Source organism: Shewanella waksmanii ATCC BAA-643 (assembly GCF_000518805.1).
GTDB classification, from domain to species: Bacteria; Pseudomonadota; Gammaproteobacteria; order Enterobacterales; family Shewanellaceae; genus Shewanella; species Shewanella waksmanii.
This window is the reverse complement of record NZ_JAEH01000043.1, coordinates 1-46,594: the sequence shown is the minus strand read 5'-3', so window position 1 is coordinate 46,594 and position 46,594 is coordinate 1. Positions and strand designations below refer to the sequence as shown.

40 protein-coding genes and 1 pseudogene are annotated in these 46,594 nt (G+C 46.0%); 29 read left to right on the top strand and 12 right to left on the bottom strand.

Annotated elements, in window-relative coordinates; all coding sequences use genetic code 11:
- Nucleotides 1–249 (top strand): IS3 family transposase (locus L865_RS0115645; RefSeq protein WP_028774096.1); only part of this gene is annotated, 249 nt, incomplete at its 5' end.
- Nucleotides 250–585: 336 nt separating this feature from the next.
- Here L865_RS0115645 and L865_RS24015 read toward each other — a convergent pair.
- Nucleotides 586–840: pseudogene (locus L865_RS24015) on the bottom strand (NYN domain-containing protein); the annotation flags it as partial.
- Between the two features lie 147 nt (nucleotides 841–987).
- Between L865_RS24015 and L865_RS24010 the strand changes: the two are divergent.
- Nucleotides 988–1,368, top strand: coding sequence for a DUF4156 domain-containing protein (locus L865_RS24010; protein ID WP_051484650.1), 381 nt, complete (start codon nucleotides 988–990; stop codon nucleotides 1,366–1,368).
- A gap of 42 nt (nucleotides 1,369–1,410) precedes the next feature.
- On the opposite strand, the gene L865_RS0115630 is transcribed toward L865_RS24010, so the two are convergent.
- Together L865_RS0115630 and L865_RS24005 are read right to left on the bottom strand one after the other, a co-directional pair.
- Nucleotides 1,411–1,884, bottom strand: a complete 474-nt coding sequence (locus tag L865_RS0115630) for a LabA-like NYN domain-containing protein (protein WP_028774095.1) — start codon at nucleotides 1,882–1,884, stop codon at nucleotides 1,411–1,413.
- 69 nt (nucleotides 1,885–1,953) lie between these two features.
- Nucleotides 1,954–2,412 (bottom strand): GNAT family N-acetyltransferase, encoded by a 459-nt coding sequence (locus tag L865_RS24005; protein ID WP_051484649.1) that lies wholly within the window; start codon nucleotides 2,410–2,412, stop codon nucleotides 1,954–1,956.
- Nucleotides 2,413–2,660: 248 nt separating this feature from the next.
- Between L865_RS24005 and L865_RS0115620 the strand changes: the two genes are divergently transcribed.
- From L865_RS0115620 to L865_RS24615, 3 genes are all read left to right on the top strand, one after another.
- Complete coding sequence (locus L865_RS0115620) at nucleotides 2,661–3,767, top strand: efflux RND transporter periplasmic adaptor subunit (RefSeq protein WP_028774094.1); 1,107 nt, start codon at nucleotides 2,661–2,663, stop codon at nucleotides 3,765–3,767.
- Nucleotides 3,767–6,880, top strand: a complete 3,114-nt coding sequence (locus L865_RS0115615) for a multidrug efflux RND transporter permease subunit (RefSeq protein WP_028774093.1) — start codon at nucleotides 3,767–3,769, stop codon at nucleotides 6,878–6,880. The genes L865_RS0115620 and L865_RS0115615 overlap by 1 nt, the downstream gene beginning before the upstream one ends.
- A 258-nt stretch (nucleotides 6,881–7,138) precedes the next feature.
- On the top strand, nucleotides 7,139–9,019 hold the full coding sequence (locus L865_RS24615) for a GGDEF domain-containing protein (protein ID WP_028774092.1): 1,881 nt from the start codon (nucleotides 7,139–7,141) through the stop codon (nucleotides 9,017–9,019).
- Nucleotides 9,020–9,023: 4 nt separating this feature from the next.
- Here the strand turns inward: L865_RS24615 and L865_RS0115605 are convergent, their stop codons facing one another.
- Both L865_RS0115605 and L865_RS0115600 read right to left on the bottom strand, forming a co-directional pair.
- Entirely contained in the window at nucleotides 9,024–10,118 is a 1,095-nt protein-coding gene (locus L865_RS0115605) for a metallophosphoesterase (RefSeq protein ID WP_051484648.1), read from the bottom strand.
- 33 nt (nucleotides 10,119–10,151) lie between these two features.
- Entirely contained in the window at nucleotides 10,152–11,276 is a 1,125-nt protein-coding gene (locus L865_RS0115600; RefSeq protein WP_028774090.1) for an acyltransferase family protein, read from the bottom strand.
- Between the two features lie 206 nt (nucleotides 11,277–11,482).
- Here L865_RS0115600 and L865_RS0115595 point away from each other — a divergent pair, with 206 nt between their 5' ends.
- Nucleotides 11,483–12,433 carry an MBL fold metallo-hydrolase gene (locus L865_RS0115595; protein WP_028774089.1) on the top strand — a complete coding sequence of 317 codons (951 nt, stop codon included), beginning with the start codon at nucleotides 11,483–11,485 and terminating at the stop codon, nucleotides 12,431–12,433.
- A 74-nt stretch (nucleotides 12,434–12,507) separates the two neighbouring features.
- Here L865_RS0115595 and ettA read toward each other — a convergent pair whose 3' ends face one another.
- Nucleotides 12,508–14,175 carry an energy-dependent translational throttle protein EttA gene (gene ettA, locus L865_RS0115590; protein WP_028774088.1) on the bottom strand — a complete coding sequence of 556 codons (1,668 nt, stop codon included), beginning with the start codon at nucleotides 14,173–14,175 and terminating at the stop codon, nucleotides 12,508–12,510.
- 384 nt (nucleotides 14,176–14,559) lie between these two features.
- Between ettA and glyA the strand changes: the two genes are divergently transcribed.
- The 9 genes from glyA (at nucleotide 14,560) to L865_RS0115545 (ending at nucleotide 22,030) form a co-directional block, all read left to right on the top strand.
- On the top strand, nucleotides 14,560–15,816 hold the full coding sequence (gene glyA / locus L865_RS0115585; RefSeq protein WP_028774087.1) for a serine hydroxymethyltransferase: 1,257 nt from the start codon (nucleotides 14,560–14,562) through the stop codon (nucleotides 15,814–15,816).
- A gap of 89 nt (nucleotides 15,817–15,905) precedes the next feature.
- Nucleotides 15,906–16,355 carry a transcriptional regulator NrdR gene (gene nrdR, locus L865_RS0115580; protein WP_028774086.1) on the top strand — a complete coding sequence of 150 codons (450 nt, stop codon included), beginning with the start codon at nucleotides 15,906–15,908 and terminating at the stop codon, nucleotides 16,353–16,355.
- Nucleotides 16,356–16,404: 49 nt separating this feature from the next.
- A complete protein-coding gene (gene ribD, locus L865_RS0115575) occupies nucleotides 16,405–17,508 on the top strand; it encodes a bifunctional diaminohydroxyphosphoribosylaminopyrimidine deaminase/5-amino-6-(5-phosphoribosylamino)uracil reductase RibD (protein ID WP_051484652.1) in 1,104 nt (367 codons plus the stop codon).
- Between the two features lie 12 nt (nucleotides 17,509–17,520).
- Entirely contained in the window at nucleotides 17,521–18,192 is a 672-nt protein-coding gene (locus L865_RS0115570; protein WP_028774084.1) for a riboflavin synthase, read from the top strand.
- Nucleotides 18,193–18,280: 88 nt separating this feature from the next.
- Nucleotides 18,281–19,384, top strand: a complete 1,104-nt coding sequence (gene ribBA / locus L865_RS0115565; RefSeq protein ID WP_028774083.1) for a bifunctional 3,4-dihydroxy-2-butanone-4-phosphate synthase/GTP cyclohydrolase II — start codon at nucleotides 18,281–18,283, stop codon at nucleotides 19,382–19,384.
- A 181-nt stretch (nucleotides 19,385–19,565) separates the two neighbouring features.
- Nucleotides 19,566–20,042 (top strand): 6,7-dimethyl-8-ribityllumazine synthase, encoded by a 477-nt coding sequence (gene ribH / locus L865_RS0115560; protein ID WP_028774082.1) that lies wholly within the window; start codon nucleotides 19,566–19,568, stop codon nucleotides 20,040–20,042.
- A 14-nt stretch (nucleotides 20,043–20,056) separates the two neighbouring features.
- Complete coding sequence (gene nusB / locus L865_RS0115555; protein WP_028774081.1) at nucleotides 20,057–20,461, top strand: transcription antitermination factor NusB; 405 nt, start codon at nucleotides 20,057–20,059, stop codon at nucleotides 20,459–20,461.
- Nucleotides 20,462–20,570: 109 nt separating this feature from the next.
- The gene (gene thiL, locus L865_RS0115550; protein ID WP_028774080.1) at nucleotides 20,571–21,536 is read left to right on the top strand and encodes a thiamine-phosphate kinase; all 966 of its coding nucleotides are present in this window, start codon (nucleotides 20,571–20,573) and stop codon (nucleotides 21,534–21,536) included.
- Nucleotides 21,536–22,030, top strand: coding sequence for a phosphatidylglycerophosphatase A family protein (locus L865_RS0115545; protein ID WP_028774079.1), 495 nt, complete (start codon nucleotides 21,536–21,538; stop codon nucleotides 22,028–22,030). The genes thiL and L865_RS0115545 overlap by 1 nt, the downstream gene beginning before the upstream one ends.
- Nucleotides 22,031–22,123: 93 nt before the next feature.
- On the opposite strand, the gene recN is transcribed toward L865_RS0115545, so the two are convergent.
- The 5 genes from recN to barA all read right to left on the bottom strand — a co-directional run bounded on the left by recN (nucleotide 22,124) and on the right by barA (nucleotide 28,574).
- Nucleotides 22,124–23,785, bottom strand: a complete 1,662-nt coding sequence (gene recN, locus L865_RS0115540; protein WP_028774078.1) for a DNA repair protein RecN — start codon at nucleotides 23,783–23,785, stop codon at nucleotides 22,124–22,126.
- Between the two features lie 100 nt (nucleotides 23,786–23,885).
- Nucleotides 23,886–24,842, bottom strand: a complete 957-nt coding sequence (locus L865_RS0115535; RefSeq protein ID WP_028774077.1) for an AEC family transporter — start codon at nucleotides 24,840–24,842, stop codon at nucleotides 23,886–23,888.
- 78 nt (nucleotides 24,843–24,920) lie between these two features.
- Nucleotides 24,921–25,169 carry a DUF3319 domain-containing protein gene (locus L865_RS0115530; protein WP_028774076.1) on the bottom strand — a complete coding sequence of 83 codons (249 nt, stop codon included), beginning with the start codon at nucleotides 25,167–25,169 and terminating at the stop codon, nucleotides 24,921–24,923.
- Nucleotides 25,170–25,189: 20 nt separating this feature from the next.
- Nucleotides 25,190–25,795, bottom strand: a complete 606-nt coding sequence (locus L865_RS0115525; RefSeq protein ID WP_028774075.1) for a YjaG family protein — start codon at nucleotides 25,793–25,795, stop codon at nucleotides 25,190–25,192.
- Nucleotides 25,788–28,574 (bottom strand): two-component sensor histidine kinase BarA, encoded by a 2,787-nt coding sequence (gene barA / locus L865_RS0115520; RefSeq protein WP_028774074.1) that lies wholly within the window; start codon nucleotides 28,572–28,574, stop codon nucleotides 25,788–25,790. Before barA ends, L865_RS0115525 begins: the two co-directional genes overlap by 8 nt.
- 100 nt (nucleotides 28,575–28,674) lie before the next feature.
- Between barA and rlmD the strand changes: the two genes are divergently transcribed.
- The 13 genes from rlmD to rpoS all read left to right on the top strand — a co-directional run bounded on the left by rlmD (nucleotide 28,675) and on the right by rpoS (nucleotide 42,486).
- Nucleotides 28,675–30,006, top strand: a complete 1,332-nt coding sequence (rlmD, locus tag L865_RS0115515; RefSeq protein WP_028774073.1) for a 23S rRNA (uracil(1939)-C(5))-methyltransferase RlmD — start codon at nucleotides 28,675–28,677, stop codon at nucleotides 30,004–30,006.
- 162 nt (nucleotides 30,007–30,168) lie between these two features.
- Nucleotides 30,169–32,373 carry a GTP diphosphokinase gene (relA, locus tag L865_RS0115510; protein ID WP_028774072.1) on the top strand — a complete coding sequence of 735 codons (2,205 nt, stop codon included), beginning with the start codon at nucleotides 30,169–30,171 and terminating at the stop codon, nucleotides 32,371–32,373.
- 30 nt (nucleotides 32,374–32,403) lie between these two features.
- On the top strand, nucleotides 32,404–33,201 hold the full coding sequence (mazG, locus tag L865_RS0115505; RefSeq protein ID WP_028774071.1) for a nucleoside triphosphate pyrophosphohydrolase: 798 nt from the start codon (nucleotides 32,404–32,406) through the stop codon (nucleotides 33,199–33,201).
- Between the two features lie 109 nt (nucleotides 33,202–33,310).
- Nucleotides 33,311–34,948, top strand: coding sequence for a CTP synthase (locus L865_RS0115500; RefSeq protein ID WP_028774070.1), 1,638 nt, complete (start codon nucleotides 33,311–33,313; stop codon nucleotides 34,946–34,948).
- A 127-nt stretch (nucleotides 34,949–35,075) separates the two neighbouring features.
- Nucleotides 35,076–36,377, top strand: a complete 1,302-nt coding sequence (gene eno / locus L865_RS0115495; protein ID WP_028774069.1) for a phosphopyruvate hydratase — start codon at nucleotides 35,076–35,078, stop codon at nucleotides 36,375–36,377.
- Between the two features lie 105 nt (nucleotides 36,378–36,482).
- On the top strand, nucleotides 36,483–36,785 hold the full coding sequence (gene ftsB, locus L865_RS0115490) for a cell division protein FtsB (protein WP_028774068.1): 303 nt from the start codon (nucleotides 36,483–36,485) through the stop codon (nucleotides 36,783–36,785).
- 33 nt (nucleotides 36,786–36,818) lie between these two features.
- The gene (ispD, locus tag L865_RS0115485) at nucleotides 36,819–37,517 is read left to right on the top strand and encodes a 2-C-methyl-D-erythritol 4-phosphate cytidylyltransferase (protein ID WP_028774067.1); all 699 of its coding nucleotides are present in this window, start codon (nucleotides 36,819–36,821) and stop codon (nucleotides 37,515–37,517) included.
- Between the two features lie 27 nt (nucleotides 37,518–37,544).
- Nucleotides 37,545–38,027, top strand: coding sequence for a 2-C-methyl-D-erythritol 2,4-cyclodiphosphate synthase (gene ispF / locus L865_RS0115480; RefSeq protein WP_028774066.1), 483 nt, complete (start codon nucleotides 37,545–37,547; stop codon nucleotides 38,025–38,027).
- A gap of 4 nt (nucleotides 38,028–38,031) precedes the next feature.
- Complete coding sequence (gene truD, locus L865_RS0115475; protein ID WP_028774065.1) at nucleotides 38,032–39,096, top strand: tRNA pseudouridine(13) synthase TruD; 1,065 nt, start codon at nucleotides 38,032–38,034, stop codon at nucleotides 39,094–39,096.
- Nucleotides 39,089–39,838 carry a 5'/3'-nucleotidase SurE gene (surE, locus tag L865_RS0115470; RefSeq protein WP_028774064.1) on the top strand — a complete coding sequence of 250 codons (750 nt, stop codon included), beginning with the start codon at nucleotides 39,089–39,091 and terminating at the stop codon, nucleotides 39,836–39,838. The genes truD and surE overlap by 8 nt, the downstream gene beginning before the upstream one ends.
- Complete coding sequence (locus L865_RS0115465) at nucleotides 39,835–40,470, top strand: protein-L-isoaspartate(D-aspartate) O-methyltransferase (protein ID WP_028774063.1); 636 nt, start codon at nucleotides 39,835–39,837, stop codon at nucleotides 40,468–40,470. The genes surE and L865_RS0115465 overlap by 4 nt, the downstream gene beginning before the upstream one ends.
- Before the next feature lie 49 nt (nucleotides 40,471–40,519).
- Nucleotides 40,520–41,434 (top strand): peptidoglycan DD-metalloendopeptidase family protein, encoded by a 915-nt coding sequence (locus L865_RS0115460; RefSeq protein ID WP_037471338.1) that lies wholly within the window; start codon nucleotides 40,520–40,522, stop codon nucleotides 41,432–41,434.
- Nucleotides 41,435–41,514: 80 nt separating this feature from the next.
- Complete coding sequence (gene rpoS / locus L865_RS0115455) at nucleotides 41,515–42,486, top strand: RNA polymerase sigma factor RpoS (protein WP_028774061.1); 972 nt, start codon at nucleotides 41,515–41,517, stop codon at nucleotides 42,484–42,486.
- 133 nt (nucleotides 42,487–42,619) lie between these two features.
- Here the strand turns inward: rpoS and mutS are convergent, their stop codons facing one another.
- Entirely contained in the window at nucleotides 42,620–45,142 is a 2,523-nt protein-coding gene (mutS, locus tag L865_RS0115450) for a DNA mismatch repair protein MutS (protein WP_051484651.1), read from the bottom strand.
- 348 nt (nucleotides 45,143–45,490) lie between these two features.
- Between mutS and recA the strand changes: the two genes are divergently transcribed.
- Complete coding sequence (gene recA, locus L865_RS0115445) at nucleotides 45,491–46,552, top strand: recombinase RecA (protein WP_028774059.1); 1,062 nt, start codon at nucleotides 45,491–45,493, stop codon at nucleotides 46,550–46,552.
- Nucleotides 46,553–46,594: the final 42 nt, after the last annotated feature.

The window sequence follows — 46,594 nt, the reverse complement described above, 5'->3', positions numbered from 1 at the left end:
CACAACCTTGAAGCAAGTATGAGCCGCAGAGGGAACTGCCATGATAACGCTGTTGCAGAGAGTTTTTTCTCACTCCTAAAGAAGGATAGAGTTAAGCGAAAAGTCTATAAAACCAGAGATGAAGCACGCTCAGAAATATTTAACTATATCGAATATTTCTATAATCCAGTGCGCCATCATGGTAGTAATAACGGACTGTCACCAATGAAGTTCGAAAAGCAGTATTTTGAGAAACTAGAAAGTGTCTAGATAACTAGGGGCTTACCAGAGTGAAATAATTCTAGAGTCTATTATCCGCTGCCGAAAGTGTGGAGTTAAGAAAAAAAGAAGTAATGCCAGCTGATGCTTGCCAACACTTTTATGAGTGAACATCTTGCCGTCAACTTCTAAAGCCTTTAGCGGGAGACAGTTGTGTTTTGCTCTTTTGGCACTGTTAAGTGCCCGCTAATTCAAAACGGTAGTGGCTGCTGTTGTTAGCTCAGATACATGTTGTTTAGATGAACACGAACAGTGAGTCAACGCTCTTTCCTTTGCCAATGTGGGTTTACAATGGAACACACCTTATTGAGGTGCGATCCATATCTGTTACTGCAACAAACTGCCATCAATTTCATGAGATTTTGCTGCTGAGTCGATGAGCGCTTTGGCGGTGAGTTGAGGTACGCCATACACTTGGGTTTCGATACCGTATTTGTGGGTGATGTGGCCTAGCAATAGGGCGAAGTCGCCGTCTCCAGACAGTAAAATAATGCTATCGACTTCACTGGTTGCTTCCATGATATCGATAGTGATGCCGACGTCCCAATCGCCTTTGGCACTGCCATCACTGCGCTGAAAAAAGTTTGTTGTTACCTATTCGAATACTTAATAGGTATTAATTAGAAAACAAGGTATTTCATCTGCATTCTATGAACCTGAAAATAGAACTTCATCTGTAAGCAAAGTTGCAACAGTTGAAATATTATTGAACAGAGAATTGAGAATGATATGAAAAAATATTCGCTTATTATTGCAGCACAAATACTTGCTGGTTGCTCAGCTACAAAAATTCAAGATGATACTAGAGGTGTTCGAATAGTGTCAGAATTGGATACAAGTAAATGTCAATTCAAAGGGGAGGTTTCAGCATCACAAGGTAACTTTTTTACTGCTGATTTAACGAGTGACGAAAATATAATTAAAGGTGCACGTAATGACCTTCGTAATGAAACCGCTGCGTTAGGTGGTAATTATGTCCTTTTAATCAAAGCTGTTGATTCTAGCAACGAAGGGATTGCAGCATCAGGAACCTCAAATGGGGTTGTTATGAGTTCCAGTAAAGGTGTTTATAGTAGCGTCCTAATTGGTGAAGCTTTTTATTGTGAATAACCTTTAGAACCTTCAGTAAATTAGCATAGAAAACTGCCAAATCTATTGCAACAAGCTGCCATCAATTTCATGAAATTTCGCTGCTGAGTCGATGAGCGATTTGGCGGTGAGTTGAGGTACGCCATACACTTGGGTTTCGATACCGTATTTGTGGGCGATGTGACCTAGCAATAGGGCGAAGTCGCCGTCTCCAGACAGTAAAATAATGCTATCGACTTCACTGGCTGCTTCCATGATATCGATGGTGATGCCGACGTCCCAATCGCCTTTGGCACTACCATCACTGCGCTGAATAAAAGGTTTGAGTTTGACTTCAAAGCCAATGTGTTTCAGTGCATCTTGAAATTTGAGCTGACCATCGTCACCGCGGTGAATCGCGTAGGCGTTGGCAATGGCAATCTCCCCTTCGTAGCCTAAATGTTGCCATAGTTTGCGATAGTTAAATTGACGGCCATAGGCCTCTTTGCAGGTGTAGTAGATGTTTTGCACATCGACAAAAATGGCAAGTTTTTTCACTTGGTGCTCCAAGGGGTGAGTATGCTGCTCACCATACCGCAGCAGTGGGCAATATTGAAGGCTTGCCTGTTAAATATCTGGGTTATCTGGCTGATAGCGCATGGCGATGAGCTGAGGTTCGCGTTGCTGATAGCGTCGCAGTAATTGGGCGATATCATTGTGTAGCTCTTCAGTTTGCTCAAACTGCTGTTGGCGATAGAAATTGACTAAGCTGGGTAAGCAAAAAAGGTAAGTTGGCTTTGCTGTTAGTTTGGGCGTAATGGCGGTGAGTAGCTGCTTGCCAAAGCCTTGATGCTGTTTTTCTGGCCTGACGAGCATCCCGGTAAGTAGTTGGTTTTCACCTATTGGGCGCAGTCTCAATGTGGCGATGATGTCGTTAACGCTAACGGCGATTGCTGATGAACTGCAGCCGTTAACGAGTGTAGCAATATGCTCGCGCGCATTGGGTTTCGCATTGGGCATATACAGGCGATAAAACTGCTTAACTTGCTGACGGGATTCGGGGTCAGCTATCCATACTATGTGCATGGTCGCAGCATGGCTTATGCAGATCTCTATTGCAAGAGACTTGCTGACAAACTGTCGGTTTTTGGTGATCAATGTGGCCAGTTTGTTAGTGACGATCTTTGAGTTTGTTAACAGAAATTGTTTGTTACAAGCTTTTGTTACTATTAGATAAGTTATTTGCGCAGCTTTACATTCATTTACTCTAATTTTTCAGGTTTTTTCTTTAAAATAGTCCCTAGTATCGGTCTCTTTTTTTGGCAGTAGTTATCATGAAAAAAAGCCTTATTTTAATCCCTCTTGTGGCGGCAGTTATTGCCGTGATTGGTTACAGCAGTTTAAGCGAAGCAAACAAAGGCCAACCTAAAGCAAAGTCTGTGCGGGTGGTACCTGTTATGACGGGGATTGTTGATGAGCATGAGCTGTCTCAACAGATCACCTTGATTGGTAAATTAGAGGCCAATCAATCGGTGTACATTGCCCCTGAAGTGCAGGGCAAAATTAAGACGATTAACGTCAATGCCAACGAAGCCATCACCGCCGGCCAGGTGCTCATTGAGTTGGAAGATGCACGGGCAAAATCTAATTTGATTGAAGCCAATGCCTACCTGCTAGATGAAAAGCGTAAACTGGCCGAGTTTAATCGCTTGATTGAAAGTAACGCCATCACCCAAACAGAGATTGATGGTCAACAAGCCAGCGTTGAAATGGCAGCGGCGCGTTTAAGCGCTGCACAAGCCGAACTAGACTATCATTACATTCGTGCCCCCTTTTCTGGTACTGCGGGTCTAGTTGATTTTAGCTTAGGTAAAATGGTGTCCGTGGGTAATGAGTTGCTTAGCTTGGATGATCTGTCTTCAATGCGCCTAGATATTCAAGTGCCCGAAACCTATTTGTCGCAGATTAGTGTGGGGATGCAAGTGAGCGCCACCAATCGCGCTTGGCCCAAAGAAGTGTTCTTTGGTGAAATTGTGGCGATAGATCCACGCATTAACCAAGATACCCTCAACATGAAAGTGCGGGTTAACTTTGACAACAGTAAAAAACAGTTAAAGCCAGGCATGTTAATGTCGGCCAATTTAACCTTTCCGGCTGTGTTAGAGCCAGTTATTCCGGTGCAGGCGCTGGAGTACTCTGGCACTAAACGTTACGTGTATGTGGTGGATGAACACCAAATGGCTAAACGTACTCAAGTGACCTTAGGTGCCCGTATTCAAGATGAAGTGTTAATTAGCGAAGGCGTTAACGTTGGCGATCGTATCGTGGTACAAGGATTAGTGAACATGCGTGACGGCTTGAAGGTCGATGATTTAAGTATTACTGCCGATACACAAATTGCCGATATTGATGACGCTCAGCCTCAAGGGAGCCGCGGTTAATGTTGTTATCTGATGTGTCGGTTAAACGGCCGGTTGTTGCCATCGTTTTAAGCTTACTGCTATGTGTGTTCGGCATTGTGTCGTTCTCTAAACTGGCAGTCCGAGAAATGCCCGATGTAGAAAGCCCTGTGGTTACTGTTATGACCACCTATGAAGGCGCATCTGCGACCATCATGGAAAGCCAAATTACCACTGCGATTGAAGATGAACTTACTGGCATTAGTGGTGTTGATGAAATTACTTCGGTAACCCGTAATGGGATGTCACGTATTACTATCGTGTTTGATCTCGACTGGGATTTAACCGAAGGGGTGAGCGACGTGCGTGACGCGGTTGCCCGTGCTCAGCGAAGGCTACCAGATGAAGCTAACGATCCGATTGTCTCCAAAGATAACGGATCCGGTGAACCGTCGGTATACATCAACCTTAGCTCGTCAGTGATGGACCGGACCCAGCTAACCGATTATGCCCAGCGGGTATTAGAGGACAGATTTAACCTCATCACAGGGGTGAGTTCGATTGATATCTCTGGTGGCTTGTACAAAGTGATGTACGTGCAGCTTAACCCAGAGCTGATGGCGGGCCGTAATGTCACTACCTCTGATATTATTTCGGCATTGAATACCGAAAACGTTGAAACCCCTGGTGGGGAAGTACGCAACGACACCACAGTGATGACGGTACGTACCGCGCGGTTATATCACCACCCAGAAGATTTTGATTATTTGGTGGTGCGCACAGCCGAAGATGGCACGCCAATTTATCTAAAAGATGTAGCTTCGGTCTTTATTGGCGCTGAGAATGAAAACTCCACCTTTAAAAGTGATGGTGTTCCTAATTTAAGTTTGGGCATTATTGCGCAATCTGACGCCAACCCACTTGAGGTGGCCAAAGGGGTTCACCAAGAAGTTGAGCGTATTCAAAAGTTCTTGCCTGAAGGCACAGAGCTTACCGTCGACTACGACTCTACGGTATTTATTGACCGTTCTATCAGCGAAGTTTACAACACGTTATTTATTACTGGCGCCTTGGTTGTGCTGGTGCTGTATATCTTTATTGGCCAAGCACGCGCCACGTTAATTCCTGCGGTGACGGTACCGGTATCGCTAATTTCAGCGTGTATCGCGGCCAACTTCTTTGGTTTCTCTATTAACCTACTGACCTTAATGGCACTGATTTTGGCCATTGGCTTAGTGGTCGATGATGCCATTGTGGTGGTAGAGAACATGTTTCATCACATTGAACGTGGTGAGCCGCCATTACTTGCGGCCTATAAAGGTGCACGAGAGGTGGGCTTTGCGGTTATGGCAACCACTGCTGTTTTGGTCATGGTGTTTTTGCCTATCTCCTTTATGGACGGTATGGTCGGGCGGTTATTTACCGAGTTTTCTGTGATGCTTGCCATGGCAGTGATCTTCTCATCGATTGTCGCGCTCACATTAACCCCAGTTCTGGGCAGCAAAATCTTAAAATCTGAGGTGAAGCCCAATGGCTTTAACGTATGGGTCGATAAGCTGTTTGCAGCCTTTGAGCGCAATTATCGCCGCGCGGTAACGCTGGCGGTAAAGTGGCGCTATGGCGCCCCAGCGGTCATTGTGTTGTGTATAGCGGGCAGCGGCTGGCTGCTTAATCAGGTACCCGCGCAACTGGCTCCGCAAGAAGACCGTGGGGTAATTTTTGCCTTTGTTAAAGGCGCAGAAGGCACCAGCTACAACCGTATGACCGCCAACATGGATATTGTTGAAGAACGCTTAATGCCTTTACTCGGTGAAGGGGTGATCAAATCCTTTAGCATACAGGCGCCAGCATTTGGCGGCCGCGCAGGTGACCAAACTGGCTTTGTGATCATGCAGCTTGAAGAGTGGCAAGACCGTGACATCAATGCTCAGCAAGCTTTAGGAATTGTGGCTGAAGCACTAAAAGGTATCCCCGATGTCATGGTGCGTCCTATGTTACCGGGCTTTCGGGGCCAATCTAGTGAGCCGGTGCAATTTGTACTTGGCGGCTCGGATTGCAAAGAGTTATTTAAATGGGCACAAGAGCTCCAAGAAGCGGCCTTTGCCTCGCCTATGCTGGAAGGGACGGATTTAGATTACGCCGAAACCACACCAGAGTTAGTGGTCAGTGTCGATAGGCAGCGTGCCGCCGAACTAGGTATTAGTGTAGCATCGGTGTCAGAAACTTTAGAGGTGATGTTAGGCGGCCGCAGTGAAACCACCTTTATCGATCGCGGTGAAGAGTACGATGTTTACCTGAGAGGTGATGAAGACAGCTTCAATAATATGGCTGATTTAAGTCAAATCTACATGCGTAGCGCGTCAGGGGAGTTAATTACCCTTGATGCGATCACTAAGATTGAAGAGGTGGCATCGGCCCATAAATTGAGTCATACCAATAAGCAAAAGTCGATCACGCTAAAAGCTAACTTGGGCGAGGGTTATACCTTAGGTGAGGCGTTGGATTTCCTAGACGACCAAGCCATTGAGATGTTACCTAGCGAAATCTCAGTTAGCTATACTGGTGAGTCAAAAGACTTTAAGGGGAACCAAAGTAGTGTCATGGTGGTGTTCGCCTTAGCCTTATTGGTTGCTTATTTAGTCCTTGCGGCGCAGTTTGAAAGCTTTATCAACCCGTTAGTGGTGATGTTTACAGTCCCCATGGGGGTGTTTGGTGGCTTTATGGGGCTTTACCTTACCGGACAAGGCCTTAATATTTACAGTCAAATTGGTATGATCATGCTCATTGGTATGGTGACTAAGAACGGCATTTTGATTGTTGAGTTTGCTAACCAACTGCGGGATAAAGGCGAAGCAATTGAGCAAGCGATTATCAATGCTTCAGCCAGACGTTTACGTCCGATTTTGATGACAGCCTTTACCACTTTGATTGGTGCGATTCCGCTAATTATGTCCTCGGGCGCGGGCTCAGAAAGCCGCATAGCGGTAGGTACCGTGGTGTTCTTTGGTATGGCATTTGCCACCTTTGTCACCCTATTGGTGATTCCCGCCATGTATCGCCTTATATCTGGCGCAACGCATTCACCCGGATACGTTGAGGCGCAACTCAATGATGCCATAGTGGCACAAGAGGCTAAGCTTAGCAGTAATCATTAGCTGCTGTGGCGTTAACCATTAAAAAGGCTACCATTAAGGTAGCCTTTTTTGTTGCTTGGCCAGTGCGCCGTTAAGTAATTGATTCGTTGCATCAAAGCGGCATTGATAACATAGTCTAAAATGATATTTTAAAATGCGATAAATACTGTATCTTGTGCATGAATTGCTGGCTGACATTTTCGAATGCATTATGCGGCTTTTAGGGCGACGGAGTTGCTCAAAATTAGCTTGTTTAACACAATATTTCTAGGAGAACCTATGTGGCGCAGCCTGAGTTTGCTGGTCATTGTTTTAACATTAGCAAGCGGACAATTCAGTCATGCCGCAACGATAGTTGAACGCCTTCATGATGTAGAACAGGCTGCAAGCAGGAGCTTGACCATATCGATAGATGCGCTTGAGGAGTTGTCGACCCAGGTTGATAAGATGGATGTGCAGGAGCTTGGGATCTACTTTATGATAGCGACCGATCTTGCGGTTGTGCATCATGACGAGCAAGCTATTCTTGAGCTATTGTCACAAGCCAAGCAGTTAATGCCGGCTTCAGATCCATCTCGGGCTTATTGGCTGGCTATTATCGAATTTAAATATCGCTTGTTGGTTGATAATGTTGGTCAGTACATAAAGCCATTACAAGCGCTTGAACCTGGCCTTAAACAGGTAGATTCAGCATATCTACATGCCTACTATTACACTTCTTTGCACGTGGGATTGTTTGAAACTAACGTGCTGGATCTTGCGTTAGATGCGGCCATTAAAGCGCAGCAATTATGGACTGAGTTAGCAAATCCACACCGTGCACTATCGAGCCAGTACCAAGTTGCATCACTGAAGATGTACATGGGAGATGTGGTTTCCGCTGAGCAGGAATTAAACGCTGCCCTGCAGCGCGCTCATGAGATTGATGCCGTTTATAGTCAAATAGGCATCGGTCTAAAACTGGCCACTTTAGCCGATTTTCTCCAGCAGCCCGACGAAGCTATCGCTCAACTTGAGCAGATCGAGCGCCAATACCAGGTCAATCCACAACATCCATTTTATTGGGCTTTGATGTCACAAAGAGTGCAAATTAATGCCAAGCTGGGCCGTAATCGTCAGGTGTTAGCAGATACTAAGTTAATGCTCGCTAACGATGTACAAAGCTATTTTGCTAATCGCAACCTTATGCGTTTGCTTAAGGCATCGGCAATGGTGCGTTTAGGCGAAACAGCCAATGTGAGTCAGTTACTCGAAGAGGTGCTCAATGAGTACCAGCGAGTAGGTGACAAGTTAGGGCGGTTTGAAACCTTGCTGGTGCAAGCAGAGCTCGACTATAGCAATCAAGATATCGACAACTTGTTTAAACGCATGCAAGCTGTGGTGTTGCTGATCCGCAATTACAGTGATCAACAAGGGGCAAAACGCGCCGACAGAGTGGAAATGGCGGTAGAGTCAGAGCAGTATGCCGAGCAGGCGGCAGAGTTGTCTGAAGCGAATGCAGAGAACTTAATTGAAATTAGCGATCAGCAGCAGTCGATAGCCAGCAAAAACAGCCAGTTGTTTTTATTGAGTGTATTATCGCTAGCGCTAATTTTGGTGTCTATTTGGCTCACCTTTGCTCTGCGCCGCATTCGTATTTTGGCCAATATTGATAGTTTGACGCAGATTTATAATCGTCGTAAAGGGCTTATCTCGGCCGAGCAGAAACTGAGCCGGGGAGTTAAAGCGCGTCAGCCATTTACTGTTGCGATTATGGATTTAGACAAGTTTAAGCAGATTAATGACGCTTACGGTCATGCAACTGGCGACACCGTATTACAATCATCTGTGGCAGCTACATTATCTGTACTAGGTCAACGCGGTGAGATTTGCCGTATGGGTGGGGAAGAGTTTATGATTTTGCTGCCCAAGCATGATAAAGAAGCCGCCAGTCAGGTGCTGCAAGAGGTGTGTGCGCGCTTAACCGAGTTAGACTTCTCTGCCACCAATATGCAGCAACAAAAGGTGAGTGCCAGCATAGGCATGTGTGTATGGTCAGCAAATGCTAAGGTGGGTCCAGCAGGGTTGCTTGAGCAGCTGATAGCCCAAGCAGATAGTGCGTTATATGAAGCCAAAGCCGCGGGGCGCAACCAGGTGGTATGCGCCGATTATCAAGCTTAGCTTGTTATAAGCTCAGTTTTTCACCCGTGAAGGTACCGCGCCATAATTGCTGGTCAATGAACAGTAGCTCGCCAGATTTGCCTTTTTTGATGCTGGAATCGATGGCAATCACCTTGTTGTTAAAGCGTCCTAGCACGCGGTCTTGTGAAGTGTGGCCAACGGCTACTCGGCTCACTTCAAAGTAAGCCAAAATCCGCTCAAGTTCCTGTTGCGAGTAATCTTCGTCAAAATAGCCGCGAAACCAAGTGGGACCATTGCCAAAAAATAGATAGCTGAGTAAGGGATCTTGCTTAAGCTCAGCTTTGGTTTTATCCACATTGGTTCGATACAGCTGATTCACTTTATCGAGGGCCAATTTGCGGTTGACCCACTCAATATCAATGCCGCCATGCAAAAACAAAGTGTCATTGATTTTAACTAAGGTATTTTTCGATCTGAGCCATTGGCCGATCTCAGTGTCGCGACCATATAATTGATCGTAAGGTCGCTCAAGTAGCTGGCTACTTAGCTCATAACGAGGGTGGATATACCTAAGATCGCCCCTCAGCACCATCTGCTCATGGTTACCCATTAATAGATGCAATTTACCTCCTGCTGCAGTTGCTTGGGCGTCAAGTTTATACATGAGCCACAACACTTCATTGATCTGATGTCCGCGATCAAACATATCACCGGTCATTACCATATGGCCGTCGCCAAAGGTCCAGTTTTGTTGGGCATCAATAATATTGTGGCGTTGTAATAGCGTCACTAACACGTCAAATTGCCCGTGAACATCACTCAGTGCCACAATCTGTTTAATTCCGCTGTAGCTATCTGCTGACAGCTGTGTGGCATCAGGGTTGAGGCTTGGTTGTGGCAGTTGACCACAATTGTGAGGGCGTTGAATTTGTGCGTTTAGCTGGGTGTGGACTTGCTGTTTTAGTTTGCCATTGCAAATCCAATTGACTTGATGCTGCGTAGAATCACTGCCATCAAAAATGTAGGGGCCGTCATAAAACTCATCAATAGATTGCGAGCCGGCCGCAAAAGCCAATGGCGTTGAAATAACGGCGCCCAACAGGGCGCAGCGGCGTAACAAGCGCGAGAGAATAAACATCAAAAGTTGCCTTTTATTATTGTACTAGTGCTATTACCAACCGATGAGGTAACGGCTACGTTTGTTCAGCAATGCCTTTATGACAACAGCAATGACATAGGAGATGGCTATCACCCCTAAGGTAACCACTAAGGTGGTAAGTACATTACCTTGCCCTTGTAAACTAAAAACATCTGGGCTGTTATAAATCATCCACCACGGGGTAGTGATCCAGGGGTGAATGAAGTAGATGGCAAAACTGACATCGGCGAGCTTTTGCAAAGGTTTGATGCTGATGTGTTCAAACTTATTAAGAATGGCTAACAGCACTAAAGTCAGTAAGATTTTTTGTGGCAACATTAAGTCTGGCACGGTGAGTTCCAATGCCGGTTTGTTGAGCACGCCAGCGCCATAAAAGTGAGCCTGACCGATGGCAAGCGCAATGGCTGATAACAACATTAGTAGCCAATACTTATCGATAAATGGGAATAAGCGGTCGCGATGCTCTGAACTCCAAACTCCAAACAGATAGACCGGCAAGAAGTAAAATAACGACTGGATTGCGTTAAGGTTCGATTCTGGGCGGTGGATTAACATCGCAACAACAAACAATGGCAGCGCAAAGTGCATTAATCGCTGTGTTTTAAGCAAATGCATCACCCACGGCGATAAGGCAAATAACATCATCCCCATGGGGATATACCAGTAAGCCGTTAATGTTCGCCCAGTAATCACATACCAACTAGCGACCTCTGCAGGCCCGGTTAAATCGGTGTAATTGAGGTGCATTAAGGGGTCGGTACCGGCGGTAATATGCCAGACAATCCAAGGTAGCGACAACAAAAGGTAGGGCAGGAAAACAAATTTGGTTTTGTTCTTCATGTATTTTTTGTAATCCCAGCGATGGGCGAATACATGATGAAATAGAAAGCCAGAAATAAATACAAAAAATACCGTGCCATTCATCATTAAGTTAAACCAGGCTTTATCGGCTAAGGTTTCTACTTGCCACCCCGCTGGACGATAGCAATGGGCCATCACAATAAAGATTATTGCGATGCCGCGAAAATGATTAATGCTGTTAAGAAAGGCTTTTTTAGCTTGTGGCTTAGGCTGATCTCCACTGGCGCCCTTCGCGTCGACCTTGTCGTTATTGTTATTGGCAACGTCTTGATTCACTCTATATTCCTTGTTGAATTTACCTTACAGTAACATCTTAGCACTAACATTAACCTAGCAGCTATCCTCAAAGACTAAACCGAGGTTAAATAGATCTAGAATCGATATTGGCTGAGACATAGACAGCAGAGCGAAGGCGCTAAATCAGCACGGTAGGCCATTTTCAGGTTATCCAGCATAGTTTTGTACAGATTTAAGGAAGATGAATGACAAAAATTTTGGGGTTATTACTCATGTTGTCTGCCGCCATTGTGCCGGATGCCTATGGCGCAAGCTCTCAGCGGCAAATTACTGAGCTGAAGATCACGACACTTTCAACCATGCTAGCCAGCCGCGGTATTGGCGAGTGGGGCTATGCTGCTTTAATTGAGGTCGACGGTAAAAAGATCTTGTTTGATAGCGGTTACCGTCCGCAAACAGTGCTGCAAAATGCGCAAGAACTCGGGATTGATCTATCTGATGTCGAAGATGTGATTTTAAGCCATAACCACGGCGACCATACCGGCGGCTTGCTAAGCATTGCCCAAGCCATCCGCGCTAAAAATCCCCATGCGATTAAGCGGGTGCATGTTGGTAAGGGTATTTTTGCCGAGCGGGCTAATAGTCGTAATGGCATATGGAAAATGCGAGATGAGTTGCTGAAAATGGGCGTAGAGTTTATTGAGTACGATAAACCAACAGAAATTTTCTCGGGCGTGTGGGTGACGGGCAATGTTCCAAGAGTGCATGACGAGAAAAATTGGAATCAAAAAGCCAAGCTTGTGACTCAGTCAGGGTTAGTCAGTGACATTGTTGCAGAAGATCTCTCATTAGTACTCGATACCCCAAAGGGTTTTGTCTTGGTCTCTGGGTGCGGTCATGCTGGCATTATCAACACCATGGAACATATACAAACTAGCATAGGCCAAGGTAACATCACTGCCGCTATAGGTGGGTTTCATCTGGTATTTGCCAGTGATGAGCATTTAGCTTGGACAGCAAAAAAATTACAGGGTTTTGGTTTGAAGCAGATGATAGGCAGTCATTGTACTGGTGTGGATGCTTTGTACACGTTGCGCCGATTACTTAAATCAGACCGTCAACATATGGTGGTCGGCGCTATTGGTGATGAGTTCAGCCTGAAAGAGGGAGTTAAAGCTGGCTTTATTGCGCATTAATGCTACCAAACACGGTATGTAAACAGTAAAAACGGAGGCATTCGCCTCCGTTTTTACTATGACTTAACCTAAGGTTATTTAGTCATTTTCTTGTACTTTAAGCGATGCGGTTCAATAGCATCAGTGCCTAATGTCTCTTTTAACCAAGTGGAATATTCTGTGTAGTTACCTTCATAGAAATTGACTTGGCCCTCATCACGGTAATCTAAGATGTGAGTCGCGATTCTATCGAGGAACCAACGGTCATGCGAAATCACCATGGCGCAACCTGGGAACTCTAATAGCGCTTCTTCTAGTGCTCGCAAGGTTTCTACATCTAAATCGTTGGTTGGTTCATCGAGAAGCAGTACGTTACCGCCAGCTTGCAGTAGCTTAGCAAGGTGCACACGGTTACGCTCACCACCTGAAAGGGTGCCGATGATTTTTTGCTGATCACCACCACGGAAATTAAAGCGTCCAACATAAGCACGACTTGGAATTTCAGTGTTGTTAATGCGCATAATGTCTTGGCTGCCAGAGATCTCTTGCCAGACGGTATTCTTATCGTCCATTGAATCGCGGAACTGCTCAACCGAGGCAATTTGCACCGATTCACCTAACTCAACGCTACCGCTGTCAGGCTGCTCAGCACCAGAGATCATTTTAAACAGCGTCGATTTACCCGCACCGTTAGCACCAATAATACCGACAATCGCGCCTTTAGGTACGCTAAAGCTCAAGTCATCAATTAAGATGCGGTCGCCATAAGACTTAGTCAGGTTATTAACTTCAATAACCTTATCACCTAAACGCGGTCCAGGCGGAATGAACAGCTCGTTGGTTTCGTTACGTTTTTGGTAATCGTTGGTATTAAGCTCTTCAAATCGAGCCATACGCGCCTTACCTTTTGATTGACGACCTTTACTGCCTTGGCGTACCCATTCAAGTTCTTTGGCAATGGTTTTTTGACGAGCACTTTCTGTTGCTGACTCTTGCTGCAAACGCGCATCTTTTTGTTCAAGCCATGAAGAGTAGTTACCTTCCCATGGGATACCTTCACCACGGTCAAGTTCTAGAATCCAGCCTGCAGCATTATCTAGGAAGTATCTATCGTGGGTAATCGCCACTACGGTACCAGTGTAATCTTGCAAGAAGCGCTCTAACCACGCCACGGATTCAGCATCCAAGTGGTTGGTGGGTTCATCAAGTAGCAGCATGTCTGGCTTTTCAAGCAGCAAACGACAAATGGCTACACGGCGACGTTCACCCCCTGACAACACCTCGATTTTCTCGTCCCAATCGGGTAGGCGCAGTGCATTGGCGGCACGTTCTAGAATGTTGTCTAGGTTGTGAGCATCTTGGGCTTGAATGATGGCTTCAAGTTCACCTTGCTCTTTTGCCAACGCATCAAAATCGGCATCGGGTTCGGCGTAAAGTGCATAGACTTCATCAAGACGTGTTAGTGCATTTTTGGCTTCAGAAACCGCTTCTTCAATGGCTTCGCGCACGGTTTGCTGCTCGTCTAGCTTAGGCTCCTGCGGCAAGTAACCAATTTTGAGGTCCTGCATCGGACGCGCTTCACCTTCGATTTCAGTATCGAGGCCGGCCATAATGCGCAGTAGCGTTGATTTACCAGAGCCGTTAAGACCCAAAACACCAATTTTAGCGCCAGGGAAAAAACTCAACGAAATGTCTTTAAGGATCTGCTTTTTCGGTGGAACAATTTTGCCCACTCTAAGCATGCTGTATACAAACTGAGCCATGTTAGATTCGCTTATTTTACCAATAATGCAGGCAATTCTACTGTAATCATCGCCGAACTTAAATCTAACTTTTACTAATTTGTCTTGGCAATTTCTGTGTTGGTTTCGCTGCTATTCTCTGCCGCTTGTTAAACAGGGCGGATGGCAACGCCACGACTAACGCATTGCAAACAGTGTTTTCGTAAAATCGAGCTTAATCATTACGTGGATATTCGGTTTCGCTAAGGTATTCACCTGCTTAGAATTCGGCGTCATAAGATAAAAATGAATTTAGCTGCCGATTTAAATGCAAGTAATTTCATGTTGTAAGGTCTGGGATTGTGATCAATTGCACTGTAGAATACGCGCAACCCTACTTATAAGACTGTACAGCTGGAGTAACCAATGCTGAAAAAAGATATGAACATTGCGGACTATGATCCACAACTTTTTCAAGCGATTGAAGATGAAACTCGCCGTCAAGAAGAGCACATCGAACTTATCGCTTCAGAAAATTACACGAGTCCTCGTGTTCTAGAAGCCCAAGGTTCTCAGTTAACCAATAAATATGCGGAAGGTTATCCAGGCAAGCGTTACTACGGTGGTTGTGAGCACGTTGATATCGCAGAAGAGCTCGCTATTTCTCGCGCAAAAGAACTGTTTGGTGCAACCTATGCCAACGTTCAGCCGCATTCAGGTTCGCAAGCTAACTCAGCAGTATTTATGGCACTTCTTCAAGGCGGCGATACTGTTTTAGGTATGAGCCTTGCACATGGTGGTCACCTTACTCACGGTTCACATGTAAGCTTCTCAGGTAAGCTATATAACGCCGTTCAATACGGTATTGACGAAACGACGGGTAAGATTGATTACGCTGAAGTTGAGCGCCTAGCGGTTGAGCATAAGCCTAAGATGATTATCGCTGGTTTCAGCGCATATTCAGGCATTATCGATTGGGGGAAATTCCGCGAAATCGCTGACAAAGTGGGTGCTTACCTATTTGTTGATATGGCACACGTTGCAGGTCTTGTTGCGGCTGGTATCTACCCGAACCCACTGCCACATGCACACGTTGTAACAACGACTACCCATAAAACACTAGCTGGTCCTCGTGGTGGTTTGATTCTATCTGCATCAAACGATGAAGATATTTACAAGAAACTTAACTCGGCAGTATTCCCAGGTGGCCAAGGTGGCCCATTGATGCACGTTATTGCTGCTAAAGCCGTGGCATTTAAAGAAGCATTAGATCCTGAGTTCACCGCATACCAAGAGCAAGTTGTTGTTAATGCGCAAGCGATGGCAAAAACCTTTATTGAGCGTGGCTACGACGTCGTATCTGGCGGTACAGACAACCACCTGTTCTTGCTTGATCTGATCAGCAAAGACATCACAGGTAAAGATGCTGATGCTGCATTAGGTTTAGCAAACATCACTGTGAACAAAAACTCAGTACCAAATGACCCACGTTCTCCATTTGTGACTTCGGGCCTACGTATTGGTTCACCTGCAATCACACGTCGTGGTTTCAAAGAAGCGCAAGCGGTTGAGTTAACACAGTGGATGTGTGATGTACTTGATGACATCAGCAACGAAGCGACCATTGAGCGTGTTAAGCAACAGGTGCTTGAATTGTGTGCTAAGTTCCCTGTTTATGGTTAACCTTAAAGGTTAAATCAGGTAAACTCCGATGGCCGCTAATATAGCGGCCATTTTTGATCTTAATGATCCATTATTTAGCAGGAGGCGCTATGCATTGTCCATTTTGCAGTGCTACAGATACCAAAGTGATTGACTCGCGGTTAGTTGCAGATGGCCACCAAGTTCGCCGTCGTCGAGAATGTGCGGAGTGTCATGAACGTTTTACCACCTTTGAAGGGGCTGAACTGGTGATGCCCAGAGTGGTGAAGCAGGACGGGAGTCGTCAGCCTTTTGATGAAGAAAAACTGCGTGGCGGTATGTTACGCGCGGTAGAGAAACGTCCGGTATCGATGGATCAGATTGAGCAAGCACTAACCAAAATTAAGTCAACATTGCGGGCCACCGGTGAACGTGAAGTACGTTCTGAGATGATTGGTAATCTGATGGTGGACCAGTTAGTGACCTTAGACAAAGTGGCTTATATTCGCTTTGCCTCTGTCTATCGTGCTTTTGAAGATGTGTCGGAGTTTGGTGAAGCTATTGCTAAGCTACAAAAGTAGTCAATTTGCAAAAGGTGTTTGAGTGAACGGTTCAACATTTGACAATGCCATGATGGCAAGAGCCATAAAGCTTGCCCATAAAGGTCGCTATACGACTGCGCCCAATCCAAGTGTTGGCTGTGTTATCACCCAAGGTGAAACGGTCGTGGGTGAAGGGTTTCATATTCAAGCTGGCGGGCCCCATGCCGAGGTGCATGCGATTCGTGCTGCTGGCGATGCCACTCACGGTGCCACCGCTTATGTCACCTTGGAGCCTTGTAGTCATTATGGCCGCACACCTCCTTGCGCTAAGGGACTCATTGATGCCAAAGTGGCGCGAGTTGTGGTTGCTGTCACTGACCCAAATCCGCAAGTGTCAGGGCGGGGTATTACCATGCTACAGCAAGCAGGCATCCAAGTGGATGTTGGGCTGATGTCACAAGCCGCCGCAGCTATCAATCCTGGGTTTATGCAGCGTATGGCTACAGGTTTGCCAAGGGTCACGATAAAATTAGCGGCTAGCATTGACGGCAAAACGGCGCTACAAAATGGCCAATCTAAATGGATATCCGGGCCACAGGCGCGCCAAGATGTTCAGCGCATGCGGGCGCGACATAGTGCTCTTATTACCGGTATTGAAACCGTTTTAGCAGACGACCCCTCATTGAATGTACGCCCGCAAGAGCTAGGCTATGTTAGTGAGCAAGTTGATAGTGCGCTGATTCGTCAGCCGGTACGTGTGATACTTGATAGCCGCGCTAGAGCGCGCCATAGCCTAAAATTGTTCTCGATAACCAGCCCAATATTATTGGTGTCTTGCTGCGACTACCCGCAACAAGAAACAGACAATTGGCCAGCACATGTGAGTCATCTCAAATTAGCGGCGGTTGACGGTAGAGTCCCCTTAGACGCGCTGTTAGGCTATTTAGCTCAGTCACATAACGATGTCATGGTTGAAGCTGGCGCAACGTTAGCCGGGGCTTTTGTGGGCCAAGGGCTTGCCGATGAGTTGGTGCTGTATCAAGCACCGAAAATTATCGGTGCCAGCGGCCGAGACATGCTAAACCTAAAGGTGTTTAGCAGCATGGCGCAAATTCCAGATATTCAACTGGTTGACCAAGTTAAGGTCGGGGTTGATACGCGTTTTACATTTCAAATCGCTAAGCAGCGTTAAAAAGTAGGTCATATGTTTACTGGCATCATAGAATCCATCGGTACATTGAGAAAAATTGAACGTCGAGGTGAGGATATTCGCTTGACGGTATCGAGTGGCAAATTAGATTTAAGTGACGTAAAGCTTGGTGACAGTATTGCTACCAATGGGGTGTGCTTAACCGTTGTAGAATGCCTAACTGATGGCTATGTCGCAGACATTTCGGCTGAAACGGTTAACTTAACTGGTTTTGGTCGTTATCAAGTTGGGCAAGCCGTCAATTTAGAAAAAGCGGTCACGCCGACCACACGTTTAGGCGGCCATATGGTCAGTGGGCATGTTGACGGTATTGCCAGTGTGGACGATCGCATGTTGCGCGGTAAGGCGATTGAGTTTTGGCTTACCCCGCCCGCAGAATTAGCCAAGTACATTGCCCATAAAGGGTCGATTACCATTGATGGTGTCAGTTTAACGGTCAATGAGGTTGATGGCGCTCGGTTCCGCTTAACGATTGTGCCGCACACTGCTTCAGAAACCACTCTGCTGAACCTGCAAGCCGGAGATAGCGTCAACATTGAAGTTGACCTGATTGCCCGTCACATTGAACGCTTAATGGGGCTTGGCGCACAGGAAAACGATGCTAACCATGGCACAGTATCAAATGTGACGATGGATTTACTGGCGCGCTCAGGGTTTATCAAATAATACACAAGCGTAAAACTACCGCTTAAAGTGGCCAAATTGGCAATTAGCGGATTTAATAAATTAATACAAGAAAATGAAAGGTCTTACCATGGCGCTACATAGCATAGAAGAGATCATTGAAGATATCCGTTTAGGTAAAATGGTTATCTTGATGGACGATGAAGATAGAGAAAATGAAGGCGATCTAATCATGGCGGTAGACCTTGTTACGCCTGAAGCGATTAACTTTATGGCGACTTTTGGTCGTGGTCTCATCTGTCAAACCATGACAAAAGCTCGTTGCCAACAGCTTAACTTACCTTTGATGGTGACCAACAATAATGCCCAGTTCTCGACTAACTTTACCGTGTCGATTGAAGCGGCAGAAGGGGTAACCACTGGTATTTCTGCTCAAGACCGAGCGGTGACAGTACAAGCGGCTGTTGCTAAAGATGCTAAGTCATCAGATATTGTGCAACCAGGGCATATATTTCCACTCATGGCCCAAGAAGGTGGCGTGCTAATTCGTGCAGGTCATACTGAAGCGGGCTGCGATCTTGCTCGCCTAGCTGGCCGGGAGCCTTCAGCGGTGATTGTTGAAATACTCAACGATGATGGCACTATGGCAAGACGTCCAGACCTAGAGGTTTTTGCCGAAAAACACGGTTTGAAAATGGGCACCATTGCCGATTTGATTGAATATCGCAACACCAAAGAAACCACGGTTGTATGTGAAGCTAAATGTAAATTGCCCACTCGTTTTGGTCAGTTTGACATGATGACCTATCGCGACACGATAGATAACCAGCTGCATTATGTATTGGTTAATGGCGAAGTTAAGCCAGATGTCCTTGTGCGAGTGCATTTACAAAATACCTTTAATGACTTACTCCATTCAGAGCGCGATCAGCAGCGTAGTTGGCCGCTTGAGAAAGCCATGGAGCGCATCGGTAACGAAGGTGGCGTATTAGTCTTGTTAGGCCATCAAGAGCACAGCAGTGATATTTTGGCTAAAGTGAAAGCGTTTGAACTAGAAGATAACGGACAAGCTCCAGTGCCTGCACCGTGGAAAGGTACGTCTCGCCAAGTGGGCGTTGGCTCGCAAATTTTGGCCGATGTGGGTGTCACCACTATGCGTCTATTAAGTTCACCTAAGCGTTATCATTCGCTGTCGGGCTTTGGTTTAGAAGTGACTGAGTATATTGCCGATTAATCTAGGCGATAATGAAAATTAACTGATTCTTATAAAATGCATGGGGATCAGAAGTGGGCGTTGTGTTATCATACCGCCTCTTTTTTGCCCGTGCCGGGTTTAACGCCGATTATACAGACGGTTTAGCCACGTATAGGTACCGCTTAGTATAATTAGCATCAGCAAAAGTTAGGTAAGATAAATGAACGTAGTTCAAGGTAATATCGAAGCGAAAAACGCCAAAATTGCTATCGTTGTATCACGCTTCAATAGCTTTGTGGTTGAAAGTTTACTTGAAGGCGCGATTGATACATTGAAGCGTTTTGGTCAAGTTGAAGACGACAACATTACTGTTGTACGTGTTCCGGGCGCGGTAGAACTACCATTAGCTGCACGTCGTGTTGCTGCTAGCGGTAAATTTGATGGCATTATTGCGCTAGGTGCAGTAATCCGAGGTGGTACACCTCATTTTGATTTCGTTGCAGGCGAATGTAATAAAGGTCTAGCGCAAATTGCTCTAGAGTACGACCTTCCTGTTTCATTCGGTGTATTAACCACAGATACCATTGAGCAAGCGATTGAACGCTCTGGTACTAAAGCAGGCAACAAGGGTGGTGAAGCCGCGCTGGGTCTGTTGGAAATGGTTAATGTTCTGCAAGAACTAGAACAGCAGTTGTAAGATTAGGAAAAATAATGAAGCCTTCTGAGCGCCGCAAGGCACGTCGTCTAGCCGTACAAGCTATCTATTCATGGCAGTTGAGTGGAAATAACGTTGCTGATGTTGAGCACGAGTTTTTAACTGAACAGAAAACTGACGGTGTCGATATCGCCTATTTTCGTGAGTTGCTGTCTGGTACCGCAACTAAGCAGTCGCAACTAGATGAGTTGATTGTTCCTCATATAGAGCGTGCTTTTGACGAAGTGTCACCCATCGAGAAAGCGGTATTACGCATTGCGACTTATGAGTTAACGTTCCGTAAGGATGTACCTTATAAGGTGGCGATTAACGAAGCCATTGAGCTAGCCAAAGCGTTCGGCGCTGAAGATGGTCATAAATTTGTGAACGGCATACTTGATAAGATAGTCGCTCGCAACTAAACATAAAAACGGTATCTCAGGATGCCGTTTTTTATGAGCTAACATTAATTATTATTTAGACTTCTGGTGCGACTATGCATGGGAGGTCGCTTAAACTGGTACGAGAACTGTGAAAGAGTTTAAAGTCATTGAGCGATTTTTTACCGGCCGAGGTCAAAACCGTCGTGATGTTGTACTCAATATAGGCGATGATTGCGCACTCGTTGCTCCCGCCGAAAATAAGTCTATTGCAATATCTTGCGACACCTTAGTTGAAAACACCCACTTTTATCCTGACATGCCCGCTAAAGCGTTAGGCTACAAGTGCTTAGCGGTTAACTTGTCAGACTTGGCTTCTATGGGCGCAGAACCCGCTTGGATGACGTTGGCGCTTACGCTACCTGATGTCGATGAAGCGTGGTTAGCAGATTTCAGCCAAGGTTTGTCTGATATTGCTGAATACTATGGTGTCAGCCTAATTGGCGGCGACACCACCCGAGGACCACGCAGTATCACCATTACCGTACACGGTCAGGTGCCAGAAAAGAAAGCACTGACTCGCGCAGGGGCTAACAATGGTGACTGGATTTATGTCACCGGCACTTTAGGTGACTCAGCGGTGGGGCTAGCATTGATAGCCAATGAACCGGGCGTAGAGGCCTCGGCACAAGATAGAGACTATCTGATTAATCGTCACTATTATCCCAGCCCTCGGGTATTAGCTGGACAGTCGCTGCGAAACTTGGCTTCAAGTGCTATCGATATTTCTGACGGGATTTTAGGCGATATCAAGCACGTGCTAAAACGATCAGAAGTTGGGGCGGTGATCGATGTTGAGCAGTTGCCGCTATCTGACGCGCTAGTCAATACTGTTGGCAAAGAGAGCGCAATCAATTATGCACTCAGTGGCGGTGAAGATTATGAATTGCTGTTTACCGTGCCTGAATCGCAACGTGGCGCTTTGGAAACTTCATTGGCTCATGCTGGCGTGACGTTCACTCAGATCGGTCAAATTTGTACTGGAGACAAGCTAAAGCTGCTGCGTAGCGGTCAAGAGTTTGAACCGAAAAACTTATCATTTGAGCATTTTTCTTAATGAGTTTACTGACTAAAGATCCTGACGTTGCCAAGCTTTCGCTGCGTAATCCGATCCACTTTCTAGCGCTTGGCTTTGGTTCTGGTTTAGCGGCGAAAGCCCCGGGCACCTTTGGCACCTTGGCGGCGATTCCGCTTTATTTGTTGATGATGCCGCTATCATTGCCTTGGTATATCGGGTTAACGCTACTCAGTGTTATTGCTGGTTTTTATATCTGTGACAAAGCATCCAAAGATATGGGCGTGCATGATCATGGTGCGATTGTATGGGATGAAGTGGCCGGTTTGCTCATTACCATGATTGCCGCACCAGCTGGCATTATCTGGCTAGTGATTGGCTTTGCTTTATTTCGCTTTTTCGATATTTTAAAGCCTTGGCCAATACGCTGGCTTGACGCCAAAGTTCATGGCGGCTTTGGCATTATGATTGATGATGTTCTGGCGGGTATTTTTGCGCTGATTTGTCTACAGACCTTGGTTTATTTTGTAGGGTAACCGCACCAATAGCCGGAAAAAATAACGCCAGCATTTGCTGGCGTTGTGTTATGTATTACGCGAAAGCTCAATGCGCTTTTTTAGCAGTATGGGTTAACTTTGCAACAGCTCTTTAGCATTGGCTAAGGTGTTGTCGGTAATGGTATCGCCGCCCAACAAGCGCGCCAACTCTTGTAACCGCTCAGCTTTATCCAATGGCGTCATCGATGTTTCAGTCTGCCCGGACTTGCTCTGTTTATTGACAAACATATGTTGATGCCCGTTACCGGCGACTTGTGGTAAATGGGTTACACAAAACACCTGGGTCGATTCCCCTAAGCTGCGCAACATACGGCCGACAACCGCCGCTGTTGGGCCCGATATTCCCACATCCACTTCATCAAATATCAATGTTGGTGTAGACACTTTCTTAGCGGTAATGACCTGAATACCCAACCCGATTCGCGACAGCTCGCCGCCAGACGCGACTTTGCCAATGGGTTGCAAGGGCTGGCCTGGGTTGGTGGTAACCATAAATTCGACATGATCGCAGCCAGTCGCAGATAAGGCATTTTCATTAAAGTTAATGGCGATAACAAATTTACCTTTAGGCATACTCAACTCATGAATAGACTGAGTGACTTGCTTATCAAGCTCTTTGGCATAGCGCGATCGACTCTTGTGCAGCTTCTGAGCCTGAGTTAAATAGCTGGCTTTGCAGCTGGCGAGCTGCTCGGTAATTTCATTGAGCTTATCTTCATCGGAATCTAAGCTTTGTAATTCTTGACTCAGCTGTTGGTGGTGTTGATACAACTCTTCAGGCTTAACATGATGCTTGCGTGCTAGCTGCATGACTTTTGATAGCCTTTGTTCTAAAAAAGCAAAGTGTTCAGGGTCAAGCTCTAAGCTGTCCAAATAACGCTGAATTTCGCTGCTACTTTCTTGAACTTGGATCAAGGCTTCGTTGAGCATGCTACTGACGCTCTGCAAGCTGTCATCATAACCTGCAAGCTCTTGGGCCTCGCTTATCGCACTATTTAATTGTGATTCCACATCGCCTTGTTCATTGTCTTGCAATATAAACAGGGTGTTTTGGCAGGTTTGGATAAGTGCCGTGCCGTTAGCAAGTCGCTTATGCTCGGCTTCTATTTCTGTAAATTCTGTTTCACCTAAGGCAAACTCATCGAGTTCTTCAACTTGGTATTGCAGTAACTGTTTACGGGCGATACGTTCGTGTTGCGACTGCTCTAAGGCATGCAGCTCTTTTTCAATCATCTTGCAGCGCTGATAACTCGCCGCAACACCATCTAGGAGTATCTTATGGTTTGCATAGCTGTCGAGCAAGGTAAGCTGGTGCTCACTTTTCAGCATGGCGTGATGGGCATGTTGGCCGTGAATTCCCACCAATAGTTGCCCGATTAAGCGCATTTGCGTTAAGGGCACCGGGTTACCATTGATATAAGCACGTGAACGGCCGTCGCTGCCGATGGTGCGTCTTAAAATACACTCATCGTCCTGCTCAAGGTCATTATCTTCTAACCAGCGCTTCGCGAGTGGAATATCGTTGACTAAAAAGCGCGCGCTCACTTCGGCTTTAGTGGCGCCGGGGCGCACGCTATTGGCATCAGCTCGATTGCCTAAGCACAGGCCCAGCGCATCGATGGCGATTGACTTACCTGCACCGGTTTCACCTGTAATACTGGTCATGCCGGCTTTAAAATCGAGTTCAAGAAAGCGAACAATTGCAAAGTTATTGATGCTGAGCTGACAAAGCATAATGACATCCTTTCACATAGTACTGTATTAATGCACAGTATATACTGATTTTTTATACAGTAAATAGCTAACGCTAATTTGTTGGTTTTTTATTCGAAGTTTAGCTTAGCAATAGATGATGAATGATGGGAAGGGTAATAAAACTCAGCAGCACCCCGATGGTGATTGCCAGAGCACTAATGCCTGCTTGCACATCGTAGCGCTGAGCAAGTAAATACACACTGGCGGCAGTAGGCAGCGCAGCTAGCAGTACGCCCATGACCAACATCTGCGGTTCTACCGCTAACCAAACAAAGAAAAGGTAAACCAGTAATGGTTGGATGATCAGCTTAGCTACATTAATGAGACTGAGCTCAATCACTGCCGAGCGGGCACCGATTGCTTTTTGCTTGCTGCCCCCGCGCATTGCCATGCTCAGGACCATACCGATAGCAAACAAAGCACAAGGGCTCGATGTCATGCCTATTTGGGTCAAAATCTGACTCACCGCTAGCGGCAAAGTGATATCTAGTGCCGATATTAAGGTGCCAATGACACTGCCAATAATGATTGGGTTTTTGGCCAAAGCTTCGATCGCAGTGACAGCAGGGCGGCTTGTTTGACCTTGATGCAGGGCAATAGACACCAGCACAATTGCAAACATGATAACCGATAATAGACTGGCAATTGCCGCTGCCGTTAATGCTTGTTGCTGCTCAGGGTAGAGCATCATCATCAACGGAATTCCAATAAAAGACGTATTACCAAACGTCGTATTGAGCGAGCGTATTGCGGCAATATCACCACGTTTGGGCGTCGCGCGGTAGGAGGTCACGATGCTCAGCAGGTACACACAGCCCATTGCTGCACTATAACCAAGAATGTATCGCCATTGCATAATATCGGCAAAGGAGGTTTCGGCCAGCACAATTAACATGATGGCGGGAAAGGCGATGTAATAAACGTATTGATTGAGCACATCGGCACTTTGTACTGGTAGAAGCCGAGCTCTGTCAGTGATAAATCCCCACAACATCATGCCAAATACAACAAACAGCGGTGTATAAATCTGGCTCATGGCAAATTACCTTAGCGGTTATAGCAAACAAAAGTAGAGGTTAACAGTTTGCCGAAATAAAGCCCATTAGGCCTAAGTTTAACGGCGTTTTTTTATTGAGGTCTGACTTTGAGGTGGGTTGTTAGCCGTCGCGTTAATCGCTGATTTATCGGCTAATAGGCTGGTACGTAGCTCGGGTAGGACCCCGAGCTGTTCATAGAATTGTATTTGCCGGCGCAGCTCAAATAGCGAGCCAATACGTTGCTGCTCGCCAATGGTCAGCTTCCATGAGTCAGTGTTGCCTTGGCTATTAGTCAGTATGTAGCCTTGGTAAATGAGCTTTTTCATGGCTTAGGTGGGCATACAAGTTAGTCTTGGCTGACTTCTATGCCAATATTGGATACACCAGCTTGCACAATCTCTTTGCGCAATGCCTTAATAAAGTCCGGTGTCATTTTGGGGTTGTCTTCAACAATCTCAAGTAGTGATGACTGTAAGGTTTTCTCTTCAACCATGACGGGGTGACTGAAAATATAGTCATCAAGCTCAGCTTCGCTTAGCTCATCTTCTAATGTGGCCTCAATATAATTGGCCACAGTGGCTGAAGACAGTTTGCTGATGTTAGTCATGTCATCTTCAATCTTGCTTTGCATAGCGCTAAGTAGCGAGGTTAACGCGACTGCGGCATCCATGGCTGGGTAGACGCCATAAACATCGAAATCACTTGGCTCTGGTGTGTTGACATCGAGTCGCTCAAGGTAGACATCAATATTTAGTTTTAGCTTACGGTCGTACATCGATTGCCATAACAGATTTAGAGCAGTGTCTAATACCTGTGCATCACCAAATTCACAGACTTCAGAAAACAATTGGTAATTAGGGTACATACGTTGGCACAGGGCTATGGCAAACAGTTTTTTCTGCTCGGGTTCTAATGCTTTTAATCTTTTGAAAAAACCGGGTTTATTACTCATCGATAACACCTGTTGAGAACTGAGAGATCACTTGATTAGCTGCCGATTCTACCTTAGAAAGCTCGTCAAGTAACTCTAGTATTTCAGGTTCGATATTTTCTAACCGTTCGTCACGTTTCAGTGCTGATTCAATTTCTTGGCATAGGCGTTGAAGCGTAGGTACACCACTATAGCAACAGGCGCCGTGTAGCTTGTGAACATGAGCTAGCATTTGCGTCGGATCAAGCTCATCAGGCGCGGCTTGCAATACCTCTGCGGTCGCCGGAATGGAGTCGGTCAGCATTTGCAGCATCTCTAGTGCCAGCTCCGATTTGCCATTGGCTTGGGTTAGGCATAACTCCCAATTAAGGGTGTTATGGTCAAAATGAGTAAAGGTTGGCCGGCTCTTCCAGCGGCTAATCACACCACGTAGCGCCGCTTCATCAATCGGTTTAGGTAAGTAACCATCCATGCCACTTTGATTAATGCGCTCACGTTCTTCGGCAATAGCATGCGCGGTGACAGCAATAATGGGTGTATTGCGATTACGTGAGTGTTCCCGAATTTGTTTGGTGGCGCTAATACCATCTATGCCGGGCATTTGAATATCCATAAAAATCAAATCAAATATTTGCTCTGCGGCTAGCTCAATAGCGCCTTGGCCACTGTCGATCACAGTGACATGGGCGACAATCTCTTTTAGCAAAGTATCGATAAGCTTAAGGTTTGCCGGATTATCATCCACTGCGAGTACACTTAAGGGCTCACGACTGGTGGACTCGGTGATGCTCTCTTGAAGTTGTGCTGGCGCCAGTGGTGCTTTATGTGGATTGGTTAGCGCTCGTGCAAGGCTTCGCTCGGTCACGGGTGTTTGAATTACGACGTCAGTGTAAGGCTGTATTTGGCGAATTTGTTCATCGGCACTGGAGCTACTGCACAAGTAAATTAGGTAGTCTACGTGGGAGCGGATACTGCGCAGTGCCTGACCCACATCTGTTTGTTGATCAAAACTATGGCAACCGACAATGGCAAAGTCATAGGTGAGCGTGCGCTGGGCTAAATAATTGTCGAGCTGCTGTTTTGAGCTGACATTGGTGACCTGCATATCCCAATAGTTCATTAGCTCAGTTAGCATGGAATTAGTTAACTCTCTTGGTTCAAAAAGCAGTACCTGCTTGTTGGCCATGGGGTGAGTATCAATTGGCTGACTGATAGGGTACTGGCTGCGTTCAAGTGGCAAAGTGAACCAGAAGGTTGAGCCCTGATTAAGCACCGAATTACAGCCTATGTGGCCGCCCATTCGATTGATCAGGCGCTTGGTAATAATGAGGCCCAGACCCGTACCGCCAAAGCGGCGTGATATAGAGGAGTCTGCTTGACCAAAGGCTTGGAACAATAACTCTTGTTGTTGCTCTTCAATACCGATGCCAGTATCGGTGATCTCGCAGCGAATATTGAGCTTTTCACTGTCAATGTCTAAGAGGCGCATCTTAACTTGCACTGAGCCACGGTCGGTAAATTTAATGGCGTTGCCGACCAAATTAGTCAGTACTTGGCTAACTCGCAGCGCATCACCATTGAGATTATCAATAATCTCTGGGTCAATATCGATAACCAACTCTAAATCTTTTTCGCGGGCACTGTTGGTGAGCAATGATAGGGTGTCGTCAACCACTTCTCGTAACGAGAACGGCATATTTTCTAGCACCATTTTGCCCGCTTCTAGTTTAGAGAAGTCGAGAATATCGTTAATGATCCCCAACAGGTTAGTAGCGCTTTTTTCAATGGTTTTAATATAATCTTGTTGGCTGGCATGCAGTGGGGTTTTTAGTAGCTGCTTAGCAAAACCAATGACACCATTTAGCGGTGTACGCAGCTCATGTGACATGTTGGCCAAGAACTCTGATTTGATTCGGCTTGCCTCTTGAGCGCGCTTTTTCGCCAAATCGAGCTCAACGTTTTGAATCTCTATTTGTTCTAAGGTTTCGCGTAAATCCGAGGTGGCTTGGTCAATATTTTGCTGCATCTCATCATGGTATTCTGATAAGGAACCTGCCATGGCATTGATGCCGCGTTTAAGTAAATCAAGCTCACCAATCAGGTTGCCATGAACTCGGGTGTCCAGCTTACCTTCACGAATTTTCGCCACCACTCGCACCATCTCGGTAATGGGGTGGGTGACGTTTTTAACCAGTCTAAAGGTAAATAGGAGGTTTAGCTGCACGCCAATCAGCACAATAATGAAGGCTGCGACTGCCGCACGGTGCTGTTGCAACAACGCATTTTCTTTATTGATTAACACGGCAATATATCCCAAGCGTTGCTGGGATAAATCTTGATCGGTCGGTGCGGCTATCAGTTGTCGTTGGCTAGAGAAAATAGGGCTACGGAGGATCAAGCTGTCGCCCACTTGCTCCAGCTCAGTGCGCAACAAAGAATCTAGTGGCTGGCTATAGCGCATGAATTCATGGCTTTTGTAATGATGAGAGGTCACCACCACGCGATTATTGGTGTCAAAAATGGCAATAAACTGCACTAAATCGGATTTGTTTAGCTGTGCAGAGGTGATTAAGCGCTTAGTGGTTTCAAAGTCTTTACTTTCGAGGCCAATTTCAGCGGCAATCGCTAAAGGCTCAATGATATTACCACCTTGCTCTATGAGCGTTTCTTCGAGTTCATAGAAGCGATTTATGGTAAAGTAGCTGCCGAGTAAAATGCCTACGAGAATGGTCGGGGCTAAAGCTAACACCAGTACCCAAGATCTCAAGCTATATTTGGTCATGTGTTCGGCATTATTCATTACATTTGCTGGCTTAAATCTATAGTTCACATTTAGGTTACATTAGAATGGCAGATATAGGGCTGTCTTGGCCAGTTTTTTTATCGTTTTAGAGGCCACAATGGCGCAATTTTTTAAAGCAAAACCAAATAGCTCCAAACAGTTATCGACAAAGCTCACATTAGAAGTCACCGATTTAGACCACCTAGGTTCGGGCATAGCCCAGCACCAAGGCAAAATTGTGTTTATTCCTGGCGCGCTACCAACAGAACAAGTGTTGGTACAGTTAGTTGAGCAAAAGAAACGCTTCAGCCGTGCCAAACTCTTAAAAGTACTGCGACCTGCGGATGCTAGGGTTAAACCTGTGTGCCGCCACTATCAGCAATGTGGTGGCTGCGATCTGCAGCATTTTGACCTTGAAAACCAGCGTCACTATAAGGCTAAAGCCCTGGGTGGGTTAATCGAGAAAATGGGCCAGACCCAAGCATTGCATCAGTCTGCAGCGCTAATTGGCAGTGAGCTGGGCTATCGCCGCCGTGCCCGCCTTGCCAGTCACTATCAGAAAGATACCCAAAAATTGACCTTAGGGTTTCGTGCAAAGGCCAGTGACAAAGTTGTCAGTATCGACCAATGTCCAGTGCTCGATGAGCGCTTATCAGTATTGATTGCGCCGCTAACATCGCAACTAAATCGCCTTAATGTGAAAAAAAGCTTAGGCCATGTCGAGCTGATAGCCGTAGAAAGTGGTTTATATATAGTGCTGCGCATCACTAAGCCTGTAGCTGACAAAGAACGGGTTAAACTTAGTGAATTTGCCGCGGCGCAAAATGTCAGCATGATTTTGTTGGGCGAACACGCTGCCATGAGCTTTATTAATGGTGACGAAGTTAAGCCGTTTTATCAATTGAGTGATGGGCTTGAATTGAGTTTCTCGCCGGGTAATTTTATTCAGGTTAATCGAGACATAAATCAAGCCATGGTCACCCAAGCGATTGAGTGGTTAGCGCCTAAGCCAGGTGAGCGAGTGCTAGACCTGTTTTGTGGTGTGGGTAATTTTAGTCTGCCCTTAGCGCAAACAGGTGCCGAGGTGGTGGGTGTTGAAGGCGTTGTTGAGATGGTAGAACAGGGCCGCGCAAACGCTCGTCATAATGGCATCGACAATGTACAGTTTTTCCATGCTGATTTAAGTGCAGATATCTCATCGCAGCCTTGGCTCGGTAAAGTTGACAAAATGCTACTCGATCCCGCCAGAGCAGGGGCATTTGAATCATTGCAATGGCTGAAAAAAATGAAGCCGCAGCGGGTGGTTTATGTTTCGTGTAACCCAGCCAGCCTAGCGCGTGACAGTCAGCCGTTAACTGAACAAGGTTATCAACTGACTCAGTTGGGGCTCATTGATATGTTCCCACAAACGCATCATATCGAAGCGATGGCCTTGTTTGAGTTGAAATAAAATCCCCGAAAATGGCTAAATGTTCATTTTGTCAGCTTTTGTTAATTGACAATGAGCGGGGAATGCTGAAGATAGAACATTCTCAATAAATAAGCTGTCAATATTGGGTATGGGTGACGTCAGCGTTGCGGGCAATTTTGTGAATAAAAGGACATTGGGTTAATGGTATCTGTTAGAGAAGCACATTTTAGTGATGCCGATTTTCAGTTAAGTGAGTGGGTCGATCGCTACATTAATGATAGTGATGATGCCAAGACCTTACTGGAACTGATTAAACAGATCGAGTTAATTGCCCAGAAGGCAAACCAGTCCAGCCCCATCCTTAGCCAACGTGCCCGTGAGATGATAGAGATTCTTGCGCCACTGAACATGGATATTGAGACCCTGCAAGCGGCCATTATCTTTGTTATTTTCGATGCCAAAATTATTGATACCGAACAGTTAGAAGCGCTATTTGGTAAAAAGCTGTCGACCTTGGTCAATAGCGTGGTGACCATGGATGCTATTGGTGCCTTGAAAGTCAATCAGAATTCACGCGCTGCTGAACCACAAATTGATAATATTCGTAAGATGTTATTGGCCATGGTTGAGGATGTACGTGCGGTAGTGATTAAGCTTGCCGAACGTATCTGCTTATTGCGTGAAGTTAAAAATGCCGATGAAGAAACTCGTGTGCTTCTGGCCAGAGAAATTGCCGAAATCTACGCGCCACTGGCTAACCGATTAGGTATTGGTCAGCTTAAGTGGGAACTTGAAGATATCTCGTTTCGCTACCTTCACCCGCAAACTTATAAAGATATTGCTAAGCAGCTTGATGGTAAGCGGCTGGACCGCGAAACCTACATCGACGACTTTGTTAGTCAGTTGCAGGCTCGTTTAGACAAAGACCTGATCCGCGCTAAAGTTTATGGTCGTCCTAAACATATCTATAGCATTTGGAAGAAGATGCAGGGCAAACAGTTGAAGTTTGATGAACTGTTTGATGTTAGGGCGGTACGAATTGTCACTGACCGTTTGCAAGATTGCTATGGTGCGTTAGGGGTCGTGCATACGTTATGGCACCATATTCCTAAAGAGTTTGATGATTATGTCGCAAACCCCAAGCCCAATGGTTACCAGTCTATCCACACTATTGTGGTGGGGCCTGAAGGCAAAACGGTAGAGATTCAAATCCGTACTGAGCAGATGCATGAAGATGCCGAGCTGGGTGTGGCTGCCCACTGGAAATACAAAGAGGGTAGTAGCGGCAAACAAAGTGGCTACGAAGAGAAAATTAATTGGCTGCGTAAAATTCTGCAGTGGCAAGAAGATGTGGCAGAAAGCGGCAACTTAGTTGAAGAGGTCCGCAGCCAAGTATTTGAAGACCGAGTCTATGTCTTTACCCCAAGTGGTGAGGTGATTGATTTACCCTTAGGATCAACGGTATTGGATTTTGCTTACTATATTCACTCCCATGTGGGCCACAAATGCATCGGCGCTAAAGTAGACGGCCGTATTGTGCCATTTACTTACCAAGTTGAAACCGGTGAGCGGGTGGAAATTATCACCTCTAAACAACCCAATCCTAAACGTGATTGGTTGAACCCGAATTTAGGTTATATCCGTTCATCAAGAGCTCGCTCGAAAATCCAGCACTGGTTTAAGCAGCAAGACAGAGACAAGAACATTGTTGCTGGCCGTGAAATTTTAGAGAACGAGTTGGCTCGTGGTGGGCTGAGACTAAAAGATGCTCAGTCAGCCGTTGAACGCTTCAATATGGTCACGATGGATGACCTGCTTGCCGGGATAGGCGGTGGCGATGTGCGTCTTAACCAAGTCGTCAATCATGTTCAATCGCGGATGCGAGTCACCGAAATCAGTGACGAAGAGGCCGTTGAAGATTTAGTTAAGAAGAGCAGCTCCAAACCTGCCAAAAAAGGTAAAGGTCAAGTTGAGGTCAATGGCGTTGGTAATCTAATGAGTCACATCGCTAAGTGTTGCCAACCAGTACCAGGCGATGAGATTTTTGGTTTTATCACTAAAGGCCGGGGTATTTCAGTGCACCGCGCCGATTGTGAACAAGTTAAAGAGTTAATGCGGGTACATCCTGAACGTGCCGTTGATGTGGTGTGGGGCGAGAACTACTCCGGCGGCTATAAAATTCGTATCCGTATTAATGCCAGCGACCGCAGCGGATTATTACGTGACTTAACCTCGGTGTTAGCAGCGGAAAAATCCAATGTGTTGGCGATGACCTCCACCTCGGATGTTAAAACCCAAACGGCAATCATAGAAATTGAACTCGAACTTTATAATCTCGATGGTTTATCTCGAGTTATCGCCAAATTGACTCAAGTTGAAGGTGTCAGTGAAGCGAGACGTCTGTGATGGTTAAGGTTATGAAAAAGGAGCGCGTGTATGGCGCATAATGTCGAGCAATTGCTAACCATTATGACAAAGTTACGCGATCCGCAAACTGGCTGTCCGTGGGATAAAGCCCAGTCTTTTTCAAGCATTGTGCCCTTTACCATTGAAGAAGCCTACGAAGTTGCCGATGCCATCGAGCGAATGGATATGGCTGAGTTACCCAGCGAGTTGGGTGATTTGCTGTTTCAAGTGGTATTTTATTGCCAGTTAGGCAAAGAGGCCGGCTTATTTGATTTCTCTGATGTCGTACAACAAATAAGCGATAAGCTGATTCGTCGTCACCCCCATGTATTTGCAGATATCGACAGCGCAAGTTCAGCGCAAGTTAACGCCAATTGGGAAGCGGTAAAGTCGCAAGAGCGCAGCGAGCGGGAGCTTCACTCTGTACTCGATGATGTGCCGCAAGCATTGCCGGCACTGAAGCGAGCGGCCAAAATTCAAAAACGCGTGGCCCGAGTTGGTTTCGATTGGGATGAGCTAGACCCTGTTGTCGCGAAAATCCATGAAGAGGTAGATGAGGTGTTGGCTGAAGTTAACGCGGCCGATATTGACCAAGACAAGGTGGTTGATGAAATGGGCGACTTACTGTTTGCCGTAGTCAATCTATCTCGGCATTTACAGGTGGATCCAGAACAAGCATTGCGCCAGGCAAATCGTAAATTTGAGCGCCGTTTTCGTGGGGTAGAGCAGCTAGCGGCTGAAAATAATAAGCCGTTGCAGCAACACACGTTAGCAGAGCTAGATCGATACTGGGAACAAGTCAAGCAGCAAGAAGCAGTAAAAAGCTAAAAATTATCGCCGAAGCTATTTGTCGAAGGCCACTGGCTTTGTTATAATATTGCCCCGTCCTAGTGCTTTCATACAAGCACATATTTCAACTCATTTTCTCAGGTTCAGCATGACTACAAGGTATATCTTCGTTACTGGTGGCGTGGTTTCATCACTAGGTAAAGGCATTGCAGCAGCATCATTAGCGGCAATTTTAGAGGCTAGAGGCCTTAACGTAACCATTATGAAGCTGGATCCTTATATTAACTTGGATCCAGGTACCATGAGCCCAACTCAGCACGGTGAAGTATTCGTGACTGAAGATGGCGCTGAAACTGACTTAGACTTAGGTCACTACGAGCGTTTCATTCGTACCAAGATGAACCGTCGTAACAACTTCACTACAGGTCGCATCTACGAAGAAGTACTTCGTAAAGAGCGTCGTGGTGATTATTTAGGTGCAACCATTCAGGTTATTCCGCACATTACCAATGCGATTAAAGAAAAAGTGATTGAAGGTGGTGAAGGCCATGATGTCGCTATCGTTGAGATTGGTGGTACGGTAGGTGATATTGAGTCACTGCCTTTCCTAGAGTCTATTCGTCAATTAGGTGTTGAACTAGGACGTGACCGCACCTTATTTATGCATTTAACCTTAGTGCCGTTTTTGGGCGCTGCGGGTGAAGTGAAAACCAAACCAACTCAACACTCTGTAAAAGAGCTACGTTCAATTGGTATTGCACCAGATGTATTGGTTTGTCGTGGCGACCGTGCAATTCCAGCCAACGAGAAAGCTAAAATCTCATTGTTCTGTAATGTAGAAGAGCGTGCGGTTATCTCACTAAAAGATGTCGACAGTATCTACAAAATTCCTGCGCTATTGAAAGCACAAGGCTTAGATGACTTAGTCACTAAGCGCTTTGGCCTAACTTGCGCTGAAGCTGACCTACATGAGTGGGAACAAGTTATCTATCAAGAAGCCAACCCAACCGGTGAAGTCACCATTGGTATGGTAGGTAAGTATATTGAACTACCAGATGCGTATAAGTCGGTCAATGAAGCATTAAAGCACGCTGGTTTGTTTAACCGTGTGTCAGTGAATATCAAGTATATTGATTCACAAACCGTTGAAGCTAAAGGCGATGAAGTACTTGAAGGCCTAGACGGTATTCTTGTTCCAGGTGGTTTCGGTGAGCGCGGTGTTGAAGGTAAGATTTACGCAGCTAAATATGCCCGTGAAAACAACCTGCCTTATTTCGGTATTTGTTTAGGTATGCAGGTTGCGCTAATTGAGTTTGCTCGCCATGTAGCGGGTCTTGAAGGCGCGCATTCAACTGAATTTAATAAAGAGACGCCACACCCTGTTGTTGGCTTGATCACTGAGTGGATTGATGAAGAAGGCAATGTTGAGCAGCGCCATGAAGCTTCAGACCTTGGTGGTACTATGCGTCTTGGTGCACAACTATGTCACCTAAAAGAAGGCACTAAAGCTGCCGACGCCTATAAAGGTGTGACTTGTGTTGAGCGTCATCGTCACCGTTATGAAGTGAATAACGGTTATAGAGAAAGATTAGAAAAAGCGGGGCTTGTTTTCAGTGGTCTATCATCAGATCGCCAGCTAGTTGAAATGATTGAGCTGCCAAACCACCCTTGGTTTGTCGCTGGTCAATTCCACCCAGAATTTACATCGACCCCACGTGATGGTCAGCCACTATTTGAGGGCTTTGTTGCTGCAGCAACCGCCTATCAAAAACGCGATTTAGGCTAACTTAATCAGCAAAACCGCTTCCGTTATTCGGAGGCGGTTTTTTGTTTTCAGCGTGTAAATTCTGCTGCACCTATTTTAGTTTTATTTTATTTTCAATTTATTTTTTAAACTTAAAGTCGAGGAAATTATGGCTAAGATTATTAACGTTATCGGTCGCGAAATCATGGATTCTCGTGGTAACCCAACCGTTGAAGCCGAAGTACACTTAGAAGATGGTGTTATCGGTATGGCTGCGGCGCCATCAGGTGCATCGACCGGTTCGCGTGAAGCGTTAGAGCTACGTGACGGTGATAAAGCGCGTTATTTAGGTAAAGGTGTATTAAAAGCCGTTGAAGCTGTAAATGGCCCAATTGCTGAAGCCCTGAAAGGCAAAGATGCACTTGCTCAAGCCGAGCTTGACCAAATCATGATTGATTTAGACGGCACTGAAAACAAAGCTAAATTTGGCGCGAATGCGATTTTGGCAGTTTCACTTGCTGCAGCTAAAGCCGCCGCAGCATCTAAGAAAGTGCCACTATATGCACACATTGCAGACCTAAATGGTACTTCTGGTGTTTATTCTATGCCACTGCCGATGATGAACATCATCAATGGTGGTGAACATGCTGATAACTCTGTTGATATTCAAGAATTTATGATTCAACCTGTTGGTGCTGCTAACTTCCGTGAAGGCCTACGCATGGGCGCAGAAGTTTTCCATAGCCTAGCAAAAGTACTAAAAGCTGACGGCCACTCTACTGCAGTGGGTGATGAAGGTGGTTTCGCGCCAAACCTGCCATCAAATGCATCTGCACTAGCAGCGATTAAAGTTGCGGTAGCTAACGCGGGTTACGAGCTAGGTAAAGACATCACCTTAGCGATGGATTGTGCTGCCTCTGAGTTTTATGACAAAGAAGCCAACATCTATGACCTTAAAGGTGAAGGTAAGAAGTTTACTTCTGAAGAGTTCAACTACTTCCTACAAGATCTTACTAACCAATACCCAATTGTTTCAATTGAAGATGGTCTTGATGAGTCTGATTGGGATGGCTTTGCACACCAAACTAAACTGTTGGGTGACAAAATCCAATTGGTAGGTGACGATCTGTTTGTTACTAACACTAAGATTTTGAAGCGTGGTATCGACAATGGTATTGCTAACTCAATCCTAATTAAGTTCAACCAAATCGGCTCATTAACTGAAACGCTTGCTGCAATCAAGATGGCTAAAGATGCAGGCTTCACTGTTGTTATTTCTCACCGTAGTGGTGAAACTGAAGATGCGACTATTGCCGATTTAGCTGTGGGTACCGCAGCGGGCCAAATTAAGACTGGCTCACTAAGCCGTAGTGACCGTGTTGCTAAGTACAACCAACTACTGCGTATCGAAGAGCAGTTAGGTGAAAAAGCACCTTATAACGGTCTTAAAGAGGTTAAAGGTCAAGCATAATCGAATGATTTGCTGATTTAAGTAAAAAAGGCCGCCACTTGGTGGCCTTTTTTGTTGTAATATCTTAGCTATTAATTTTTCACCTGCGGATCTGTCTACCTACCGATGAAACGCGTGCTTGTATTGCTGGTGCTACTTTTGGGTTTGTTACAATACCGACTCTGGTTCGGTGGTAATAGCTTGCCAGAAACTTTTCACTTACAGGAACAAATTACTTTGCAGCAAGCGAGTAATGCCAAGCTGGTTGAACGCAATCAGGTTCTGAAAGAGGAAATAAGCGACCTGCGTAGTGGTACTGAGGCCCTTGAAGAGCGAGCAAGGAATGAGCTCGGCATGGTGAAACAAGGTGAAACCTTTTTTAGAGTTGTGGGCGGCCAGCAACGGGATCTTTCCGATGCTAATGAATAATCTTTCCACTCTAGTTAATCACGAGCATGACAGATGAACTCAGTTGACACTAAGGTTGTGGCTATCGTGCCGGCAGCCGGTATTGGCAGCCGTATGGGTGCCGACATTCCCAAGCAATACTTGCCGCTCAATGGCCAACCAATATTGGCCCATACGCTTGATTGTTTATTATCGCATCCGCAAATTGCACAAGTGATTGTTGCGCTAAACCCTGATGACCAATTTTTTTGCCAATTGACTCAAGCGTCCCATGCTAAGCTGCGCACAACCTTGGGTGGTAAAGAGCGTGCAGACTCGGTACTGGCGGCATTAGCCATGTGCGACCCCAATGCGTGGGCGCTGGTTCATGATGCAGCGCGGCCCTGTTTAACCCACAGTGATATTGATAAATTAATTGCTTCACAAAGCATGTACCCACAAGGTGCGATTCTAGGCGCCCCCGTGCGTGACACCATGAAACGCACTAATGGCAATGGCACCATTTGCGCTACCGTCGACCGTCAAAGTTTATGGCATGCGCTGACACCTCAGTTTTTCCCCGCGCAGCAGCTCGCGAAGCATTTACGTCAGGGACTGGCCGCTGGGCTACAAATCACCGACGAAGCTTCTGCTATGGAGCATGCAGGAGTCAATCCCGGCATGGTGACGGGCCGCGCTGATAATATTAAAGTCACTCACCCTGATGATCTGCGTTTGGCTGAGCTGTTTCTTAGTGCTCGGCAGTCTACTTAATTCACATCCACTTAGAGAAAGTAATCAATGAATATTCGAATTGGCCATGGTTTTGACGTCCACAAATTTGGTGGAGAACTGCCGCTTATTCTAGGTGGTGTAGAAGTCCCTTATGAGACTGGATTAATTGCCCATTCTGATGGTGATGTGGTATTGCATGCGATTAGCGATGCGATATTAGGGGCAATGGCTTTGGGGGATATCGGCAAGCACTTTCCTGATACTGATCCTGATTTTAAGGGCGCAGACAGCCGAGTATTATTGCGCCACTGCTACCAATTGGCACAACAGCAGGGCTTTGTTGTCGGCAATCTTGATGTCACTGTGATAGCACAAGCACCAAAAATGCTGCCTCATATCGATGCAATTCGTGCTGTTCTGGCTGATGATTTGCAAGCAACGTTAGCGCAAATCAATGTTAAAGCGACCACAACAGAAAAACTCGGTTTTACTGGTCGTAAAGAAGGGATTGCGGTTGAAGCCGTAGTGCTGATGGTTGCCAAAGGATAATTTGATGACAGATTTAGCCTACCTACATGGTGAGCCTAGCGCTACCGCTGATATTCGCACCAGTAACGCTGATCTTCTAGTACAAGAAATATTACCCTTTTTGCCTTCTGGTGAAGGGGAGCATCATTTAATTCATATTCGTAAGGATGGACTCAATACAGCGGATGTGGCGAAGAAAATATCGAGCTTTGCAGGTGTACACCCTAAAGAGGTTACCGTCGCAGGGCAAAAAGATAAAAATGCCATTACCGAGCAGTGGTTTGGTGTGCGAATCCCGGGTAAAGAAACCCCGGATTGGCAGCAGCTCAATAGTGAGCAGATTACTGTGCTTAGCAGTGGCCGCCACATCAAGAAGCTGCGTACAGGTGCGCTTTCTGGTAACCGCTTTACTATTACCTTGCGAAAAGTCAGTGACCCACAGGCTGTGGTGGCACGACTAGAGTTAATTAAACAGCATGGTGTGCCAAACTATTTTGGCGAGCAGCGTTTTGGTCACAATGGCAAAAATTTGGTATTCGGCCGACAAATGCTAAGTGGTAAACGGGTGAAAGACCGCAATAAGCGTAGCTTTTATTTATCGGCGGTACGCTCAAATCTGTTTAATCAACATGTTGCCGCGCGCATTGCCTCCCACGGTACAGACACACTGACCGGTGATTGCGTGATGTTAGCTGGCACGCGTAGCTATTTTGTTGCAGAGCAATGGGATGACACCTTAGTCGAGCGATTGCAGCGTAGGGATATCGTCTTATCTTGCCCGCTGTGGGGACGCGGTAGCGCCTTAGCACAAGGCGATGCAGCCCAGTTTGAAGCCCAAGTTGCCGAGCCCTTTAATGATGACTGTATCGGTTTAGAAAAGGCAGGCCTAGATCAAGAGCGCCGTGCATTGCTGTTGCAGCCAGAACAACTGAGTTACCAAGTCAGTGATGACACTGTGGTGATAAAGTTTGCCCTACCAGCGGGATGTTTTGCTACCTCGGTACTGCGCGAAGTCGCCGTTTATGAAGACGTCAATGCCCGCGAATATGCCTTAAGACAACAACAGCAATTAGAGCAAAAAAATGATTAAAATCTTGGTTAGCAATGATGATGGCGTGACGGCACCAGGCATTGTGGCGCTTTCTCATGCGCTTGCAAATGAATTTGAAGTGATGACCGTTGGACCAGATCGAAATTGCTCTGGCGCGAGTAATTCGCTAACCTTGACTAACCCTTTAAGAATTAATACGTTAGAAAACGGTTTTGTGGCTGTCAGCGGTACACCGACAGACTGTGTTCATTTAGCGATTAGAGAGCTGTATGAGCACGAGCCTGATATGGTGGTGTCTGGTATTAATGCCGGTGCCAATATGGGCGATGATACCTTGTATTCGGGTACGGTCGCCGCCGCCATGGAAGGGCGCTTTTTAGGTTTACCAGCAATGGCTGTGTCATTGGTGGGTAAACAGTTGCAACACTACGATACGGCTGCCCACTACGCCTGTAAAATAGTTAAAAAGCTAATAGAGCAACCAATAGCGCAAGACCAAATTTTGAACGTTAACGTACCTGATCTGCCATTGAGCGAGATAAAAGGCGTGCAAATTACGCGTCTAGGTGCCAGGCATCGGGCAGAAGGTATGGTGCGAACAACAGACCCAGCAGGTAAAGAGATTTTCTGGCTAGGCCCCCCCGGTGAAGAGCAAGATGCCAGCGAAGGAACCGACTTTTATGCGGTCGCCAATGGGTATGTTTCAATCACCCCTTTAACCGTCGATTTAACCGCATTTGAGCAGATCAAAAAAATGCAGCAATGGATAGATAAACTATGAATGGTGTAGCAACTGCATCGGCAATTAACTTAGCAAAACGTCTTGGGGATGCTGGTATTCAAAGTCAGGCTGTTTTGAATGCGGTGGCACATACCCCAAGAGAGCTATTTTTAGATGCGGCACTTGGGCATAAGGCCTATGAAAACACAGCATTGCCAATTGGCCAAGGACAGACGATTTCTCAGCCCTATATCGTGGCGAGAATGACAGAGCTATTGCTTGAACAGCGTCCTAAAAAGGTGTTGGAAATTGGCACTGGCTCTGGCTACCAAGCAGCGATTCTAGCGCAGCTGGTTGATCAGTTATGCACTGTTGAGCGAATAAAGGCGCTGCAAATTCAGGCTCGACAACGTCTGAAGCGACTTGATTTACATAATGTGTCATTTAAGTATGGTGATGGTTGGCGCGGCTGGGCTAATAAAGGGCCTTTTGATGCCATTATGGTTACAGCGGCAGCGAGCCAGATCCCGCAAGCTTTATTAGAGCAGCTGGCCGAGGGCGGTATTTTGATTATCCCTGTTGGTGAGCAAACGCAGCAGTTATTAAAAGTAACGCGCCAGCAAGGGCAATTTTTGTCAGAAACTATTGAGATGGTAAATTTTGTGCCGTTAGTCAATGGTGACTTAGCCTAAGCACTGAGCTGATAGCAGTGGTTGGATAGGTCGATTAGCAGAAGAGGTGATGTGGTTGCGCTTGGGTTTATTACAATACGGTACAATTATAGCGGCATGTTGCTTTACGCTAGCGGGTTGTAGCTTTCAGTCTGATCGCCCTGCACCGGTTGTGTCTGTCACAACGCCGGTTAAAAAGTCATATTCACGTGGTGGCTTAACTTCAAGCCAATATCAGGTGCGTAAGGGAGATACTCTTTATTCTATCGCTTGGGCCGCCAACAAAGATTTTGTTGATGTGGCGCGCAAGAACAACCTTAAGAAGCCTTATACCATCTACCCTGGACAGGTATTAAGCCTTAATACGACATCTAGCGTTACAAATAAACCAAAGAGCCAAACCAGCAGTAAAAGTAATACAAAAGTTGCACAGAAATCTTCAAATACGGCACAAAAACAGCAAGTTACTGCAAAATCAACGCCCCAAAATAGTGCAGCACAAAAAACTGAAAAATCGCTTGATTCAAACAAAAACTCTGCGTACTCTGTAACAACTGGTCAACAAAATGTTAACCAGATTATTCACAAGCCAAAGTCGACATTACCAAATAAAGTGTATAAATGGCATTGGCCGGTGAATGGCAAATTGATCGGACGTTTTTCTGCGACAGAGCAAGGCAATAAAGGTATTAAAATCGCTGGCTCTAGAGGCGATATCATTAAAGCAGCTGCAGATGGCAGAGTGGTATATGCAGGTAACGCGCTACGTGGTTATGGCAATTTAGTCATTATTAAGCACAGTGATGATTACTTAAGTGCATATGCACATGCAGATCAGATTTTAGTGAAAGAAAAACAGTATGTAACCGTTGGACAAACGGTAGCAAAAATGGGCCAAACAGGTGCCAATCGAGTCATGTTACATTTTGAAATTCGATACCATGGAAAGTCTGTTGACCCACTTAAATATTTACCCAAGCAATAATTAGTTTGGGTGCCGCATTGGCAATTGGAGGATAAGAAAGTGCAGTAATTTAGCGTATTTAAAATTTGGGAGATCATATTATGGGTCGTAAAACATCAACCGCAGTAGCGGAGCCCTTAGTCGACTTGTCGAAGAACGAGTCGGAAGTTGAATCTAAAACCAAGGAGGCAGGCAAGGAATCAGAATTAGAAGCACAAGTTCAAGATGATATGCAAAAAAACTTAGATGCCACTCAGCTGTATCTAAGCGAAATAGGTTTTTCCCCACTTCTTAGTGCAGAAGAAGAAGTTTATTTTTCGCGTAAGTCCCTCAAAGGCTGTGAAAAGTCCCGCAATCGCATGATTGAAAGTAACCTCAGACTCGTTGTTAAAATAGCGCGCCGATATAACAATCGTGGATTAGCATTACTCGACCTTATTGAAGAAGGTAATTTAGGCTTAATTCGTGCCGTAGAAAAGTTCGATCCAGAACGCGGATTTCGTTTTTCGACCTATGCAACATGGTGGATCCGTCAAACTATTGAACGGGCAATCATGAATCAAACTCGCACTATTCGACTGCCAATCCATGTGGTCAAAGAACTCAATGTTTACCTCAGAACGGCCCGCGAACTGGCGCATAAATTGGACCATGAGCCAACAGCGGAAGAGATTGCTGAGAAACTTGATTTGCCCAGCAGTGATGTAAGCAGAATGCTTAAGCTTAACGAGCGTATTACTTCTGTCGATACCCCCTTAGGTGGCGACAATGATAAAGCCTTGCTCGATGTATTAGCGGACGATGATAGTGTAGGACCAGATTATAAAGTACAAGATGAAGACATGTCTAAGTCAGTAGTACGTTGGTTAGATGAACTTAATAGTAAGCAAAGAGAAGTGCTAGCGCGCCGATTTGGCTTATTAGGTTACGAGCCTTCGACATTAGAAAATGTGGGTAAAGAGATTGGTTTGACCCGCGAACGTGTTAGACAGATCCAAGTGGAAGCATTAAAGCGACTGAAAGATTTGTTAGGAGCACAAGGACTGTCAGTAGAAGCAATTTTTAAAATGTAATGGCTTAGGCCTACACAGGGTAAAACATCTGTTTTTGGTGAGTATCTTGTCCAGCATTCAAGTATTTGGCAAACCATTGACAGATGATAAAAAGCGCACTTAATAGTGCGCTTTTTTTATGCTTTATATCGAGTTACCTGTTTTTCTTCAATTGATAGAGAAGTTCAAGCGCTTGGCGAGGTGAGAAATCATCGGGGTTGATGCTATCTAGCTTATCCAATGCGGCAGAGGTTTCGGGTGCCTGGAAATCCAGTACTGGTTGGATATGCGCTTCAAGTGCTTGATGATCGCGACTTTCCAAGTGTGCGAGTTTTTGCTTTGCGGCTTTAACTACATTATTGGGTACGCCAGCCAAAGCGGCCACTTGCAAACCATAACTCTTACTCGCTGCGCCAGATTGTACCGCGTGCATAAATACAATGGTGTCACCATGCTCAATCGCATCCAAATGTACATTAGCAATGTTCGCTATCTGCTCAGGTAGTTGGGTCAATTCGAAGTAGTGAGTTGCAAATAACGTGAGCGATTTTAGTTTGGTGGCTAAATGTTCTGCCGCAGACCAAGCTAATGACAATCCATCATAGGTGGAGGTACCTCGGCCTATTTCATCCATTAGCACCAAACTTTCAGGGGTGGCATTGTGCAGAATGTTAGCGGTTTCTGTCATTTCAACCATGAAGGTTGAGCGTCCCGATGCGAGATCATCGGCAGCGCCAATACGGGTAAAGATACGATCAATGGGGCCAATCGTGGCTTTTTGGGCTGGAACAAAGCTACCAATATGGGTCATCAAGGTGATCAGCGCGACTTGGCGCATGTAAGTTGATTTACCGCCCATGTTAGGGCCGGTGACCACCAACATACTTTTTTGCGGTGATAAACCAACTGGGTTAGCGATAAAAGGCGTTTGACTCACTTGTTCGACAACAGGGTGGCGGCCCGCTTCGATATCAATACCAATTTCGGCAACCAGTTCAGGACGACGGTAGCCTAAGCTCTCTGCCCGTTCTGCAAAATTACAAATTACATCAAGCTCTGCTGCGGCGCGGCCAAACTGTTGCAGTTGCGCTAACTTGGGTAATATCTGATCGAACAAAGCTTCCCAAAGCTGCTTCTCTAGCGCCAGCGCTTTACCTTGACTGGATAACACCTTTTCTTCATGTTCTTTAAGTTCAGCAACGATGTAACGCTCAGTATTTTTGAGTGTTTGCCTGCGCTGATAGCTCATAGGCACCAAATCAGACTCACGCCGGCTGACCTCAATATAGTAGCCGTGTACTCGGTTGTAGCCGACTTTGAGGGTTGAAGCGCCGGTTGCGGCTTTTTCTCTGGCTTCCAATTCATCTAAATAGTCAGTGGCGCCCTGACTTAAATCACGCCATTGATCAAGCTGGGCATCATAGCCTGGCTTCAAAACACCGCCATCACGGATCAACATAGGTGGATTATCAACGATAGCTCGGCATAGCAGTGCATGCTCTTCGGGGAATTCACCCAATAAGCTTGCAAGCTTTTGCAAGTGATCACTTTGGCATTGACCTAAGGTCGTTTGGAGCTGCGGTAGTGCCCCTAATGCTTGACGTAAACGAGCGAAATCACGTGGTCGCGCGCTGCGCAGAGCCAAGCGAGCAGTGATCCGCTCAACATCTCCGAGTTGCTTTAGTTGCTCAGAAAGATCGCTAAATAACCCAGAGTTCAACAGCTCATCGACAGCATCGTGGCGGGCGCGAAGTACGTTGTGGTCGCGTAGCGGTTCATGTATCCAACGTTGCAGCATGCGGCTGCCCATCGCAGTGGTGGTATTATCTAGAACGGCAGATAAAGTATTGCTACTGCCGCCTTGCAGGTTACAGGTCAGCTCAAGGTTTTTACGGGTCGCGGCATCCAAAATAATGCTGTCGTACTGATCAAAGCGGCTGATCGAGTTGATATGCGGTAGCGCGGTGCGCTGGGTATCTTTCACATATTGAACTAAACAACCTGCAGCCTGAATCGATAAACGCACTTCACCCAGTCCAAAGCCATATAAGTCCTTGGTGCCAAATTGGTCGAGCAGCAGTTGCTGACAGGTATCAAAATCAAACTCCCATTCGGGGCGGCGGCGTTTACCACTAAAGCGGTTGATTAACGCCATCTCACTAAAGTCTTCGCTATACAGTAGCTCTGCTGGATTGGTGCGTTGTAGTTCTGCTTCTAATGCTTCAGAAGTATCAAGTTCGGTAACGATAAACCGGCCTGATGAGATATCTAAGGTGGCATATCCAAACCCTGTCTTACCGTGATAAACCGCAGCGAGCAAGTTGTCTTGACGCTCTTGTAATAGCGCTTCATCAGTCAATGTACCAGGGGTCACTATTCGGACAACTTTGCGCTCTACCGGTCCTTTAGAGGTGGCCGGATCGCCAATCTGCTCGCAAATTGCAACCGAGACACGCAGCTGAACCAATTTTGCTAAGTAGCCCTCAACAGCATGGTAGGGGATACCAGCCATCGGAATGGGGTCTCCGCCACTTTTGCCGCGGGCGGTAAGTGAAATGCCTAATAATTCAGATGCCAGTTTGGCATCGTCATAAAATAACTCATAAAAATCACCCATCCGATAGAATAAAAGCATATCGGGAGTTTCTGCTTTTAAGGTCAGATACTGACGCATCATGGGTGTGTGTTTTTCTAAATGTTGAGTTGTTGCTTTATTCACTCTGAACCGTTCCTACCGCGATTGTCACTAGGTCGTCGACTGGCGACACAAAATATGTTGCCAATATTAGCAAGGATTAGCTGTCGATGGCGGCTAATTAATAAAAAAATACCCGCGAAACGATTCCGTCGCTTAGCCATTGAGCAAAGCCAAATTCACCAGCAGATAAAAAATAATCATCAACAGTACTTGATACTGTATGATTGTACAGTATACTAGTTTGCATATTGAGGCTGCTAGCGAGACAAACGCCAGCTCAGCACCACACAGTTCGCACAGCAAAGGCTGTGATTAAGAGGAAAACCTATGAGTATTGATGCGAATAAAGAGAAAGCACTGACAGCGGTACTAGGCCAAATTGAGAAGCAGTTTGGTAAAGGCTCTATCATGAAGCTAGGTGAAAACCGCTCGATGGATGTTGAAACTATTTCTACCGGTTCACTTTCTCTTGACGTTGCTTTGGGCGCAGGTGGTTTACCAATGGGGCGTATCGTAGAGATTTACGGTCCAGAATCTTCAGGTAAAACGACATTAACGCTAGAAGTTATTGCAGCAGCTCAACGTGAAGGTAAAGTGTGTGCCTTTATCGATGCTGAGCACGCATTAGACCCGATTTATGCGCAAAAGCTAGGTGTTGATATCGATAACTTGCTTTGTTCACAGCCAGATACCGGTGAGCAAGCATTAGAGATTTGTGATGCGTTAACCCGCTCTGGTGCCGTCGACGTTATCATTGTTGACTCGGTAGCGGCATTGACCCCTAAAGCTGAAATTGAAGGTGAGATTGGTGATTCTCATATGGGTCTTGCTGCCCGTATGATGAGCCAAGCAATGCGAAAGCTTGCTGGTAACCTCAAGCAGTCAAATACTTTGCTGATTTTCATTAACCAAATTCGTATGAAAATTGGTGTGATGTTCGGTAACCCAGAAACCACAACCGGCGGTAACGCACTGAAGTTTTATGCCTCAGTCCGTTTAGATATTCGCCGCACCGGTGCCATTAAAGATCGCGACGAAGTGATTGGTAATGAAACCCGCGTTAAAGTGGTTAAGAACAAAATTGCTGCACCATTTAAACAAGCAGAGTTCCAAATTTTATATGGTGAAGGGATTAACCGTACCGGTGAGCTAGTTGACCTAGGCGTAGCCCATAAACTCGTAGAGAAAGCCGGTGCTTGGTACAGCTATAAAGGTAGCAAAATCGGTCAAGGGCGTGCCAATGCAGGTAAATACCTGATTGAAAATCCAGAGATTTCAGCTGAAATTGAAGCGGCTTTACGTGCCATGTTACTGAGCAGCGGTGAAGCAGTTGCTGAATCTGCTACCGGTGATGAAAATATCGATATGGAGACTGGCGAGGTTTTCTAACCAAGCCGTCACTAAGATAGTTATACATGGCTAAGGGGGAGC

Coding starts and splice junctions, on each gene's coding strand:
- L865_RS24010 (WP_051484650.1), top strand. CDS start 988: ATGAAAAAATATTCGCTTATTATTGCAGCACAAATACTTGCTGGTTGC.
- L865_RS24005 (WP_051484649.1), bottom strand. CDS start 2,412: ATGCACATAGTATGGATAGCTGACCCCGAATCCCGTCAGCAAGTTAAG.
- L865_RS0115620 (WP_028774094.1), top strand. CDS start 2,661: ATGAAAAAAAGCCTTATTTTAATCCCTCTTGTGGCGGCAGTTATTGCC.
- L865_RS0115615 (WP_028774093.1), top strand. CDS start 3,767: ATGTTGTTATCTGATGTGTCGGTTAAACGGCCGGTTGTTGCCATCGTT.
- L865_RS24615 (WP_028774092.1), top strand. CDS start 7,139: ATGTGGCGCAGCCTGAGTTTGCTGGTCATTGTTTTAACATTAGCAAGC.
- L865_RS0115605 (WP_051484648.1), bottom strand. CDS start 10,118: ATGTTTATTCTCTCGCGCTTGTTACGCCGCTGCGCCCTGTTGGGCGCC.
- L865_RS0115595 (WP_028774089.1), top strand. CDS start 11,483: ATGACAAAAATTTTGGGGTTATTACTCATGTTGTCTGCCGCCATTGTG.
- ettA (WP_028774088.1), bottom strand. CDS start 14,175: ATGGCTCAGTTTGTATACAGCATGCTTAGAGTGGGCAAAATTGTTCCA.
- glyA (WP_028774087.1), top strand. CDS start 14,560: ATGCTGAAAAAAGATATGAACATTGCGGACTATGATCCACAACTTTTT.
- nrdR (WP_028774086.1), top strand. CDS start 15,906: ATGCATTGTCCATTTTGCAGTGCTACAGATACCAAAGTGATTGACTCG.
- ribD (WP_051484652.1), top strand. CDS start 16,405: ATGATGGCAAGAGCCATAAAGCTTGCCCATAAAGGTCGCTATACGACT.
- L865_RS0115570 (WP_028774084.1), top strand. CDS start 17,521: ATGTTTACTGGCATCATAGAATCCATCGGTACATTGAGAAAAATTGAA.
- ribBA (WP_028774083.1), top strand. CDS start 18,281: ATGGCGCTACATAGCATAGAAGAGATCATTGAAGATATCCGTTTAGGT.
- ribH (WP_028774082.1), top strand. CDS start 19,566: ATGAACGTAGTTCAAGGTAATATCGAAGCGAAAAACGCCAAAATTGCT.
- nusB (WP_028774081.1), top strand. CDS start 20,057: ATGAAGCCTTCTGAGCGCCGCAAGGCACGTCGTCTAGCCGTACAAGCT.
- L865_RS0115545 (WP_028774079.1), top strand. CDS start 21,536: ATGAGTTTACTGACTAAAGATCCTGACGTTGCCAAGCTTTCGCTGCGT.
- recN (WP_028774078.1), bottom strand. CDS start 23,785: ATGCTTTGTCAGCTCAGCATCAATAACTTTGCAATTGTTCGCTTTCTT.
- L865_RS0115535 (WP_028774077.1), bottom strand. CDS start 24,842: ATGAGCCAGATTTATACACCGCTGTTTGTTGTATTTGGCATGATGTTG.
- L865_RS0115530 (WP_028774076.1), bottom strand. CDS start 25,169: ATGAAAAAGCTCATTTACCAAGGCTACATACTGACTAATAGCCAAGGC.
- L865_RS0115525 (WP_028774075.1), bottom strand. CDS start 25,795: ATGAGTAATAAACCCGGTTTTTTCAAAAGATTAAAAGCATTAGAACCC.
- barA (WP_028774074.1), bottom strand. CDS start 28,574: ATGAATAATGCCGAACACATGACCAAATATAGCTTGAGATCTTGGGTA.
- rlmD (WP_028774073.1), top strand. CDS start 28,675: ATGGCGCAATTTTTTAAAGCAAAACCAAATAGCTCCAAACAGTTATCG.
- relA (WP_028774072.1), top strand. CDS start 30,169: ATGGTATCTGTTAGAGAAGCACATTTTAGTGATGCCGATTTTCAGTTA.
- mazG (WP_028774071.1), top strand. CDS start 32,404: ATGGCGCATAATGTCGAGCAATTGCTAACCATTATGACAAAGTTACGC.
- L865_RS0115500 (WP_028774070.1), top strand. CDS start 33,311: ATGACTACAAGGTATATCTTCGTTACTGGTGGCGTGGTTTCATCACTA.
- eno (WP_028774069.1), top strand. CDS start 35,076: ATGGCTAAGATTATTAACGTTATCGGTCGCGAAATCATGGATTCTCGT.
- ftsB (WP_028774068.1), top strand. CDS start 36,483: ATGAAACGCGTGCTTGTATTGCTGGTGCTACTTTTGGGTTTGTTACAA.
- ispD (WP_028774067.1), top strand. CDS start 36,819: ATGAACTCAGTTGACACTAAGGTTGTGGCTATCGTGCCGGCAGCCGGT.
- ispF (WP_028774066.1), top strand. CDS start 37,545: ATGAATATTCGAATTGGCCATGGTTTTGACGTCCACAAATTTGGTGGA.
- truD (WP_028774065.1), top strand. CDS start 38,032: ATGACAGATTTAGCCTACCTACATGGTGAGCCTAGCGCTACCGCTGAT.
- surE (WP_028774064.1), top strand. CDS start 39,089: ATGATTAAAATCTTGGTTAGCAATGATGATGGCGTGACGGCACCAGGC.
- L865_RS0115465 (WP_028774063.1), top strand. CDS start 39,835: ATGAATGGTGTAGCAACTGCATCGGCAATTAACTTAGCAAAACGTCTT.
- L865_RS0115460 (WP_037471338.1), top strand. CDS start 40,520: ATGTGGTTGCGCTTGGGTTTATTACAATACGGTACAATTATAGCGGCA.
- rpoS (WP_028774061.1), top strand. CDS start 41,515: ATGGGTCGTAAAACATCAACCGCAGTAGCGGAGCCCTTAGTCGACTTG.
- mutS (WP_051484651.1), bottom strand. CDS start 45,142: ATGATGCGTCAGTATCTGACCTTAAAAGCAGAAACTCCCGATATGCTT.
- recA (WP_028774059.1), top strand. CDS start 45,491: ATGAGTATTGATGCGAATAAAGAGAAAGCACTGACAGCGGTACTAGGC.